Origin of the sequence: Luteimonas sp. MC1828 (assembly GCF_016461615.1) — a bacterium.
In the GTDB taxonomy this organism is placed as follows: domain Bacteria; phylum Pseudomonadota; class Gammaproteobacteria; order Xanthomonadales; family Xanthomonadaceae; genus Luteimonas.
Genome location: NZ_JAEMNY010000002.1, coordinates 1 through 55,259, shown reverse-complemented (window position 1 = coordinate 55,259; position 55,259 = coordinate 1). Strand labels below are relative to the sequence as shown.

60 protein-coding genes are annotated in these 55,259 nt (G+C 66.2%); 43 read left to right on the top strand and 17 right to left on the bottom strand.

The window, feature by feature from the left end; translation table 11 throughout:
- Positions 1–85: 85 nt before the first annotated feature.
- Entirely contained in the window at positions 86–1,171 is a 1,086-nt protein-coding gene (locus JHB91_RS10090; protein ID WP_199472766.1) for an OmpA family protein, read from the bottom strand.
- A gap of 75 nt (positions 1,172–1,246) precedes the next feature.
- The gene (locus JHB91_RS10085; protein ID WP_199374202.1) at positions 1,247–1,582 is read right to left on the bottom strand and encodes a hypothetical protein; all 336 of its coding nucleotides are present in this window, start codon (positions 1,580–1,582) and stop codon (positions 1,247–1,249) included.
- 192 nt (positions 1,583–1,774) lie between these two features.
- Here JHB91_RS10085 and JHB91_RS10080 point away from each other — a divergent pair, with 192 nt between their 5' ends.
- Positions 1,775–3,694 carry a winged helix-turn-helix domain-containing protein gene (locus JHB91_RS10080; RefSeq protein WP_199472765.1) on the top strand — a complete coding sequence of 640 codons (1,920 nt, stop codon included), beginning with the start codon at positions 1,775–1,777 and terminating at the stop codon, positions 3,692–3,694.
- 43 nt (positions 3,695–3,737) lie between these two features.
- On the opposite strand, the gene JHB91_RS10075 is transcribed toward JHB91_RS10080, so the two are convergent.
- Both JHB91_RS10075 and JHB91_RS10070 read right to left on the bottom strand, forming a co-directional pair.
- Positions 3,738–4,544, bottom strand: coding sequence for an ABC transporter permease (locus tag JHB91_RS10075; protein ID WP_199374206.1), 807 nt, complete (start codon positions 4,542–4,544; stop codon positions 3,738–3,740).
- Positions 4,541–5,518 (bottom strand): ABC transporter ATP-binding protein, encoded by a 978-nt coding sequence (locus JHB91_RS10070; protein ID WP_199472764.1) that lies wholly within the window; start codon positions 5,516–5,518, stop codon positions 4,541–4,543. The genes JHB91_RS10075 and JHB91_RS10070 overlap by 4 nt, the downstream gene beginning before the upstream one ends.
- Positions 5,519–5,588: 70 nt before the next feature.
- Between JHB91_RS10070 and JHB91_RS10065 the strand changes: the two genes are divergently transcribed.
- From JHB91_RS10065 to JHB91_RS10040, 6 genes are all read left to right on the top strand, one after another.
- Positions 5,589–6,365: a ferredoxin--NADP reductase gene (locus JHB91_RS10065; protein ID WP_233398685.1), complete on the top strand. Its 777-nt coding sequence runs from the start codon at positions 5,589–5,591 to the stop codon at positions 6,363–6,365.
- Between the two features lie 95 nt (positions 6,366–6,460).
- Positions 6,461–6,853, top strand: a complete 393-nt coding sequence (locus JHB91_RS10060; protein ID WP_199374210.1) for a hypothetical protein — start codon at positions 6,461–6,463, stop codon at positions 6,851–6,853.
- A complete protein-coding gene (locus tag JHB91_RS10055; protein ID WP_199472763.1) occupies positions 6,850–7,050 on the top strand; it encodes a helix-turn-helix transcriptional regulator in 201 nt (66 codons plus the stop codon). The genes JHB91_RS10060 and JHB91_RS10055 overlap by 4 nt, the downstream gene beginning before the upstream one ends.
- The gene (locus JHB91_RS10050) at positions 7,047–8,561 is read left to right on the top strand and encodes an alpha/beta hydrolase (protein ID WP_199472762.1); all 1,515 of its coding nucleotides are present in this window, start codon (positions 7,047–7,049) and stop codon (positions 8,559–8,561) included. The genes JHB91_RS10055 and JHB91_RS10050 overlap by 4 nt, the downstream gene beginning before the upstream one ends.
- 1 nt (position 8,562) lies before the next feature.
- Entirely contained in the window at positions 8,563–9,309 is a 747-nt protein-coding gene (locus JHB91_RS10045; protein ID WP_199374216.1) for an ATP-binding cassette domain-containing protein, read from the top strand.
- Positions 9,306–10,487: an ABC transporter permease gene (locus tag JHB91_RS10040; RefSeq protein ID WP_199472761.1), complete on the top strand. Its 1,182-nt coding sequence runs from the start codon at positions 9,306–9,308 to the stop codon at positions 10,485–10,487. Before JHB91_RS10045 ends, JHB91_RS10040 begins: the two co-directional genes overlap by 4 nt.
- A gap of 218 nt (positions 10,488–10,705) precedes the next feature.
- Here the strand turns inward: JHB91_RS10040 and JHB91_RS10035 are convergent, their stop codons facing one another.
- The 5 genes from JHB91_RS10035 to rpmH all read right to left on the bottom strand — a co-directional run bounded on the left by JHB91_RS10035 (position 10,706) and on the right by rpmH (position 15,580).
- Positions 10,706–11,749 (bottom strand): energy transducer TonB, encoded by a 1,044-nt coding sequence (locus JHB91_RS10035; RefSeq protein WP_199472760.1) that lies wholly within the window; start codon positions 11,747–11,749, stop codon positions 10,706–10,708.
- 99 nt (positions 11,750–11,848) lie between these two features.
- Positions 11,849–13,192, bottom strand: a complete 1,344-nt coding sequence (gene mnmE, locus JHB91_RS10030; RefSeq protein ID WP_199472759.1) for a tRNA uridine-5-carboxymethylaminomethyl(34) synthesis GTPase MnmE — start codon at positions 13,190–13,192, stop codon at positions 11,849–11,851.
- 24 nt (positions 13,193–13,216) lie between these two features.
- Positions 13,217–14,962 (bottom strand): membrane protein insertase YidC, encoded by a 1,746-nt coding sequence (gene yidC, locus JHB91_RS10025; RefSeq protein WP_199472758.1) that lies wholly within the window; start codon positions 14,960–14,962, stop codon positions 13,217–13,219.
- A gap of 13 nt (positions 14,963–14,975) precedes the next feature.
- Positions 14,976–15,392, bottom strand: a complete 417-nt coding sequence (rnpA, locus tag JHB91_RS10020) for a ribonuclease P protein component (protein WP_199472757.1) — start codon at positions 15,390–15,392, stop codon at positions 14,976–14,978.
- Positions 15,393–15,439: 47 nt separating this feature from the next.
- Positions 15,440–15,580, bottom strand: coding sequence for a 50S ribosomal protein L34 (rpmH, locus tag JHB91_RS10015; RefSeq protein ID WP_182824021.1), 141 nt, complete (start codon positions 15,578–15,580; stop codon positions 15,440–15,442).
- A gap of 221 nt (positions 15,581–15,801) precedes the next feature.
- Here rpmH and dnaA point away from each other — a divergent pair, with 221 nt between their 5' ends.
- From dnaA to JHB91_RS09965, 10 genes are all read left to right on the top strand, one after another.
- Positions 15,802–17,121 carry a chromosomal replication initiator protein DnaA gene (gene dnaA / locus JHB91_RS10010; protein ID WP_199472756.1) on the top strand — a complete coding sequence of 440 codons (1,320 nt, stop codon included), beginning with the start codon at positions 15,802–15,804 and terminating at the stop codon, positions 17,119–17,121.
- 258 nt (positions 17,122–17,379) lie between these two features.
- Positions 17,380–18,480 (top strand): DNA polymerase III subunit beta, encoded by a 1,101-nt coding sequence (gene dnaN / locus JHB91_RS10005; protein WP_199472755.1) that lies wholly within the window; start codon positions 17,380–17,382, stop codon positions 18,478–18,480.
- A gap of 70 nt (positions 18,481–18,550) precedes the next feature.
- The gene (gene recF / locus JHB91_RS10000) at positions 18,551–19,639 is read left to right on the top strand and encodes a DNA replication/repair protein RecF (RefSeq protein WP_199472754.1); all 1,089 of its coding nucleotides are present in this window, start codon (positions 18,551–18,553) and stop codon (positions 19,637–19,639) included.
- Between the two features lie 172 nt (positions 19,640–19,811).
- Positions 19,812–22,259, top strand: coding sequence for a DNA topoisomerase (ATP-hydrolyzing) subunit B (gyrB, locus tag JHB91_RS09995; RefSeq protein ID WP_199374231.1), 2,448 nt, complete (start codon positions 19,812–19,814; stop codon positions 22,257–22,259).
- Between the two features lie 80 nt (positions 22,260–22,339).
- Positions 22,340–23,161: a M48 family metallopeptidase gene (locus tag JHB91_RS09990; protein WP_199472753.1), complete on the top strand. Its 822-nt coding sequence runs from the start codon at positions 22,340–22,342 to the stop codon at positions 23,159–23,161.
- 124 nt (positions 23,162–23,285) lie between these two features.
- Complete coding sequence (locus JHB91_RS09985; RefSeq protein WP_199472752.1) at positions 23,286–24,473, top strand: tetratricopeptide repeat protein; 1,188 nt, start codon at positions 23,286–23,288, stop codon at positions 24,471–24,473.
- Between the two features lie 141 nt (positions 24,474–24,614).
- Positions 24,615–25,280, top strand: coding sequence for an energy transducer TonB (locus JHB91_RS09980; RefSeq protein WP_199374236.1), 666 nt, complete (start codon positions 24,615–24,617; stop codon positions 25,278–25,280).
- 100 nt (positions 25,281–25,380) lie between these two features.
- Positions 25,381–26,127, top strand: coding sequence for a MotA/TolQ/ExbB proton channel family protein (locus tag JHB91_RS09975; RefSeq protein ID WP_182824005.1), 747 nt, complete (start codon positions 25,381–25,383; stop codon positions 26,125–26,127).
- A 26-nt stretch (positions 26,128–26,153) separates the two neighbouring features.
- Positions 26,154–26,579, top strand: a complete 426-nt coding sequence (locus tag JHB91_RS09970; RefSeq protein WP_199374238.1) for a biopolymer transporter ExbD — start codon at positions 26,154–26,156, stop codon at positions 26,577–26,579.
- A 15-nt stretch (positions 26,580–26,594) separates the two neighbouring features.
- Positions 26,595–27,008: a biopolymer transporter ExbD gene (locus tag JHB91_RS09965; protein ID WP_182824002.1), complete on the top strand. Its 414-nt coding sequence runs from the start codon at positions 26,595–26,597 to the stop codon at positions 27,006–27,008.
- 92 nt (positions 27,009–27,100) lie between these two features.
- On the opposite strand, the gene JHB91_RS09960 is transcribed toward JHB91_RS09965, so the two are convergent.
- From JHB91_RS09960 to cls, 3 genes are all read right to left on the bottom strand, one after another.
- The gene (locus JHB91_RS09960; RefSeq protein ID WP_199472751.1) at positions 27,101–27,856 is read right to left on the bottom strand and encodes a pyridoxine 5'-phosphate synthase; all 756 of its coding nucleotides are present in this window, start codon (positions 27,854–27,856) and stop codon (positions 27,101–27,103) included.
- Positions 27,857–27,922: 66 nt separating this feature from the next.
- Positions 27,923–28,201 (bottom strand): hypothetical protein, encoded by a 279-nt coding sequence (locus JHB91_RS09955; protein WP_199374242.1) that lies wholly within the window; start codon positions 28,199–28,201, stop codon positions 27,923–27,925.
- Positions 28,202–28,307: 106 nt separating this feature from the next.
- Positions 28,308–29,753 (bottom strand): cardiolipin synthase, encoded by a 1,446-nt coding sequence (gene cls / locus JHB91_RS09950; RefSeq protein WP_199472750.1) that lies wholly within the window; start codon positions 29,751–29,753, stop codon positions 28,308–28,310.
- Positions 29,754–29,894: 141 nt separating this feature from the next.
- Between cls and JHB91_RS09945 the strand changes: the two genes are divergently transcribed.
- Entirely contained in the window at positions 29,895–30,764 is an 870-nt protein-coding gene (locus tag JHB91_RS09945) for an ATP-binding protein (RefSeq protein WP_199472749.1), read from the top strand.
- Positions 30,761–31,201, top strand: coding sequence for a response regulator (locus JHB91_RS09940; RefSeq protein WP_199374248.1), 441 nt, complete (start codon positions 30,761–30,763; stop codon positions 31,199–31,201). Before JHB91_RS09945 ends, JHB91_RS09940 begins: the two co-directional genes overlap by 4 nt.
- Before the next feature lie 15 nt (positions 31,202–31,216).
- On the opposite strand, the gene JHB91_RS09935 is transcribed toward JHB91_RS09940, so the two are convergent.
- The 4 genes from JHB91_RS09935 to phhA form a co-directional block, all read right to left on the bottom strand.
- Positions 31,217–31,924: a 2OG-Fe(II) oxygenase gene (locus JHB91_RS09935; RefSeq protein ID WP_199472748.1), complete on the bottom strand. Its 708-nt coding sequence runs from the start codon at positions 31,922–31,924 to the stop codon at positions 31,217–31,219.
- A 24-nt stretch (positions 31,925–31,948) separates the two neighbouring features.
- On the bottom strand, positions 31,949–33,007 hold the full coding sequence (locus JHB91_RS09930) for a class 1 fructose-bisphosphatase (RefSeq protein ID WP_199472747.1): 1,059 nt from the start codon (positions 33,005–33,007) through the stop codon (positions 31,949–31,951).
- 89 nt (positions 33,008–33,096) lie between these two features.
- Positions 33,097–35,229 carry a TonB-dependent receptor gene (locus tag JHB91_RS09925; protein ID WP_199472746.1) on the bottom strand — a complete coding sequence of 711 codons (2,133 nt, stop codon included), beginning with the start codon at positions 35,227–35,229 and terminating at the stop codon, positions 33,097–33,099.
- Positions 35,230–35,347: 118 nt separating this feature from the next.
- Complete coding sequence (phhA, locus tag JHB91_RS09920) at positions 35,348–36,244, bottom strand: phenylalanine 4-monooxygenase (RefSeq protein ID WP_199472745.1); 897 nt, start codon at positions 36,242–36,244, stop codon at positions 35,348–35,350.
- A 311-nt stretch (positions 36,245–36,555) separates the two neighbouring features.
- On the opposite strand from phhA, the gene JHB91_RS09915 reads away from it, so the two are divergent.
- Complete coding sequence (locus JHB91_RS09915; protein WP_199472744.1) at positions 36,556–37,032, top strand: Lrp/AsnC family transcriptional regulator; 477 nt, start codon at positions 36,556–36,558, stop codon at positions 37,030–37,032.
- Between the two features lie 4 nt (positions 37,033–37,036).
- On the opposite strand, the gene JHB91_RS09910 is transcribed toward JHB91_RS09915, so the two are convergent.
- Entirely contained in the window at positions 37,037–38,122 is a 1,086-nt protein-coding gene (locus tag JHB91_RS09910) for an integron integrase (RefSeq protein WP_199472743.1), read from the bottom strand.
- A gap of 191 nt (positions 38,123–38,313) precedes the next feature.
- On the opposite strand from JHB91_RS09910, the gene JHB91_RS09905 reads away from it, so the two are divergent.
- The 23 genes from JHB91_RS09905 (at position 38,314) to JHB91_RS09795 (ending at position 55,115) form a co-directional block, all read left to right on the top strand.
- A complete protein-coding gene (locus JHB91_RS09905; RefSeq protein ID WP_199472742.1) occupies positions 38,314–38,640 on the top strand; it encodes a hypothetical protein in 327 nt (108 codons plus the stop codon).
- A 69-nt stretch (positions 38,641–38,709) separates the two neighbouring features.
- On the top strand, positions 38,710–39,132 hold the full coding sequence (locus tag JHB91_RS09900; protein ID WP_199472741.1) for a hypothetical protein: 423 nt from the start codon (positions 38,710–38,712) through the stop codon (positions 39,130–39,132).
- Positions 39,133–39,219: 87 nt separating this feature from the next.
- Positions 39,220–39,558, top strand: a complete 339-nt coding sequence (locus JHB91_RS09895) for a hypothetical protein (RefSeq protein ID WP_199472740.1) — start codon at positions 39,220–39,222, stop codon at positions 39,556–39,558.
- A 121-nt stretch (positions 39,559–39,679) separates the two neighbouring features.
- Positions 39,680–40,075, top strand: a complete 396-nt coding sequence (locus tag JHB91_RS09890) for a hypothetical protein (RefSeq protein ID WP_199472739.1) — start codon at positions 39,680–39,682, stop codon at positions 40,073–40,075.
- Positions 40,076–40,107: 32 nt separating this feature from the next.
- Complete coding sequence (locus JHB91_RS09885) at positions 40,108–40,461, top strand: DUF3147 family protein (protein WP_199374261.1); 354 nt, start codon at positions 40,108–40,110, stop codon at positions 40,459–40,461.
- Between the two features lie 76 nt (positions 40,462–40,537).
- Positions 40,538–40,867: a hypothetical protein gene (locus JHB91_RS09880; protein ID WP_199472738.1), complete on the top strand. Its 330-nt coding sequence runs from the start codon at positions 40,538–40,540 to the stop codon at positions 40,865–40,867.
- Positions 40,868–41,508: 641 nt separating this feature from the next.
- Entirely contained in the window at positions 41,509–41,865 is a 357-nt protein-coding gene (locus tag JHB91_RS09875; RefSeq protein ID WP_199472737.1) for a hypothetical protein, read from the top strand.
- Between the two features lie 1,020 nt (positions 41,866–42,885).
- Positions 42,886–43,203 carry a hypothetical protein gene (locus JHB91_RS09870; protein WP_199472736.1) on the top strand — a complete coding sequence of 106 codons (318 nt, stop codon included), beginning with the start codon at positions 42,886–42,888 and terminating at the stop codon, positions 43,201–43,203.
- A 1,189-nt stretch (positions 43,204–44,392) separates the two neighbouring features.
- Positions 44,393–44,836, top strand: coding sequence for a hypothetical protein (locus tag JHB91_RS09865; protein ID WP_199472735.1), 444 nt, complete (start codon positions 44,393–44,395; stop codon positions 44,834–44,836).
- Positions 44,837–44,882: 46 nt separating this feature from the next.
- Positions 44,883–45,251, top strand: a complete 369-nt coding sequence (locus JHB91_RS09860; protein WP_343225105.1) for a VOC family protein — start codon at positions 44,883–44,885, stop codon at positions 45,249–45,251.
- Positions 45,252–46,450: 1,199 nt separating this feature from the next.
- On the top strand, positions 46,451–46,858 hold the full coding sequence (locus JHB91_RS09855; protein ID WP_199472733.1) for a hypothetical protein: 408 nt from the start codon (positions 46,451–46,453) through the stop codon (positions 46,856–46,858).
- Positions 46,859–46,942: 84 nt separating this feature from the next.
- Entirely contained in the window at positions 46,943–47,698 is a 756-nt protein-coding gene (locus JHB91_RS09850) for a hypothetical protein (protein WP_199472732.1), read from the top strand.
- Between the two features lie 643 nt (positions 47,699–48,341).
- The gene (locus tag JHB91_RS09845) at positions 48,342–48,764 is read left to right on the top strand and encodes a hypothetical protein (RefSeq protein ID WP_199472731.1); all 423 of its coding nucleotides are present in this window, start codon (positions 48,342–48,344) and stop codon (positions 48,762–48,764) included.
- Between the two features lie 72 nt (positions 48,765–48,836).
- The gene (locus JHB91_RS09840) at positions 48,837–49,298 is read left to right on the top strand and encodes a hypothetical protein (protein WP_199472730.1); all 462 of its coding nucleotides are present in this window, start codon (positions 48,837–48,839) and stop codon (positions 49,296–49,298) included.
- Positions 49,299–49,368: 70 nt separating this feature from the next.
- Positions 49,369–49,863 carry a hypothetical protein gene (locus JHB91_RS09835; protein ID WP_199472729.1) on the top strand — a complete coding sequence of 165 codons (495 nt, stop codon included), beginning with the start codon at positions 49,369–49,371 and terminating at the stop codon, positions 49,861–49,863.
- Positions 49,864–50,384: 521 nt separating this feature from the next.
- Entirely contained in the window at positions 50,385–50,846 is a 462-nt protein-coding gene (locus JHB91_RS09830) for a DUF4265 domain-containing protein (protein ID WP_199472728.1), read from the top strand.
- Between the two features lie 377 nt (positions 50,847–51,223).
- Entirely contained in the window at positions 51,224–51,622 is a 399-nt protein-coding gene (locus tag JHB91_RS09825) for a hypothetical protein (protein WP_199472727.1), read from the top strand.
- Between the two features lie 47 nt (positions 51,623–51,669).
- Complete coding sequence (locus JHB91_RS09820; RefSeq protein ID WP_199472726.1) at positions 51,670–52,239, top strand: hypothetical protein; 570 nt, start codon at positions 51,670–51,672, stop codon at positions 52,237–52,239.
- An 18-nt stretch (positions 52,240–52,257) separates the two neighbouring features.
- Positions 52,258–52,863 (top strand): hypothetical protein, encoded by a 606-nt coding sequence (locus JHB91_RS09815; protein ID WP_199472725.1) that lies wholly within the window; start codon positions 52,258–52,260, stop codon positions 52,861–52,863.
- Between the two features lie 449 nt (positions 52,864–53,312).
- Positions 53,313–53,657 carry a low molecular weight protein tyrosine phosphatase family protein gene (locus JHB91_RS09810; RefSeq protein WP_199472724.1) on the top strand — a complete coding sequence of 115 codons (345 nt, stop codon included), beginning with the start codon at positions 53,313–53,315 and terminating at the stop codon, positions 53,655–53,657.
- A 124-nt stretch (positions 53,658–53,781) separates the two neighbouring features.
- Positions 53,782–54,138 carry a hypothetical protein gene (locus JHB91_RS09805; RefSeq protein WP_199472723.1) on the top strand — a complete coding sequence of 119 codons (357 nt, stop codon included), beginning with the start codon at positions 53,782–53,784 and terminating at the stop codon, positions 54,136–54,138.
- Positions 54,139–54,251: 113 nt separating this feature from the next.
- Positions 54,252–54,743, top strand: coding sequence for a hypothetical protein (locus tag JHB91_RS09800; protein WP_199472722.1), 492 nt, complete (start codon positions 54,252–54,254; stop codon positions 54,741–54,743).
- A 27-nt stretch (positions 54,744–54,770) separates the two neighbouring features.
- Complete coding sequence (locus tag JHB91_RS09795) at positions 54,771–55,115, top strand: low molecular weight protein tyrosine phosphatase family protein (protein ID WP_199472721.1); 345 nt, start codon at positions 54,771–54,773, stop codon at positions 55,113–55,115.
- Positions 55,116–55,259 lie beyond the last annotated feature (144 nt).

Here is a 55,259-nt window from a genome sequence, read left to right as displayed (position 1 = left end):
CGTCTGACACGACGCACGCTGATCCGGCAAGGCGCCGGCGCCGCTTGGCGCCGGCGCCATCACCGGGCCTGCAGTGGGTGGTGACTCAGCGCTTCACCAGTTCGACGCGGCGGTTCCTGGCCTTGCCTTCCTCGGTCGCGTTGTCGGCCACCGGCTGCGCCTGGCCGTGGCCCTTCGCCTGCAGGCGCTCGGCGGCGATGCCCTGCGTCGTCAGCGCGGCAACCACCGCTTTCGCGCGTGCCTCGGACAGGCGCTGGTTGTCCGCGGCGTCGCCGCTGGCGTCGGTATGGCCGTCGATCGACAGGCGCAGCGCCGGGTCGTCGCGCAGCAGCTGCAGAACCTGGTCCACCTGCGGCTGCGAAGCAGGGAGGATGTCGGCCTTGTCCACGGCGAAGTTCACCTGGATCGCCACCCGGCCGTCGGCATCGATCTTCGCGCGCAGCGCGTCGGCCGGCAGCAGCGCCGACGTCGGCACCAGTGCGCGCTCGCGCAGCACGATCAGGCCGGAGAAGTGGCGGCCGGAGCACGCGCGCACCCACACGTTGCCGTCGTCGCGGCGCAGCACGTACACATCGACCGGGTGCATCACCAGGCACTTGGCCTCGGGCGGGTAGTCGCGCATCACGGCCTGGATCGCCTTGTCCTGGCGCGCGTCGGACGGCTCCTCGCCGCTGTACACCTTCACTCCGCCCGCTGCCGTCACCGCGTGCTCGATGTTGCGCGCGATCTCGGTGGCGGAGAAATCCTTGCCCGCATCCCGCGCCACGCGCATGCCGAGCGCATGCACCTGGCCCTCGACCGTCTCGAAGCGGTCGCCGACCCAGAACGCGGCTTCGCCATGCTCCAGGCGTCGACCCTGGCGCGGCGTTTCGCTGTAACCGTCGGGAATGGAGAAGTAGGGGAGCGCACCGAGCTCGGCGGTCGACGCCGGCAGCGCGGCGATGTCGAAGCCGGCGGCAACGGCATCCGCCACATCGACCGGGGGCAGGTCCGCGCTGGTGGCGGAGTCGGCGGTCCCGCTGATGGCCAGGCTGTCGCCGGCAGCCGTGGCCTGCGCCTGCTGCTGCGCGGCATCGCCGGCGGCGGCGGTGGAGCGATCGCACGCGGTCGCGGACAACGCGAGCATCGCGAACAGCAACGTGGTGCGGGTGGTGCGGCTGGTTCCCTTCATGGCGATCTCCGTGGTCTGGTCATGCCTCGCGCGGCAGCGGGCAAGCTACCAGATCATGGAGACCGCCTTCGGCTGTCAGTCCGGGCGGCGGGTGTTGATCGCAACCAGGTCCAGCCGGCGCGGGGCGGGGTCATCGCGCGCCACCAGCTGCACCTGCTCGATGCCGGGCTCCTGGCAGGAGCGGCCGATTTCGGCCATCAGGCGCAGGCGCGTGTCGTAGACCTGGCTGAAGTTGTGCTGTCCCGTCCATTCACCGACCTCGCGCTGGGTGGGCAGGACGCGATGCTCGCAATCGGCCACGTAGAGGACGGCTTCGGCCTGGACCGCCGGCAGCGACTGGATCGACTCCTGCGCAGCGGCCGGGGCGATGAAGGCGGCCAGGGCCAGGGCGATGCTGGTGCGGACGTTCATGGTGCTTCTCCAGGGCGAACATGCCGGGCGATTCCCGGTGCCAGCAAGGCTCCCGCGACGGATCCCGCAAGTCTTGAGGGGCTCGCCCGGGCTTGCTGAGGCAATCGTTTGCAATGCTTGGGGAATGCTTGGGGACCGCTCCGGCCGGCGTTTTCCGTATCCCTGTATGCGGCCGCCCGCGAATGGTGCGCATTGGACCGATCCGACCCGATCCCGCTGGCGTTCGACGATGTGGTGATCGACTTCGCCGGTCGTCGCCTGTTGCGCGGTGGCCGGCCGCAGGCGCTGGAACCCAAGGCCTTCGACGTGCTAGCCCTGCTCGCGCAGGCGCCCGGCCGGGTGTTCACGCGCGACGAGATCCTCGATGCGGTCTGGGGCCACCGCTATGTCACTCCAGGCGTGTTGAATCGGGTGGTGACCCTGCTGCGGCATGCGCTGGGCGAAGACGCGCACGCGCCGCATTACCTGCATACCTTGCATGGCGTCGGCTATCGCTTCGATCCCGGCGCTCGCGCAGCACCCCCGCGGCCGCCCGGTGCGCCCGGTGCGCCCTGGCGCAGGCTTGGCTGGCTGCTGCTGCCGCTACTTGCTCTGATGCTGGCCGCTGCGTGGTATTTGCGGCCGCGTGCGGAACCCGTGGCGGCAATGCCCGTGTCGTCCGCGGCGAGGCCTGCGCCAATGCCCGTCCTGGTGGTGATGCCGCTCAAGCCGATCGGCCTGGGCGAGGGCGTGCGCATTCTTGCCGATGGCCTGAGCGAGGAAATGATCGGCAGCCTGGCCCGGATCGACGGTTTGCGCGTGATCGCGCGCGAGTCGACCCGGCTGGCCGCGGCCGAAACCCGCGATCCCGCACAGCTGGCGCAACGGCTGGACGTCACCCATTCGCTTGAAGGCAGCCTGCAGCAGGACGGGCAGTCGCTGCGCATCCGCCTGCGCCTGGTCGACGCCGGCAGCGGCAGCGCGCTCTGGACGCGCGATTTCGATCGCCACGCCAATGAAGTGCTGCCGCTGCAGCGGGAGATCGGCGAGGCGGTGGCCGCCGCATTGACGCTGAAGCTGGGCCTGGCGGGCACGCCCAGGGAGAGCGGCGATGCGGAATTCCTGCGCCGCTCCCTGGCGGCCCGCAGGTTGCTGGCGTCGGGCAGCTTCTGGTTGCCGCTCGAAGATGCCGAGCGGGCGGAATCCGAGTTCCGCGCACTGCTGCGCGAGCGCGAGGAGGACGCCCACTCGCACGCCGGCCTGGCGATGGCGCTGACCATCCGTGAAATACGCACGCCTGCGCTGGCATCGGCCCTTCGCGCGGAAGTGCTGCACGAAGCGGGCATCGCCCGGCGGCTGGATCCGTCGCTGCCCGAGCCCTACGTGCTGCTGGCCCGCGACGCCTGCGCCAGGGACGCGTGGGAACGTTGCCTGGCCTTGCAGGCCGAGGCGGCACGGGTGGCGCCCAGTGATGTCCGGACCGTGGTCGGATACCAGTTTATCCTGGCGCGGCTCGGCTACCTGGATCGCGCCGAGGCGGCAGCCCGCGAACTTGCCGTGCGCGACCCGATCAACACCAGCCCGCGTTTCATCCTCGGCCGTCTTCTCGACACCCGGGGCCGGCATGACGAAGCCCGTGCTGAACTCGAGAAAGCCGGGGCAGGTGGCGCCTATGCACGCTGGTTCAACGCCGTCTGGCGTCGCGACCATGCGCAGGCACTGCGCATCGCGACCACGCAGATCGGCGCACCGGACAATGACGATCCCAATGCCGCGCTGCTCGTGCCCGGCTATGTCGCGGTCTCCCACGCGCTGATCGACCCGGAGCGGTGGCCGCAGGCGCTGGCCGAGTTCGACACGTACGAACGCAACGCCGTCTTCTGGAATTTTTCCCGCGTCCTGGCGCCCGACGCCCCTGCGCATGCGCCCGAGTTCATCGCCAGGCTCAACGAGATGCGGCGCCGCAACTATTCGAGCTGGGATCTGCTGCTATGGACGAAGGACCTGGCCTGGCTGCGCCGCGACCCGGCGTTCCAGGACTACCTGCGCGACACCGGCATCCTTGCCTACTGGCGCAGGCACGGCTTCCCGCAGCAGTGCCGCCCGGTGGGAGAAGGCGCCGCCTGCGCCTGAACGGTGCGCCGCGCCGGCACGTCCGGCGCCGCCAGCGCGCGACTCACGAACGCAATCCGACCCCGCGCTTCAGCAGCCACAGGCTGAGCGCGCCGAGCGCCACCACGAAGCCCAGCATCAGCGCATACGCCAGCCACAGCGACACGTCGCTCTGCCCGAGCAGGCCGTAGCGGAACGCGTTGACCATGTAGAAGATCGGGTTGGCGTGGGTGGCGGCCTCGGCCCAGTCAGGCAGCAGGCGCACCGAATAGAACACACCGCCGAGATAGGTCAGCGGGGTAAGGATGAAGATCGGCACGATCGCCACGTCATCGAACTTCTTGGCGTACACCGCGTTGACGAAGCCGGCCAGCGAGAAGATGGTCGCGCCCAGCAGCACCGTGCTCAGCGTCACCCACGGGTGCGGGATGCGTACGGTGGTGAACAGCATGGCGATGGCCAGCACGATCACGCCCACCATCACCCCGCGCAGCACCGCGCCGGCGACGTAGCCGCCGAGGATCACCCACGGCGGCATCGGGCTGACCAGCAGCTCCTCGACGTGGCGGCCGAACTTGGCGCCGAAGAAGCTCGACGAGATGTTGCCGTAGCTGTTCTGGATCACGCTCATCATCACCAGGCCCGGCACGATGAAGTCCATGTAGGCGATGCCGTCCATGGTCCCGATCCGCGAGCCGATCAGGCCGCCGAAGATCAGGAAGTACAGGGTCATGGTGATCGCCGGCGGCACCAGGGTCTGGCTCCAGATGCGCAGGATGCGCATCACTTCGCGGCGGGCGATGGTGCCCAGCGCCACCATGTTCGGGCGCAGGGTGCCGGCCTCGGCCACGGCGGGGTCGAGGGCGTTCATGCCGCCGCTCCCGGGGCCGCGGCCGGCCGCGCCGGGTCGCCGGTGAGGCGCACGAAGAGCTCTTCCAACCGGTTCGACTTGGTGCGCATCGAACGCACGCGGATGCCGGCGGAATCCAGCGCGGCGAACACGCGGTTGAGGTCCATGGCGCGCGGCATGTCGATGTCCAGGGTGTGTGCGTCGATCGCGGTGACCGCCGCGCCGGGGATGTCCGGGAGCTGCGTGGGCAGCATGCCGTCGACGTCGAACAGGAACCCTTCCACGTCGAGCTTCGACAGCAGCGTGCGCATCGGCCCGTGCTCGATGATCCGGCCGTGGTCGATGATCGCCAGGTTGCGGCACAGGTTCTCCGCTTCCTCCAGGTAGTGCGTGGTGAGGATGATCGTGGTGCCGGCGGCGTTGATCTCGCGCAGCGACTGCCACATGCCGCGGCGGATCTCGATGTCCACGCCGGCGCTGGGCTCGTCGAGGATCAGCAGCCGCGGGTTGGTCATCATGGCGCGCGCGATCATCAGCCGCCGCTTCATGCCGCCCGACAGCGTGCGCGCCATCGACTTCGACTTGCCGCCGAGGTGCGCGCGGTCGAGCTCGCGCTGCGCGCGCGGCAGCGCCTCGCGGCGCGGGATGCCGTAGAAGCCGGCGTAGTTCACCAGGATGTCGAGCGGACGCTCGAACATGTTGAAGTTGAGTTCCTGCGGCACCAGGCCGATCAGGCGCATGGCGCGCGCGCGCTCGACCTGCTGGTCCACGCCGAACACGCGCACCTCGCCCGAAGTGCGGTTGACCAGCGACGAGACGATGCCGATGAGCGTCGACTTGCCGGCGCCGTTCGGGCCGAGCAGGGCGTGGAAATCGCCGGGCGCGACATCCAGCGACACGCCCTTGAGCGCCTCGACACCGGTGTCGTAGGTCTTGCGCAGGTCGCGTACCGAAAGCGCGGCGTGGTCGCCGGCGGGCGTGGTGGACTGGGTCATCGTGGGTCCTGGCCGCGGCCGGATGCAGCGGGGGCGGTATTATAGGAGCCCTGCGGGTCGAGGCCCGGCAATGGTCTGTTCCGCTGTGCCCGCACAATTCCCGCTCAAGCTCGTTTCCCGCCGCATGCTGGCGCCTTCGGTGGCGCACCTGACCTTCGTCCGCGACGACGGCGCGCCGCTGGACTACATCCCCGGCCAGTTCGTGCAGGTGCACTTCCATTACGCGGACGGCACCGCCACCAAGCGCAGCTATTCGCTGGCCACCATCCGCGACCACGTACCGGATGCCGGCGAGAGCGTGGAGATCGCGGTGAGCTACGTGCCCGGCGGCGCCGCGACCGCGCTGTTCGAGGGCCTGGAGGAGGGCGGCACGGTGCAGGCCAGCGGCCCGTTCGGGCGCTTCTGCCTGCAGCCGGCCGACGACAACCGCCGCTACCTGCTGATCGCCACCGGCACCGGCGTGACCCCGTACCGCGCGATGCTGCCGCAGCTCGCCGAGGCGATGGCGGCGCGCGGCATCGAGGTGGTACTGCTGTTCGGTGCGCGCACGCCCGCCGAGCTGCTCTACGGCGACGAGTTCCGCGCGTTTGCCGCGCGCCACCCGGCGTTCCGCTTCGTGCCGTGCTTCTCGCGCGAGCTGCCCGCGCCGGGCTCGGCGCAGGCGCACGCCGATGTGCGCCACGGCTATGTGCAGCAGTTCATCGACGAGTTCGCGCCCTCGGCCGAGGGCGACATCGCCTACCTGTGCGGCAACCCGGACATGGTCGACGCCTGCTTCGAGGCGCTCAAGGTCCATGGCCTGCCGGTGCCGCGCATCCGCCGCGAGAAGTACGTCAGCAGCAAGTGAGTGCGCGGCGCGCGGCGCCGCTGTGTAAAGCACGCTTGACACCCGGTTCCTGGCGACGCACTCTTGTGTCAAGCAAACTTGACACGGAGTCCACCATGCAGTCGATCCAACGGCGTTACCAGCGCGAGTTCATCCCCGCCATGGCGGCCTACGTCGTGGTGCTGTTCCTGTCGATGTACGCGCTGCGCGCGGTCGATGCCACCTGGGCGCGCGCCGCCCTGGCACTGCTGCCGGCGGTGCCGATCGTGTTCGTTGCACGCGCGGTGCTGCGCTTCGTGCGCGACAGCGATGAAATGCAGCGCAGGATCCAGCTTGAATCCTTCGCCCAGGCGTCGCTGGTGCTGACGCTCGGCAGCTTCTCGCTCGGCCTGCTCGCGCTGGCCGGCGTGCTGCGGGTGGACACCGGCCTGGCGCTGATCCTGGTGCTGCCGGCGTATTCGCTGCTGTACGGCGTGTTCGCGTGCATCACTGCGCGTCGCTACCGGTGAAGAGCCGCGTCCGCGAACTGCGCGAGGCGCGCGGCTGGTCACAGGCGCAGCTCGGCGAACGTCTGGATGTCTCCAGGCAGACCGTGAACGCGATCGAGACCGGCAAGTACGATCCAAGCCTGCCGCTGGCGTTCCGCATCGCCGGCCTGTTCGCATCGCCCATCGAAGCCATTTTTCTCCCCGAGGATCCTGCATGAGTACACGTGGAACCACCATCGCCACGCTGCTGGCCGCGGCGCTCGCCGCCGGCTGTGCGGCGCAGACCGGCGAGGGCGTCGAGGGCCCACTGGCCGACGGGCGCATGCGCCACGGCACGCTGGCGTTCGAGCCCTGTTCGCTGAGCGCGGTCGGCGCGTCCGCCGTGGAGGCGCAGTGCACGCGCTTCGAAGTTCCCGAGGACCATGACGCACCCGACGGCCGGCGCATCGAGCTGGCGGTGGCGTGGATCCCGGCCAAGGGCCAGGCCGAACCCGACCCGGTGTTCATGATCGCCGGCGGACCCGGGCAGTCCGCGCTCGAGTCCTACCCGAGCGTGGCGCCGGCGTTCTCCGACGTGCGCCGCAACCGCCACGTGCTGCTGGTCGATGCGCGCGGCACCGGCGGGTCGCACCCGCTGCGTTGCAGCGACGGCGAGGGCGACAACGCGTTCGGCCCGGCGGACGACATGAGCCCGGACGCGATGCGCGCGTTCGCTGCGCAGTGCCGCGACACGCTGGCCAAGGACAGCGACCTGCGCCGCTACGGCACCATGGACCACGTGCGCGACCTCGACCTGGTGCGCGCGGCGTTCGGCGCACCGCAGGCCAACCTGGTCGGCGTGTCGTACGGCACCCGCGTCGCGCAGCAGTACGCCAAGGCGTTCCCGGCCCAGGTGCGCACGGTGGTGATCGACGGCGTGGTGCCCAACACCCTGGCGCTGGGCCAGGAGCACGCGCGCAACCTGGAAGACGCGCTGGCCGCGCAGTTCGCGCGCTGCCGCGCCGACAAGGCCTGCCTGGCCAACCTCGGCGACCCGACCGCGCAGCTGGCCGCGGTGCGCACCGCGCTGCAGGCCGGCAACCTCGCCGAAGTGCGCTTCCGCGATCCGGTGAACGGCGCGTGGCACACGCAGGCGCCGCAGTTCGGCGACCTCGCCGCGCTGCTGCGGATGTTCTCCTACCAGCCGGCCACGGCGTCGACCTTGCCGCTGCTGCTGCACGAGGCCGCCAACGGCCGCTACGAGCCGCTGATGGCGCAGTCGCGGCTGCTGGCGTCGTCGCTCGGCGACATGATCGCGCACGGCATGCAGCTGTCGGTGATGTGCACCGAGGATGCGTCCGACCTCAAGAGCGACCCGCGCGACAGCACCAGCGTGCTCGGCAACGACATGGTCGAACTGATGCAGGCGCAGTGCGAAGCCTGGCCCGTGGCCCCGCGGGCGGCCGGCTTCCGCGCGCCGCTGGACGGCGACGTGCCGGTGCTGGCGATCAGCGGCGAGTACGACCCGGTCACGCCGCCGCGCTATGGCGAAGAGGTCGTGAAGCACCTCGCCAATGGTCGCCACCTGGTCGCTCCCGGCCAGGGCCATGCGGTGCTCGGCGTCGGCTGCATGCCCAAGCTGTTCGCGCAGTTCATCGAACGCGCCGATGCCGCCGGCATCGACGCCACCTGCCTCGAGCGCCTGGCCGCCGAGCCGCCGTTTGCCGGCAACTATGGCTGGGAGCCTTGAGATGATCGAAGTCCACGACCTGCACAAGAGCTTCCCGTCCAAGACCGGCCCGGTGCACGCGGTGCGCGGGGTCAGCTTCACCGCCCGCGACGGCGAGATCACCGGCCTGCTCGGCCCCAACGGCGCCGGCAAGACCACCACCCTGCGCATGCTGTACACGCTGATGACGCCCGAGCGCGGCGAGGTGCGCATCGACGGCCTCGACACGCGGCGCGATGCCGCCGCGGTGCGTCGTCGCCTCGGCGTACTCCCTGACGCGCGTGGCGTGTACAAGCGCCTCACCGCGCGCGAGAACATCGCCTACTTCGGTCGCCTGCACGGCCTCGACGACGCCACCATCGCCGCGCGCACCGCGGCCATGGCGGAGACGCTGGGCATGGTCGATTTCCTCGACCGTCGCACCGAAGGGTTTTCGCAGGGCCAGCGCACCAAGACCGCGATCGCGCGCGCGCTGGTGCACGACCCGCGCAACGTGATCCTCGACGAGCCCACCAACGGGCTGGACGTGATGACCACCCGCGGGCTGCGCGCGTTCCTGCAGCAGCTGCGCGGCGAGGGCCGCTGCGTGATCTTCTCCAGCCACATCATGCAGGAGGTCGCGGCGCTCTGTGACCGCATCGTCATCATCGCCAACGGCGAGGTGCGTGCCCACGGCACGCCCGACGAGCTGCGCGCGCAGGCGGGCGAAGACAACCTGGAGGACGCCTTCGTCCAACTGATCGGCACCGAGGAGGGCCTGTCCGCATGAGCCTGACCAACAACGCGTTGTTCACCGTCGCGCGCAAGGAACTGATGGACCTGTTCCGCGACCGGCGCACGGTGATGCTGGGCCTGCTGATGGGTCCGATCCTGTTCCCGGTGCTGATCCTCGGCATCGGCTCGATGGCCGAGAAGCGCGCGCGCACCCAGCTCGAGTCCACCCTGGAGCTGCCGGTGATCGGCGCCGGGCACGCGCCCAACCTGGTGCGCCACCTCGGCACGCGCAACATCGCCACGCTGCCGCCGCCGGCCGACCCGGACACCGCGGTGCGCCAGCAGGAGCACGACGTGGTGCTGCGCATCCCGGCCGACTACCCCGAGCGCTGGCGCGAGAGCCGCGGCGCGATGGTCGAGCTCATCTACGACTCGTCCCGCCAGGATTCGCGGATCCCGGTGGAGCGCCTGCAGACCGCGATCGCCCAGTACGGGCAGCAGCTCGGCGCGCTGCGCGTGGTCAGCCGCGGTCTGAGCCCCGAGGTGGCGACGCCGGTGCTGGTCGCGCAGCGCGACGTGGCCACGCCCGAGGCGCGGCGCGGCATGCTGCTGGCGTTCCTGCCGTACCTGCTGATCCTGAGCGCGTTCCTCGGCGGCGCCTACCTGGTGATCGACGTCACCGCGGGCGAGCGCGAACGTCAGTCGCTCGAGCCGCTGCTGGCCACGCCGGCATCGCGCAGCGCGCTGATGAGCGGCAAGATCCTCGCCGCGTGCCTGTTCGGGATGCTCAGCCTGGCGCTGATCCTGGTGGCGTTCAAGCTGAGCTTCGCGCTGGCACCCAGGGCGATGCAGCTGGTCTCGGTCTCGGCGCCGATGATGCTGCAGATGCTGCTGGTGCTGCTGCCGATGGTGCTGATCGGCACCACGCTGCTGACCCTGATCGCGGCCAGCGTGAAGTCGGTGAAGGAAGCGCAGAGCTACATGAGCATCCTGATGCTGCTGCCGATCGTGCCGACGGTGGTGCTGATGGTGAATCCGGTGAAGAACGCGCTGTGGCAGTTCACGGTGCCGTTCCTGGCGCAGAACCAGATGCTGCTGAAGCTGGTGCGCAGCGAGTGGATCACGCCGCTGGAATGGGGCACCTACCTGGCCGCGGGCTTCGGGTTGGGGGTGGTGCTGTGGCTGCTGGCCGCGCGCCTGTACCACCGCGAGAAGCTGGCGATCTCCGCCTGACGCCGGCACGTTCATTCACGAAGAAGCCCGGCTCGCGCCGGGCTTTTTTTTGCGTGGGGCCCCTGTGGTGGCCGGGAGGCCAGCGCCGGGGGACATGAGCGCTCAAGGGCCTTGGTACCCGCCGCCAACACCAGCCCCGCGCTTTTTTTCCCGCAGGTCGGGAAAGAACCACAAAAAAAGCCCGGCTCGCGCCGGGCTTTTTTGCCTTGCCTCCCGCGTCACTCGCCGGGATTGAACGCGATGGTGCGCCGGGTGGTGACCGCCTCGGCCACGGGCTCGAAGCGCCAGCGGCGCACCGCGGCGACCGCCTCGCGGTCGAACACCCGCGGCGGATTGGCGCGCACCACGCGTGCATCGCTGACGCTGCCGTCGGGCGACACGGTGAACTCCACCTGCACCTCGCCGGACTGCGCGGCACGCAGCGCTTCCGCCGGGTAACGCGGTGCCGGGGTGCTCAGTGCGCGCAGGGCGGTGCCGACGGCCGGCGTGGTGGCCGCGGCGGGCCGCGCGGCGGCGGCACGTTCCTCGGCCGCGCGCTGTTCGGCGGCGCGCTGCTCGGCCACGCGCTGCTCCTCGCGACGCGCGGCTGCGGCGGCTTCCTCGGTTGCGGCGCGTGCGGCGACAGCCTGCTGCTCCACCAGCTGCTGCGCGGCGGCGCGCTGTTCGTCGGCCTGGGCGCGGACGCGATCGGCGGCCAGCTGTTCCTGGCGCGCGGCCTCCTGCTCGGCGGTCAGTGCCTGCTGGGCGACGCGCCGGCCGGCGGCCTCCTCGGCGCCGGTGATCGAGGCCTTCAGGCGTGCCAGCGACGGATGGTTGGCGTCGGCCTTCTCGATCAGGGCGGACAGGCGCCGGGCCTCGAGGAAGTCTTCGCGGTCACGCCCCTGCTCGGTGGCGATGACCACCATCGGCATCAGGTCGGTGAGCGCGCTGGACACCGCCGCGTCGCCGGGGGACTTCTCGCGCAGGGCGAGGTAGTACTCCATGGCGTTGTCGCCAGCCGGTGCGTACAGCTTGCTCTCGGCATAGGCCGCGCGTGCCTTGGCGCGCAGTTCATCGGGGCTGAGCGCGGCAAGTGCCGCGGCGGTCCCTTCGGTGGCGGCAGCCGCGGCGGCGGCGGCCTGCTCGCCGGTCACCGCCTCGGCGGCCGACTGGGTGGTGGTGGCCTCGTCGTTCTTGCAGGCCGACAGGGCGCAGATCAGCGCCACGCCCAGCGCGAGCCGGTAGACCACCGGGCGCGGGAACGCATGTTTTGTCACAGACATCGGTTCAACTCCCCCTTGGTGCGCGGGCGCGCACGTGTGCGTAGGACGCGACAGGCGCGGCCGTTTGTCAACACCCGGGCGCCGTCGGCACCGCCTGCGCTACTTGCCGATGCAGAAGCGCGAAAAAATGTGACCGAGTAGTTCGTCCGCGCCCACCTGCCCGGTGACCTCGCCCAGCGCGCGATGCGCGGCACGCAGCGCCTCGGCGGCCAGGTCCAGGGTTTCGGTTGCAAGCGCGTCCGCCGCGATCTCGAGGTGGCCGGCCGCGCGTGCCAGCGCTTCGACATGGCGCGCGCGCGCGGTGAACTCGCCTTCGCCCGCGGCCGGCTCGCCCAGCACCGCCGCGCGCAGGCGCGCGTGCAGGGCGTCCAGCCCCGCGCCGGAGCGTGCCGACACGCGCAACACACCCGGTGCCGCGGCCGGGGCATCGGCGGGCAGCAGGTCGGCCTTGTTGTGCAGCCAGAGGATTTCGGGAACGCCGGCCAGGGCGATATCGAGCGCGGCACGGCCGGCATCCGGGTCACGGGCATCCAGCACCACCACCGCCAGCCCGGCGCGCTTCAGCTCGTCGTGCGCGCGGCGCATGCCCTCGCGTTCGATTGCATCGCCGCCTTCGCGCAGGCCGGCGGTGTCGACCAGGAGCAGCTCGGCGCCGTCGATGTGCAGCGATTCGCGCAGCAGGTCGCGGGTGGTGCCCGCGACGTCGGTGACGATGGCGCGCTCGCTGCCCGCGAGTGCGTTCAGCAGCGAGCTCTTGCCGGCGTTGGGCGGCCCGACGATCACCGCGTGCAGGCCGTCGCGCAGGCGCCGCCCGCGTTCGGCGGCGGCGAGCAGCGCGGCAAGGGCGGCGCGGGCCTCGCCCAGGCGCGCCGCCAGCAGGTCGCCACCGAGGGTATCGAGGGGCTCGTCGGCGAAATCGATGGCGGCTTCGGCGTGCACCCGGATCGCGACCAGCGCGTCGGCCAGCGCCTCCACCCGGTGCGAGAACGCGCCGTCGAGCGCGCGCCGCGCCGCACGCGCGGCAAGCATGTCGCCGGCGGCGATCAGGTCGGCGACGGCCTCGGCCTGCGCCAGGTCCAGGCGACCGTTGAGGAACGCGCGCTCGGTGAATTCGCCGGGCCGTGCCATGCGCGCGCCCAGTGCGCAGCAGCGCGCCACCAGCGCCTGCAGCAGCGCCGGATTGCCGTGCGCCTGCAGTTCGGCGACGTCCTCGCCGGTGTAGCTGGCCGGACCCGGGAACAGCAGCGCGATGCCGTCGTCGAGCACCTCGCCGGCGGCGTCGCGGAAGCGCGCGTGGTGGGCATGGCGCGGGCGCAGCCTGCGCCCGCAGAGAGTGGCCGCGATCGCGGACGACGCCGGACCCGACAGCCGCACGATGCCGATGCCGCCGGCGCCGGGCGCGGTGGCGACGGCGACGATGGTGTCGGTGGCGCGGTCAGGCATGGCCGCGTGGTCCGGCCGCCGGCATCACTTCTTCGCGACCGCCGTCCCGGTGTCGCCGGGCTTGGCCGGCTTGTCGGCATAGCGGCGGATCAGCCACCACTGCTGCAGCAGGCCGAGCGAGCCGTTGGTGACCCAGTACAGCACCAGGCCGGCCGGGAAGAACACCATGAACACGCCGAACACGAGCGGCATCAGCTGCATCATCTTCTGCTGCATCGGGTCCATGCCGACCATCGGCGTCAGCTTCTGCGTCGCCCACATCACCGCGATGTTGACCACCGGCAGGATGAAGTACGGGTCGCGCGCGGTCAGGTCCTGGATCCACAGCATCCACGGCGCGTGGCGCAGCTCCACCGACTCCAGCAGCACCCAGTACAGGGCGAGGAAGATCGGCATCTGCAGCAGCACCGGCAGGCAGCCGCCGACCGGATTGATCTTCTCTTTCTTGTAGAGCTCCATCATGGCGACCTGGAACTTCTGCTTGTCGTCGCCGTAGCGCTCCTTGAGCTGCGCGATGCGCGGCTGGAACTTGCGCATCTTGGCCATCGACTGGTACTGCGCCTTGGACAGCGGGAACAGCACCAGCTTGACCAGCATCACCAGGCCGATGATCGACCAGCCCCAGTTCTGGAACAGGCCGTGCAGCTTGTTGAGGATCCAGAACAGGCCCTCGCCGAGGAAGGCGAAGATCGAGAAGCGGCTGTAGTCGACCGCGCGGTCCAGGCCGGGGACGCCCTGCGCCTTGATCTGGCCGACCAGCTTGGGGCCGACCCAGAGACGGGCGCTGGTGCTGGCCTGGCCGTCGGGCGCCACGCTGACGCCGGGGCCGACTTCGCGGACCAGGTACAGCGGCGCGCCGCCGGCACCCGGCGTGGACTGCAGCGACACGGTGACCTCGTCGGTCGGCTGCGGGATCCACGCGCTGAAGAAGTGGTGCTGCAGCATCGCCAGCCAGCCGCCGGTCTGCACCTGGTTGAGCGGGCCGTCGCCGACGAAGTCGTCGTACTTGCGGCGGCTGTAGCCGTCGACGGCGCTGAACCAGGTAGCACCGTTGAAGCTGAAGGACTCCGGGTTGGTCCAGCCGGACTTGACCGCGAGCGGCAGGCGGATCAGCTGGCGGTAGACGTGGCCCTGCCACAGCGCATCGCTCTTGTTGTAGACGGTGTCGCGCACATCGATCGCATAGCTGCCACGGGTGAACACGTACACGCGGCGGATGCTGACTCCGTCGGGCCCATGCCACACGAACGGCACCTCGAGCGTGTCGCTGCCCGCCGCCAGCTGGTACTGCTGCTGCGCCGACTCCGGCTGGAAACCGGCCTCGTGCGTCGGCGCGGCGTTGCCCTGGCTGACCCAGCCGCTCTGCGCGGCGAAGAACCGTGCCGGCGCGTCATCGAACAGGCGCACCGGCGCGCTGCCGTCGTCGCGGGTCTGCGGGAAACGCAGCAGGTCGACGCGGGCGACCACGCCGCCGCGCAGCGCCAGGTCGAGCACGTCGGTGCGCACCTGCAGCAGGCCATCGACCGCCGCCGCCGGGGTGGCGCCCATGCCGGGAATCGCTCCGACGGCAGGCGCCGCGGGCGCCACCGGCACCGCGCCTGGAACCGCTGCGCTGGCCGGCGCGCCGGGAATGCTGGCATCGGGACCGGCGATCGCGGCAGCGGTATCCGCCACCGGAACGGGTGCGCGCTGCTCCTTGCCCCACTCCATCCACAACAGGGTCGCCACCATCAGCCAGGCGAAGATCAGGAAGGTGCGGGTCTGGTTCATCGGGCAGGAATGCTCATTGGCCGGCAGGACGCGGCGCTGGGATGGCGGAAGGGGGGGCGGCGGGCATTGTGCCGGTCACGTCCGGTGCGGGCAACGCGCCGGCGCGGCGCAACGCATCGCGGAAGGCTTCGCGCAGCGCTTCGGGCGCCGCACTGGAGGCACCGTGGCGCACGACCACGACGAACGCCGCGTCCGGCAATGCAGCGCGGACATGGCGGAATTCGTCGCGCAGCGCGCGCTTGATGCGGTTGCGCGCCACCGCGCGACGATCGACCTTGCGTGACACGGCAAGGCCCAGGCGCGCGGGCGCGCCATCACGCAGGACATGCAGGGCCAAAAGCGGCGTCGCCGTGCGGCGGCCGTCCTGGAAAACCCGGTCGAATTCCGCACGCACGCGTACACGCGCTTGGCGGGGCAAGCGGAGGTTCATGCGAAGCGGAAGGTTGGCGGCCAGCGGGAAGCGGCCGCCAGGCAGCGTCAGGCCGTGAGGCGCGCGCGGCCCTTGGCGCGGCGGCGGGCAAGGATCTTGCGGCCGTCGGCAGTCGCCATGCGGGCACGGAAACCGTGGTCGCGCTTGCGCTTGAGGTTGCTGGGTTGGAAGGTGCGCTTGGTGGCCATGGTGTCGGTCGCTCTAGCTGACGCGGCGGAAAGAACCGGAGATTCTAGGCGCGTCGATGGCCGCAGGTCAAATCGGGTTTGCCACCGCCTCCCGTCCCCACGGCGGCGCGGCGTACATGGCCGGGTGCGCGGTGATAGGCTGCGCGTTCCCCTTTCGCCCCCGCCGCACGTGGTTCGCCCACGGTGTCGGCGGCCCTGCCGTCGGTATGTCGAACGCACACATGGAAGCCTGGCCCCGTTGCCTCGAACGCCTGGAAGCCGAATTCCCGGCCGAAGACGTTCAAACCTGGCTGCGGCCGTTGCAGGCGGCGCGCCGCGCCGACTCGACGGTGCTGTACGCACCCAACGCCTTCGTGCGTGACGAGGTGCGCGACCGCTACATGGTGCGGATCCGCGAGCTGCTCGGCCACTTCGGCGGCGGCGGCGAGGTGTCGCTCGAGATCGGCTCGCTGCCGAAGGCGGCGGAGCCTGCGCGCGCGGCCGTGGCACCGACGGCCTCGGCCGCCGACCTCGCGTTCCACGGCAACCTCGACAACCACTACACGTTCGAGAACTTCGTCGAGGGCCGCAGCAACCAGCTCGGCCGCGCCGCCGCGTGGCAGGCCGCGCAGAAGCCCGGCGACCGCGCCCACAACCCGCTGCTGCTGTACGGAGGCACAGGCCTGGGCAAGACCCACCTGATGTTCGCCGCCGGCAACGAGATGCGCCGCAACAACCCCGGCGCGCGGGTGCTGTACATGCGCTCCAACGACTTCTACAGCGCGTTCTTCCGCTCGCTGCAGGAACGCACCGCGGACCAGTTCAAGCGCCAGTTCCAGCAGCTCGACGCGCTGCTGATCGACGACATCCAGTTCTTCGCCGGCAAGGACCGCACGCAGGAGGAGTTCTTCCACACCTTCAACGCGCTGTTCGAAGGCCGCCAGCAGATCATCATGACCTGCGACCGGTTCCCGCGCGAAGTCGAGGGCCTCGAGCCGCGGCTGAAATCACGCCTCGCCTGGGGCCTGCCGGTGGGCATCGACCCGCCCGATTTCGAGACCCGTGCGGCGATCGTGCTGGCCAAGGCGCGCGAGCGCGGCACCCACATCCCCGAAGACGTGGCGTTCCTGCTCGCCAAGCGGATGCCGTCCAACGTGCGTGACCTGGAAGGCGCGCTGAATACGCTGACGGCGCAGGCCAATTTCACCGGCCGGGCGATCACCCAGGAGTTCGCGCTGGAGACCCTGCGCGACCTTCTGCGCGCCCAGCAGGCCTCGGTCAGCATCGCCAACATCCAGAAGACCGTGGCAGACTACTATGCGTTGCAGATGAAGGATTTGCTGGGCAAGAAGCGGACGCGTTCGCTGGCCCGCCCTCGCCAGATGGCGATGGCGCTGGCCAAGGAGCTCACCGAGCACAGCCTGCCCGAAATCGGCGACGCGTTCGCGGGTCGAGACCACACCACGGTCCTGCACGCGTGCCGTCAGATCCGCACCCTGGCGCAGACGGACGGAAAGCTGCGCGAGGACTGGGACAAGCTGATCCGCAAGTTGAACGAATAAGCCATTGCTGGACCGCCCCGCGAACGCCTGTACGGACCGGGGACAAGCTGTGGATAGTTTGCGATGTTGAAACGGGGCCGGAAACTGTCCACAGCTTGTCCGCAGACCTGGCGGAGTTTCACACTGGGGTTGTAGCGGCGGAAATATGTTGTAGATCAGATAATTACGTAGGTTTTCAACAGATTTTTCCGCCTCCACCACCACCGCTTTTTGTTATTTATCCTATTTAAGAGCTAAGGGCTAAGGGGACACCACGGCATGCGTTTCAGTCTGCAGCGAGAAGCTTTCCTCAAGCCCTTGGCCCAGGTCGTCAACGTCGTGGAGCGGCGCCAGACCCTGCCCGTCCTGGCCAACCTGCTGGTCGTGGTGACCGGCAGCCAGCTGTCGCTGACCGGTACCGACCTCGAGGTCGAAATGGTGGCGCGCTGTGGAGTCGACGACGCCCAGGACGGTGAGATCACCATCCCGGCGCGCAAGCTGTTCGACATCGTTCGCGCCCTCCCCGATGGCAGCAAGGTCACCGTGTCGCAGTCCGGCGACAAGGTCACCGTGCAGGCGGGTCGCAGCCGCTTCACGCTGGCCAGCCTGCCGGCCAACGACTTCCCGTCGATCGACGAGGTCGAGGCCACCGAGCGCGTCAATGTCCCCGAGGCGGCGCTCAAGGAACTCATCGAGCGCACGTCGTTTGCGATGGCGCAGCAGGACGTTCGCTACTACCTCAACGGCCTGCTGTTCGACCTCGCCGACCAGCGCCTGCGTTGCGTGGCCACCGACGGCCACCGCCTCGCGCTGTGCGAAGCCGCGCTGGAAGACAGCGTGCAGTCCAAGCGCCAGATCATCGTGCCGCGCAAGGGCGTGACCGAGCTCCAGCGCCTGCTGGAGGGCGGCGACCGCGTGCTCGAGCTGGAGATGGGCCGCAACCACATCCGCGTGAAGCGCGACGATGTCACCTTCACCAGCAAGCTGATCGACGGCCGTTTCCCGGATTACGAGGCCGTTATCCCGATTGGCGCCGACCGCGAGGTGCGCATCGACCGCGAGGTGCTGCGCGCCGCGTTGCAGCGTGCCGCCATCCTCTCCAACGAGAAGTACCGCGGCGTGCGCCTGGAAGTGTCGCCGGGCCAGCTGAAGATCAACGCCCACAACCCGGAACAGGAAGAAGCCCAGGAAGAAGTCGAGGCCGACACCAGCGTCGACGGCCTGGCGGTGGGTTTCAACGTGAACTACCTGCTCGACGCGCTGGGCGCGCTGCGCGACGAGACCGTGGTCATCGCGCTGCGCGACGCCAACTCGTCGGCGCTGGTGCGCGAGGCCGCCAACGAGCGCTCCCGCCATGTCGTGATGCCGCTGCGGCTGTGATCAACACGTTCCACGTGGAACACGAACGCCCGGCCTGGTCCGGGCGTTCTGCTTTTCCAGGGTGGGCTGGATGCGCCTGACCCGACTCGAGCTGCGCAACCTGCGCAACCTGCGCGACGTCGCGCTGCAGCCCGGCCCGGGCCTGAACCTGCTGGTCGGGGCCAACGGTGCGGGCAAGACCAGCGTGCTGGAGGGACTGCACCTGATGGCCTACGGTCGCAGCTTTCGCGGCCGCGTGCGGGACGGGCTGGTACGCACCGGCGCCGACGCGCTCGAAGTCTTTGCGGAATGGCGGGCATCAGATGCGTCGGGAACTGAAGGCTTGCGCAAGGCCGGGCTGCGCCATACCGGCGCGAGTTGGGAGGCGCGACTGGATGGCGAGAAGGTCGGGCACCTCGGGGAACTGTGTGCCGCGTTCATGGTGGTGGCGTTCGAGCCCGGCAGCCATGCGCTGGTGTCGGGAGGCGGCGAGCCGCGCCGACGGTTCGTGGATTGGGGGTTGTTCCACGTGGAACAGGACTTCCTGCCGGTCTGGCGCCGCTATTCGCGCGGGCTCAAGCAGCGCAATGCGCTGCTGAAGGCGGGTGCCGGACCGGCGCAGCTGGCCGCCTGGGATCTCGAGCTGGGCGCGGCCGGTGAAGAACTCACGCGCCGCCGGGTCGTCTATCTGGAGCGCCTGCAGGAGCGCCTGGCTGTGGTGGCTGCGGACCTAGCGCCCGGGTTGGGGCGCATGACGCTGGAGTTCGATCCGGGCTGGCGCCGCAACAGCCTGTCGCTCAGCGACGCGCTGGCCGTCGCGCAAGACCGCGATCGGGCCCTCGGCCACACCACGGTCGGCCCGCACCGCGCGGACTGGCGGCTGCAGTTGGCGTCGAAGCCCGACCGGGAGACGCTGTCCCGCGGCCAGGCCAAGCTGGCGGCACTGGCCTGCCTGTTTGCCCAGGCGACGGACTGCGCCCTCGAGCGCGGCGGCTGGCCGGTGGTGGCCCTGGATGACCTTGCCTCGGAGCTCGATGCCGAACACCGCCAGCGGGTGCTGTCGGTGTTGCAGGCGACTCCGGCCCAGGTGTTCATCACCGGCGTCGAACTGGCCAGCCTGCCCGTTGCACAGAGTGTCGTGTTCCACGTGGAACATGGTGAGGTCCGGCGCGCCGTTTGAGGTGCGGGGGGTGAGGGCCCCGGCGAGCCCCTCTGGGGTAGGGTTGCGCGCATCCTTGCCAAGCGCCGCAAACTGGTATAATGGCCGTCTCACACCCCTATAAGTAATGTGTCAGCCGCGGCATGGCAGCGGCAGGCACGGGTGGGGTATCCCGAAGGGCCAGAAGCATTCGATGACCGACCAGACCGACAGCACCCCCGATAGCGGCAACAGCAGCTACGACTCCAGCAAGATCACCGTCCTGCGCGGGCTGGAGGCCGTCCGCAAGCGTCCAGGCATGTATATCGGTGACGTCCACGACGGCACCGGCCTGCACCACATGGTGTTCGAGGTGGTCGACAACGCGATCGACGAGGCGCTGGCCGGCCACGCCGACGACATCGTGGTGACCATCCATGAAGACCGCTCGGTGTCGGTGTCCGACAACGGTCGCGGTATTCCGGTGGACATCCACAAGGAAGAGGGCGTGTCGGCGGCCGAAGTCATCATGACCGTGCTGCATGCCGGCGGTAAGTTCGACGACAACAGCTACAAGGTGTCCGGCGGCCTGCATGGCGTGGGCGTCTCGGTGGTGAACGCATTGTCCGAGCACCTCGGCCTGGATATCTGGCGCGACGGTTTCCATTACCGCCAGGAGTATTCGCTGGGCGAGCCGCTGTACCGGCTCAAGCAGATGGAGGCCACCGAGCGCCGCGGCACGCTGCTGCGCTTCCGCCCCGCGGTCGAGATTTTCAGCGACGTCGAATTCCACTACGAGATCCTCGCGCGCCGGCTGCGTGAGCTGTCGTTCCTCAACTCCGGCGTCAAGATCACCCTGGCCGACGAGCGCGGCGAGCCGCGCCGCGACGTGTTCGAGTACGAGGGCGGCATTCGCTCCTTCGTCGAGCACCTGGCGCAGCTCAAGACGCCGCTGCACCCCAAGGTGATCTCGGTCACCGGCGAGGAAAACGGCATCACGGTCGACGTGGCCCTGCAGTGGACCGACAGCTACCAGGAAACGATGTTCTGCTTCACCAACAACATCCCGCAGAAGGATGGCGGTACCCACCTGATCGGCTTCCGCGCCGCGCTCACGCGCACGCTGACCAACTACATCGAGCAGAACGGCATCGCCAGGCAGGCCAAGGTGAGCCTGTCCGGCGACGACATGCGCGAAGGCATGATCGCGGTGCTGTCGGTGAAGGTGCCGGATCCGAGCTTCTCGTCGCAGACCAAGGAAAAGCTGGTCAGCTCCGACGTGCGCCCGGTGGTCGAGCACACGTTTGGCGCCAAGCTCGAGGAATTCCTGCAGGAAAACCCGTCCGAGGCCAAGGCGATCGCCGGCAAGATCGTCGACGCCGCCCGCGCCCGCGAGGCCGCGCGCAAGGCGCGCGACCTGACCCGCCGCAAGGGCGCGCTGGACATCGCCGGCCTGCCGGGCAAGCTCGCCGACTGCCAGGAGAAGGATCCCGCGCTCAGCGAACTGTTCATCGTCGAGGGTGACTCGGCCGGCGGCTCCGCCAAGCAGGGCCGCAACCGCAAGACCCAGGCGATCCTGCCGCTGAAGGGCAAGATCCTCAACGTCGAGCGCGCGCGCTTCGACCGCATGCTGGCGTCGGCCGAGGTCGGCACGCTGATCACCGCGCTCGGCACCGGCATCGGCAAGGACGAATACAACCCCGACAAGCTGCGCTACCACCGCATCATCCTGATGACCGACGCCGACGTCGACGGCTCGCACATCCGCACCCTGCTGCTGACCTTCTTCTACCGGCAGATGCCGGAACTGATCGAGCGCGGCCACGTCTACATCGGCCTGCCGCCGCTGTACAAGATCAAGCAGGGCAAGACCGAGCTGTACCTGAAGGATGACGCGGCGCTCGACGCCTACCTCGCCGGCAACGCCGTGGAAGGCGCCTCCCTGGTCCCGGCCACCGGCGAGCCGGCGATCGAAGGCATGGCCCTGGAGAAGCTGCTGTTGGCCTTTGCCGGCGCGCGCGAGACCATCGTCCGCAACACCCACCGCTACGATCCCAACGTGCTCGAAGCGCTGATCGACTACACCCCGCTCGACGCCGCGCGCCTGGCGGAGAACACCGACGAGCGCCACGAACTCGACGTGCTCGAGGCCCGGTTGAACCGGGGTGGCCTGGGCCAGCCGCGCTACGCGCTGGAGTTTCAGGCGGGCGAAGGCGAGCATCCGGCCGCGCTGCTGGTCCGGCGCCGGCACATGGGCCTGGAAACCGTGCAGGTGCTGCCGTTCTCCGCCTTCGAGGGCGGCGAACTGCGCGCCCTGCGCGATGCCGCGGCGCTGCTCAACGGCCTGGTGCGCGACGGTGCGCAGATCGTGCGCGGCAACCGCACCCAGGCGGTCTCGAGCTTCGCCCAGGCGCAGGCCTGGCTGCTCGACGAGGCCAAGAAGGGCCGTCAGATCCAGCGCTTCAAGGGCCTCGGCGAAATGAACCCGGAACAGCTGTGGGAAACCACGGTCAACCCGGAGACCCGTCGCCTGCTGCAGGTGCGCATCGAGGACGCGGTCGCTGCCGACCAGATCCTGAGCACCCTGATGGGCGACGTGGTCGAGCCCAGGCGGGCGTTCATCGAGGACAACGCGCTGCGCGTGACCAATCTCGACGTGTGACCCCGCCTGCCTGCAGGGGAGTTGACGCCGCCTTCAGGTTGCGCGGTCTACAACCGCTTGACCCATTCAAGGAACTCCCCATGCGGACCTCGCCGATCTCTGCCGCTACCGCTGTCGCCATCGCCTGCCTGGCGGCGGCGTGCGCCACCACGACCTCGCCGACCGGGCGTACCCAGTACGTCGGCGCCGTCTCCCAGGATCAGCTCGATGCGCTGGGCGCGCAGGCCTTCGCCGAGCAGAAGGCGCAGCACCGGCAGTCCACCGACGCCGCGCAGACGCGTTACGTCAGCTGCGTGGTCAACGCCATCGTGCGCGAGCTGCCGGCTGACCAGCAGCGCATCGGCTGGGAGTCGGCGGTGTTCGTGGATGCCAATCCCAACGCCTTCGCGCTCCCGGGCGGCAAGGTCGGCGTGTACACCGGCATCTTCACCGTCGCCCGGACCCAGGACCAGCTGGCGGCCGTGATTGCGCATGAGGTGGGGCATGTGGTCGCCAACCACCATGACGAACGCATCACCCGGCAGATGGGCGCGCAGGCCGGCCTGGGTGTGGTCGGCGCGGTGCTCGGTTCGCGCTACGGCGAGGGCGCCAGCCAGACCACCAACCAGCTCGGCGGCGCCGCGCTGCAGACCGCGTTCCTGCTGCCCGGTTCGCGGGTGCAGGAAAGCGAGGCCGACGTCGTCGGCCAGCAGCTGATGGCCAAGGCCGGCTTCGACCCGCGCCAGGCGGTCAACCTGTGGCAGAACATGATGGCGGCCAGTGGCGGTGGCCGCGCGCCGCAGTGGCTGTCCACCCATCCGGATCCCAGCGCCCGCATCGGAGAGCTGCAGGCGCGGGCCGTCGGGCTGGTGCCCACCTGGGAGCAGGCCCGCAGTGCCGGCCGGCGCCCGGCATGCGGTTGAGCGTGTTCATATTGGACATGCGGACGCTCGCGGCCGTCATCTTCTTCTGTTAGTTTTTGCGACCCGATTGAAGCTCGCAAGGCGCCTGCCCTACATGGCTGCCGCAACCTGAAAGGTGTCCCCGATGTCCGTTTCCAATTCCAGCCGCCTGCTGACCACGGCGATCGCCGCTGCCCTGCTGGTGATGACCGTTGGTGATGCCAACGCCCAGCGCGCCAATGATCGTCGTGCGCGCGCCGAGGCCGCGAAGGCGACGGCCGAGGAGCCGGCGAACCTGTTCCCGGGCGCCACTCGCCAGGAACCCACGCTGGCCGCCTCGCAGCGGATCGGGCCGCGCCTCAACAAGCTCTCCGACGCCCAGCAGGCAGGTGATGTCGCCGCCGCGCAGGTGATCGCCGACGAGATCCTCGCCAACGAAAAGGCCAATGCCTACGAGCGGGCCATCACGATGCGCCTGATGGCCGACCTGTACCTGGACACCGACGCCGAGCGCTCCAAGGACTACCTGCGCAAGGCGATCGAACTGAACGGCCTGAAGAACAACGACCACTACGGATCAATGGTGACGTTGGCCCAGCTGCAGCTGCAGGACGACGACTATGCCGGAGCCCTCGCGACGCTCGACCGCCTGATTGCCGAAACCAAGACCACCGATCCCACCTACCAGGTGATCCGCGGCAATTCGCTGTACCGGCTCGAACGCTTCGACGAGGCGATCGCGGCGCTGAAGCCGGTGGTGGAGGGCAACCCGGAGGCACGGCCCGACTGGGTGCAGCTGCTGATGGCGTCCTACGCCGAGTCGGGCCGCTCGGCAGAGGCTGCGCGCCTTGCCGAGGAGATCGCCGCCAAGGCACCGGGCGACAAGCGTGCACAGCTCAACCTCGCCAACATCTACCTGCAGTCAGACGACATCCCGCGGGCGCTGGAAGTCTACGAGCGCCTGCGCAAGGCCGGCGAACTCACCGAGGAGCGCGACTACCGCAACCTGATGGCGCTGTACCTCAACAGCGAGGGCAAGGAGCGCGAGGCCGCCGCGGTGATCACCGAGGGCCTGGACAAGCAGATCCTCAAGCCCGACCACCAGACGTACAACGCGCTGGCGCAGGCGTACTATTTCAGCGAGCAGTACGACGAGTCGATCAAGGCTTACCAGAAGGCCGCGCCACTCGCACCTGATGGCGAGACCTGGCTCAATCTCGCGAAGGTGCTGGCCAATGAAGGCCGCAGCGCCGAATCCAAGGATGCCGCGCAGAAGGCGCTGGACAAGGGCATCAAGCGGCCTGACGAGGCGCGCGCGCTCCTCAAGCGCTGAGCGCGTCCTCGATTGTGGTTCGGCAAGGTTGGTACTAGCCGCCACGATTGGTATAAGCTTGGAAATTCCCGCGCCGAACCAGCGGCGCGGATACGACAATATTCGGGGCGCTTCCCGCCCGGCCAGACTTGAGTTCCCCGCATGACGCAACCCTCCACGACCTCGAACCGGAACGACGACCAGGACGAGGGCCTGAACTGGGCACGTATCACCGGTTTCACCATGGTTGTCGCGCTGCACGCTGCCGCGGTCCTGCTGCTGCTGGCGCCTGTCAACCCGCCCGGCGCCGCAGCGGATGAGGAAGAGGTCACGCGCGTGGTGATCATCGAACCGCCGCCGCCGCCCCCGCCGCCGCCGCCGCCGCCGGAACAGCCGCCGGAGCCCAAGCCCATCAAGGAGCTGGTGCCGCCGTCGCCGTCGCCGCTGCCGCCGCCGCCCGAGCAGCCGCCGGTGATCTTCGACGACCCGTCGCCGATGGACGTCGCGGCCCCGCCGCCGGCGCCGCCCGCGCCGCCCGCGCCCACGCCGAGCATCGGCGCGAGCGTCGACCCGTCGTCCAAGAGCATGAATCCGCCGAAGTACCCCCCGGCCGCCCTGCGTGCCGGCGTCACCGGCCAGGTGATCCTGATCGTCGATGTCGATGCCAACGGCAACGTCACCAACGTGTCGGTCGAGAAATCCAGCCGCAATCGCGACCTGGACCGCGCCGCGGTGGAGGCTGCGCGCAAGTGGCGCTTCAACCCTGAGGTCGTCAACGGCGTCGCCACCGCAGGGCGCGTGCGCGTCCCGGTTGATTTCGTGCTCTGACCCGGGTCGCGGCCACCGCCTCGCCTCACGCTGTTATATCGCTGCACCGGCTATACCCGTTTCAAACTATCCAAATCACAACATCTAGAAGGTAAGCGTCATGCTGCAGGAAACTTCGAACATCCCGGCCTCCGGCGGCAGCAACGCCGCTGCGCTCCAGCAGATGGGTTTCGCGGACATGGTCCAGCATATGGACGCAGTCGGCTGGGTGGTGCTCATCACCCTGGTCGTCATGTCGGCCATGTCCATCTACTGGATCATCTTCAACGCCATCAAGAACGCGCGCCTGCGTGCGAGCTCGGACAACGTGATCCAGTCGTTCTGGGAAACCCCGAACGCGCAGGACGCGATCCGCCACATGGAAGAGCAGCGCAAGAGCGAGCCCTTCTCCAAGGTCGCGCTTGACGCCGCCCTGGCCGCCGCGCACCACCAGCGCCACGAAGGTTCGCGCCTCGTCGAGTCGCTCAACCGCTCCGAGTTCGTCGACCGCGCGCTGCGCCAGGGCGTGACCCGCGAATCGCTGAAGCTCGAAGCCGGCCTGACCGTGCTCGCCACCGTCGGTTCGACCGCGCCGTTCGTCGGCCTGCTCGGCACCGTGTGGGGCATCTACCGCGCCCTGATCCGCATCGGCGCCAGCGGCCAGGCCGACATCGGCGCGGTTGCCGGTCCGGTCGGCGAGGCGCTGATCATGACCGCGCTGGGCCTGGGCGTGGCCATCCCGGCCGTGCTTGGCTACAACTTCTTCGTGCGCCTGAACCGCTCGACGAACAACAAGCTCGACACGTTTGCGCATGACCTGCACGACTTCTTCGCCACCGGCTCGCGCGTCGGCGAGCAGAAGCGCTGATCGCCAGGTACTGAGGGAGTCCCGACATGGCTTACAGTTCAAGCGGTCGTGGCCATGACAAGGTCAACGCCACGATCAACATCGTGCCGCTGGTCGACGTGATGCTGGTGCTGTTGATCATCTTCATGGTCACGGCACCACTCATGGCCCACAAGGTCCAGGTCGAGCTGCCCCAGGCGAACCTGGATGAGCGGCCGGAGACGGCACCGCCGGCTCCGCCGATCACCATCGCGGTCACCGAAGACGGCGAGATCTTCCTCAACGACCAGCCGGTCACCCTGCAGCTGCTCGAAAGCGCACTGTCGGTCGAGGCACAGAAGACCCCACAGCCGCCGGTCAATGTCCGCGGCGACAAGACCACGAAGTACGGCGTGGTGAAGCAGGTCGTCGGCATCGCGCAGGCCCAGGGCATGCGCAAGGTCGGCTTCGTCGCCACCCGCGAAAGCAACTGATCCGGAGTTCGCACCATGGCTTTTTCGTCAAATTCCGGTGACGGCCCGATGGCCGACATCAACATCATTCCGCTCTGCGACGTGATGCTGGTGCTGCTCATCATCTTCATGGTCACCGCGCCGCAGCTGTCGTATCCGATCGACATCGACCTGCCGCAGCCGTCGTTGAATCCGCCGGTGAACCCGGTGGATCCGCCGCCGCCGATCCGCCTGCGGATCGACGCGTCGGGCCAGGTGTACTGGAACGACAGCCCGACGCCGACCTCGGCCCTGCGCAACATGATGCAGGCCGAAGTGGAGCGCGATCCGTCCAACCAGCCGACGCTTGAGATCGACGTCAACGAGGACGCGGACTACGGCACGCTGGCCAAGGTGCTGGCCGAGGCCAAGAACGCGCAGATGCTGAAGATCGGGTTCGTCAGGAACTGAAATACGCAAGGCCCCCCGGCGTCGCCTGCAGCGCGCCGGACGGGAGAGACGCTTGCTGTCTTCGCGCCGCCCGCAAGGGCGGCGTTTTTATGTCAGGCGCCGGCGGCGTCCAGGATCGCGAGGTATCGCGCGACGGTCGTCGCCAGCCCGTCATGCAATGCCTCGCCGATCAGCGCGTGGCCAATCGACACCTCCTGGACCGCAGGTACTGCCGCCAGGAAATCACCCAGGTTGTCCTGGCTGAGGTCGTGGCCGGCATTCACGCCGAGTCCGGCGGCCTGCGCGCGCCGCGCGGTGTCGGCACAGCCAGCCAGTTGCGCCGCGGCGTCGCCGGCGGCGTGGGCCTCGGCAAACGGACCGGTGTACAGCTCGATCCGGTCGGCGCCTGTGGCCGCGGCCGCATCGACATCGCAGCCGGCATCGGCAAACAGGCTGACGCGGCAGCCGAGTGCCTTCAGTTCGACGACCAGCGGGCGCAGGCGCAGGCCGTCGCGTGCGAAGTCGAAGCCGTGGTCCGACGTCACCTGCCCGTCGTCGTCGGGCACCAGGGTCGCCTGCGCAGGGCGGGCCTCCCGGCACAGCGCGAGGAAACCGGGATAGCCGGGTCGCGGCGCCGCGAACGGATTGCCCTCGAGGTTGAGCTCGACGCGGCGCTCGCCCGCCAGGGCGGCGAGTGCCATCACGTCGGCGCTGCGCGCGTGGCGCGCATCGGGGCGCGGATGCAGGGTCAGGCCATGGGCACCCGCGTCGAGGCAGGCGCGCGCGGCGCGCAGGATGTCGGGCTGGTCACCGCCGCGCGAGTTTCGCAGTACGGCGACCTTGTTGAGGTTCACGCTGAGCACGGTCATGCGCGGCAGGATACCCGGCGGGCGCGATACCGTCCCGCCATGCGCGCGCAACGTCTACCGCGGCGGTCAGGCGCCGGTTGATTCCGGCGCGTCGCCCGCCTGCGCCTGCGCGGCCGCCGCACGCCGTGCGTCAGCCTCTTCACGCAGGCGGCGCAGCTCGACCGGGTCGAGCATCATGCTGTCGTCGCGGGACTGGTTGCCCACGCGCTGTGCCAGCAGGCCCAGCACCCAGGCGACCACCAGGCCGAGCGCGGCAAGCAGGCAGACCACGGCCAGCGCCATCGACGCGGTGTTGAGTGCCACGGCGAACGCGGCCACGGCCAGCAGCAGGAACAACCAGGGCATGGATCGGCTCCGCCAGGGACAATGGCCGAAGTCTAACCGCAGCCGGCGTCGCGACCACCGCCGAGGCGCGCCGTCCGGGCGGCCCGTGCCGCCGCCGGTCGCGGCATCACAGCAGCGGCGACATCAGGCGCGCCAGCGCTTCGGGCATGCGCGCACCCAGCAGCGAACGCGGCCGCCCGCGGTGCACGCGGGGCGCACTGGCCATCTCGCCTTCGATCAGGGTGGCCAGTTCGCCGGCGATACCGGCGTCGTCGAACAGCACCGAGACCTCGAAGTTCAGCCGGAAGCTGCGATGGTCGAAGTTGGCGCTGCCGATGATCGCCAGGTCATCGTCGACCAGCAGGGTCTTGCTGTGCAGCATGCGCGGGCCGTACTCATGCACCTTCACTCCGGCCAGCAGCAGTGCGCCGAAGTACGAGCGCGCAGCCAGGGTGACCAGTTTCGAGTCGCTGTCGCGCGGCACCAGCAGGCGCACATCCAGGCCGGCCATGGCGGCGGAACTCAGGGCCATCATCGCCGCCTCGCCGGGCACGAAGTACGGCGTGGTCATCCACACCCGCTTGCGCGCGGCGTGGATGGTGGACACATGCAGGCGGTGGATCGCCTCCCAGGGCGAGTCGGGACCCGAGGTGAGCACCTGCGCGCGGATCGGCCCGGGTTCCGACTCGCGCGGGGTTTCACGCGCGACATCGGACAGGAAATCACGGCGGCCTGTGGCATAGGTCCAGTCCTCCGCGAACACCAGCTGCAGCACGCGCACCACGTCGCCTTCCAGGCGCAGGTGCAGGTCGCGATAGGCATGGTCGCCAAGGCGCTCGTCCTGGGCATCGGCCACGTTCATGCCGCCGGTGTAGGCGACGCGGCCGTCGATCACCACGATCTTGCGGTGCGTGCGCAGGTTGGCCCAGGGCCGGTGCCAGAACTGGCCCAGGCGCATCGGATGGAACCACGCCACTTCGCCGCCCGCGTCGAGCAGCGGCTTGAAGAACCGTCGCGCGCCGCCGGAGCCCACCGCATCGACCAGCAGGCGCACGGCAACGCCGGCACGCGCACGCTCGACGAGCGCGTCGCGCAGCGCCGCTCCGGTCTGGTCCGGTTCGTAGATGTAGTACTCGAGGTGCACGTGGTGCCGCGCCTCGGCGATGTCGGCCAGCAACGCCTGGTACTTCGCGGCGCCGTCGACCAGCAGGCGCACGCTGCGCGCGGATGAAAGCGGCAGGCCGGTGGTGGCCTGCGACAGGCGCGCCAGCTCCACGCCATCGACGTGGCCGGCGTCGACGTCGTCCGCCTTGAATCGGCCCCGGCTGCGCGCGCGGCGCAGTCGATGGCGGTGGATCCGCTGCGGTCCGAACACGTGGTAGACCAGCAGGCCGATGTAGGGCAGCAGCGCCAGGCCCAGCAGCCAGCTCAGCGTGGCCACGGGTTCGCGCTTCTGCAGGATGATCCAGCCACCCAGCACCAGCAGGTACGCCAGCCAGGCCACGGCCAGATACACGCCGAGATGCGGAATGGCCAGCAGCGCCTGCCACGCGTCCCGCAACCAGTCGAACATCGCATGCCCCCGTTGCGCCGCAGTGGCGCCCGCGCATCAGGCTAGCGACAAGTGCGCCAAGCGCAAGGCGTTGCAGCAGCATCGCCTGCCAATTCACCGGCCCTATACGCGGTATCCACGGCGGCTTGCTACCGTATGCGCATGCCGCAGCCACTCCCGCACAACCGGTCCGCGTGCACCGACGCCGTGGCCGGCGCGATGCCAGCCGCGGAACCGCGCGACCACGTTGCGCCAACGGCGGACGCCGACCTCGCGCAGCAGCTGGCTGACTCCCGGGCAGAGCTCGCAGCCACGCAGCGCGATCTCGAGCTGCTGTCGCATGGCGTCTCCCACGACCTGCGCGCGCCGCTGCGCGCGATCGAATGCTTCGCCGCGCTGCTCGAGCAGCATGCCGCTGCGGACCTGGACGCCACCGCCCGCGACCACCTCGAACGCGTGCGCGCCGCCGCCGCGCGCATGGCCACGCTGATCGATGGCCTGCTGGCGCTGTCGCGCGCCGGGCGCACACCGCTCAGCTGCACCGACGTCGATGCCAGCCTGCTCGCGGAGTGGACGCTTGCCGAGCTGCGGGATGCCGACCCCACGCGCGCGGCCGAGCTGCACGTGCAGCCCGGCATCGTGGTGCGCGCCGACGAGCGCCAGCTGAAGCTGCTGCTGGAGCAGCTGCTGCACAACGCCTGGAAGTTCTCGCGCAGCCGCGACCGGGTGTCGGTGACGGTGACTGCGGAACGCGTGGGCGACCATGTGCGCATCTCGGTCGGCGACCACGGCACCGGTTTCGATCCCGCGCGCGCCGAACGCATCTTCGAGCCGTTCCAGCGCCTGCACGGCACGGACGAAGATGGTGGCCACGGGCTCGGCCTGGCCATCGCGCAGCGCATCGCCGAACGCCATGGCGCCACGATCACCGTGGACGCGCGCGCCGGCGAGGGCTGCACGTTCCACGTGCTGCTCCCACAAGGCGAAACGCGCATCGACACGGCCCCCGGCGCACACGGCACCGCGCCATGAGCACGCGGCCGATCCTGCTGGTCGAAGACAACCCCGACGATGTCGAGCTGACGCGCATCGCGTTCGCCGAAGCCAACATCGCCAACGCGCTCACCGTGGTCACCGACGGCGCCGCGGCGCTCGACTACCTGTTCGCGCGCGGCGCGCATGCCGGCCGCGACCCTGACGACCTGCCGTCGATCGTGCTGCTCGACCTCAACCTGCCGAAGGTCGACGGCCGCGAGGTGCTGCAGGCCATCCGCAGCCACGAGCGCACGCGCAGCCTGCCGGTGGTGGTGATGACCACCAGCGCGGAGCCGTTCGATGTCGAGGCCAGCTATGCGCTCGGCGCCAACAGCTACATCCGCAAGCCGGTCGATTTCGGCCAGTTCGTGTGGGCGGTGAAGCAGGTCGGGCTGTACTGGCTGGTGCTCAACCACGGCCGCGAGCCGCACTGAGCAGGCACCGCGGCGTTACGTGCCGGCGGGGAACAGGGCTTCCGCACGCTGGAACAGGATCCAGCTGGTGGCGATGAACTTGTCGCCGCCCGCCGGACGGTTGCCGCGATGGGTGTGGGTGAACGCGGTCGGCGCGATCAGCAGGTCGCCGGTGCGCGGCGCCACCTTGCGCTCCTGGAACAGGAACTCGGTTTCGCCCGCGTCGAAGCCGTCGTTGAGGTAGATCGTCCACAGCAGGTGGCGGTGCAGGGTTTCGCACTGCGCGTCGCGCGGGTACAGCTCGCAGTGCCAATAGGGATAGCCGCCTTCGTCGGCGCGGTACCACTGCAGGTTCACGCTGCCCGGGCGCAGGCAGGTCATCGCCAGCCGGCCCAGCGCCGCATCGTCCATGGCGGCGATGTCGTCGGCCGCAAGCCGGCGCAGCGCGCCGTCCTCCCCCGGCTGCTGCAGCATCAGCGGCGCGATCAGCGCCTGCGGGTAGCGCCGCAGGTACGCGAGCAGGCCGCCGTACACCGCGACATTGAGCGCCTGCTCCACGTCCGCCCAGTCGGGACGTCCCGTCAGCGCGATGTCGCGGCTTTTCTTCAGCTCGGGGAACACGCCGCTGCCGACGCGCCCCGGCTGCAGCGCGTCGCTGGCGCGGATGCGGTCCACGATCGCCGCACAGGTCTCGGAATCCAGCGCACCGGCGGTGACCTCGATGAAGTCCTGCGTCACGGCCATGCGGCGCCTACCGGATCGCGGCGGTCATGCGGTGGTGGCGACCGCGTTCGCGGCGTCGTGCTCGCGATGCTGGCGCGTCGCGACCTCGACCTCGGCCTTCGACCCCAGGAACACCGGCACGCGCTGGTGCAGCGTGGTCGGCGCGATGTCGAGGATGCGGCCGCGGCCGTCGGTGGCGGCGCCGCCGGCCTGCTCCACCAGCATCGCCATCGGGTTGGCCTCGTACATCAGCCGCAGCTTGCCGGGCTTGCCCGGGTCCTTGCGGTCCCAGGGATAGATGAAGATGCCGCCGCGGGTGAGGATGCGGTGCACGTCGGCGACCATCGACGCCACCCAGCGCATGTTGAAGTCCTTGCCGCGCGGGCCTTCGCGGCCGGCCAGCAGTTCCTCCACGTAGCCCTGCATCGCCGGCTCCCAGTGGCGCTGGTTGGACATGTTGATCGCGAACTCGCGCGTCTCGCCCGGGATGCGGATGTCGCTGCGGGTCTGCACGAATGCGCCCTGCTCGCGGTCCAGCGTGAACGCATGCGTGCCCTGGCCGATGGTCAGCACCAGCGTGGTCTGCGGGCCGTACACGCAGTAGCCGGCGGCGACCTGCGCGGTGCCGGGCTGCAGGAAGTGCTCGTCGCCGACGGTCTCCACATTCTCCGGGCAGCGCAGCACCGAAAAGATGGTGCCCACCGACACGTTGACGTCGATGTTGCTGGAGCCGTCGAGCGGATCGAACAGCAGCAGGTAGGCGCCACGCGGATACGCGTCCGGGATCGGCTGGCAGTGCTCCATCTCTTCCGAAGCGCAGGCGGCGAGATGGCCGCCCCAGGCATTGGCCTCGAGCAGGATCTCGTTGGACAGCACGTCCAGCTTCTTCTGCGCCTCGCCCTGCACGTTGACGCTGTCGCCGCCCGCGGCCGAGACCGCATCGCCCAGCACGCCGCCAAGCGCGCCGCGCCCGACCGCCACCGAGATCGACTTGCAGGCGCGCGCCACCACCTCGATCAGCAGCCGCAGGTCGGGCTCGATGTGCCCGGCGCGCTGCGCCTCGATCAGGTGGCGGGTGAGGGAAACGGGACCGGAAGCAGCCATGGCGTGACGATTCTCGACGACGGACCAGCGCGCATTGTCGCCCAAGGGCGGCGCGCCTGCAGGCCGGGCGTGGCGGTCGAGGCGTGCCGCTAGCGCCGGTCGAACTCCCATTCGAACCCGAGCAGCCAGCCGCGTCCGCCGCCCGGCTCGTAGAACCGGCCGTTGCCTTCGTTCACGATCACCGAGCCGACATGCTCGCGGTCGAGCAGGTTGTCGACGCGCGCGAACACGCGCACCGGGCCGGCCGCCGTCGGCCAGCGCCGCGAGGCCTCGACGTGCAGCAGGCCGTAACCGGGTGCCGACTCGCTGCCGGCATCGTTGACCATCACGTCGCCCATGGCCTCGGCCTCGAACGCCGCGCTCCACGGACCGCCCTGCCACTGCAGGCGCGCGAAGGCATGGCGCTCGGGCACGCCGGGGATGCGGCCAGCCATGTCCGTGCCACCGCCCGCCGCCACGCCGCCGCGGAACTCGGCTTCCAGCTGCGTTGCCGCCAGCTGCAGGTCCCAGGCGTCACCCAGCGGCTGCAGCCACGCCAGCTCCACGCCCTGGCGGCGCGCGCTGCCGGCGTTGCGGTAGCTGCTGCGTCCGGCGACGTTGGTGGCCACCGCGATCTCGTCATCGGTGTCGGCGCGGAACAGCGCCGCCTCGAGCAGGCCGCCGGTGGGCGTGCGCCACTTCAGCCCGAGCTCGTGGTTGTCGCTGACCGCCGGGCGCAGCCCGAAGGCGAGGCCCGCGCCGCCATCGGCGCGGTAGGACAGCTCGTTGAACGTCGGCGTTTCAAAGCCGCGTCCGACCGAGGCGTACAGCCGCAGGTGCTCCGACGGCGCGAAGGTGATGCCGGCCACGGGCGAGGTTTCCGAATAGTCCACGCGTCCGCTGTCGTCGGGATTGCCTTCGGCGACGTAGCGGTCGCTCGAGGTGAAGCCGACCTCGCTGTGGCGCGCACCCAGCAGCAGCGACCAGCGCGGCGCGAACTGCCACCAGGCCTGCGCGTAGAGATCATCGGTCTCCACCTCGTTGCGCTCGTCACGGCGCAGCGCACCGCGCACGCCGAGGGCGTCACCTACGAAGTTCTCGAAGCCGCGCCGCCGCTGCCGCTGGCGCTCGCCGCTGGCACCCGCCGAGAGCTCCAGTGGCCGCGCGGCCAGGCTGCCGCTCCACGACCAGCGCGCATCGAAGCCGGCGTAGCGGTTGTCGAGATCGATCACCCCGCCCGAATGCAGCGGATTGCGCTGCGGCGCCGCCGGGATCGGCAGCACCTGCATCACCTCGCGGTCGCCGCCCCAGGCCGAGAGGCGCAGCGCGTGCGCATCACCCAGCCCGTGCTCGTAGACCGCGCCGCCCTGCGACTGGCGCACGCTCTTGCGCGTGTCGAAGACGTAGGCATTGGCCACCGCCTGCCGCGGATCGTCGCGCATCTGCGCCGCGGTCAGCCCGAGCGGATCCTGCGCCTCGGGGATGTCGACGTGGTTGAGGACGAACGTGAGCTTGCGGCGCTCACCCAGGTCGACGCCCAGCTTGAGGTTGGCCACGTCGCGCCGCGCCGCCGAATGGTCGCGCCAGCCGTCGGTATCCAGGCGCGAGACCGCGACGTTGTAGCCCACGATGTCGTTGCCGCCAAGCAGCCGTGCCGCGCCGGTCCACGTGCCGTCGCTGCCGACCGTCGCCCGCAGCCGCCACGGATCGCCGGCCTGCCCGTCGGCGCTGTGGATCGACACCACGCCGCCCGACGAGTTGCCGTGCAGCGCCGAGAACGGACCACGCAGCACCTCGATGCGCTCCGCGCCGGCAAGGCTGAAGTGCGACAGCTGGCCCTGGCCATCGGGCATCGACGCCGGAATGCCGTCCGCATACAGCCGCAGCCCGCGCACCCCAAACGTCGCGCGCGCGCCGAAGCCGCGGATCGACAGCTGCGTGTCCTGCGCCAGGTTCTGCCGGTCGCGCGCGAGCAGGCCCGGGATGCCACGCAGCACTTCGGAGACATCGGCGCTGGCGTTGGAGCGCTCGCCGGAGAGATCGACGGTCGCCGTGGAGGCGGGCGTGTCGAAGGCTGGCACCGTACGCAGCCGGGTGGCTTCGACGATGACGCGGTCGAGGGTGGTGGGGGAGGCAGCCTCAGGCTGCCGAGGGCTGTCGGCCGGCGCGGCATGGGCGGCGGCGGGGACGACGAGGGCAAGCGCAAGCGCCCGCGCGAGGGCGGAAAGCAGGGGGGAAGTCATCCGCGTATTGTCCCCCGCGCGGGCGTGCCGGGCGGGTCGCGGGACGGAACACTGCGGAACGGACGCTCCGTCGGGAGCATGGGCACCTGCGCCCGGCAGATCGCCGGGCGACGCGTCCTCAGGCGTCGGCGTCGGTCGGCCAGCCCTCGCCGGTGCCGCGCTGGAGCACGGTGTCGGTCTCGAGCACCGTGCCGGCCGGAATCGCCTCCTGCATGGCCAGGCGCGCATAGACCGGCGTGAAGTCCGGCCGCGTCGCGTCCATCAGCTGCTCGAAGCTGTCGATGACGAAATAGGTCTTCTGGTAGCTGTCGATGCGGTAGCGCGTGCGCATCACCCGCTCCAGGTCGAAGCCGATGCGGTTGGGCGCCGCCGACTCCAGCGCATGCACCGACTCCCCGCTCGATGACACGATGCCGCTGCCGTAGATGCGCAGGCCGTCGGCCTCGCGGATCAGCCCGAACTCGACCGTGTACCAGTACAGCCGCGTCAGGTTCTGCAGCGCATCCGGCCCGATCGCGTGCGCCTTCACCCCGCCGCGCCCATAGGCCGCCATGTAGTCGGCGAACACCGGGTTCATCAGCAGCGGCACGTGCCCGAAGAGGTCGTGGAACAGGTCCGGCTCCTCGATGTAGTCGAGCTGGTCCGGCCGGCGGATCCACCACGTCACCGGGAAGCGCCGGTTGGCGAGGTGCTCGAAGAAATCGAGCTCCGGCAGAAGGCCCTCCACGCCGATCAACGTCCAGCCGGTCGCCTTCTCGAGCACCGCATTCAACTGCGCGTAGCGCGGAATACGGTCCGGCGTCATGCCCATCGCATCCTGCGCACGCAGGAACTCGCTGCTGGCGCGGCCGACCAGCAGCTCGCGCTGGCGCGCGTAGAGCGTGGCCCACGTGGCGTGGTCGTCGGCGGAATAGTCGTCCCACGGCTGCTCGACAATGCCCGTCGCGTACACCGGCACCTTGCCCTTGTCGGTGTGCAGGTTCTCGACGCGGCGCGGCTGGGACTGGCTGGACATGGCGGACTCCTGGCGGCACGGCAGATTCAGGACCGGCGCGAAAGACGGTGAAGAAAACACGACCTGAAGAACTTTAGCGCCGAAACCCCGCAACATGGTTGTGTCTGTTGCGTCATCATGCGGCTTCCGTGCAACAATCAACCGTGTGTAGCGGTGTCGCTGCAACAACAGAGAGCCTGCGGCAAGGTGAGCGCTCGAATGGCGGTGCGCTGGCTCGGCATGCGACACCACGGCAGCCTTCGCCGGCGCAGGCCCGAGTCCGACGCCGGCCCGCACCGCCACCGTCGCCCACGGCCTTACGGAGCCGACCCATGCCCACCGCCGACCTCGACCGCATCGACCTGCAACTGCTCGCCGAACTGCAGACCCGCGGCCGTTTGAGCAACACCGAGCTGGCCGAACGCGTGCACCTCTCGCCCTCCGCCTGCCTGCGGCGCGTGCAGCGCCTGGAGCGCGACGGCGTGATCGCCGGCTACCACGCGCACGTCGACCCCGAACACCTGGGCCTCGGCCTCGCCGCCTTCGTGCGCATCCGCCTGAAGCGCCACGACGCCCCATCGGTGGCCGCCTTCGCCAGCGCCGTCAACGCCTGGGACGAAGTGGTCGCGTGCCACGCCCTCACCGGCGACATGGACTACCTGCTGCAGATCGCCGTGCGCGACCTCGAACACTTCTCGCACTTCCTGCTCGACCGCCTGCTGGGCCAACCCGGCGTGGGCGACGTGAACTCGAGCTTCGTGCTGCGCACGGTGAAGGCGTTCCGGGGGCTGCCGCTGCCGCGTGGGTGAAGCGTCAGTAACGATCGAGTGGACTCAAGACACCACCGGCGCCGCGACCCAACACGTGCGTATAGATCTGCGTCGTCGCGACATCCTTGTGTCCCAGCAACTCCTGCACCGTGCGGATGTCCTGGCCCGACTCGATGAGGTGCGTGGCGAAGGAGTGCCGCAGCGTATGGCAGGTCGCCGGCTTGTCGATGCCGGCCGCCACCCGCGCCGACTTGACCGCGCGCTGCAACACCGCCTCGTCGATGTGATGGCGCCGCAGTGCACCGGTGCGCGGATCCGCCGAAAGCCGCGTGGCCGGAAACACGTACTGCCACCCGAACTCCCGCGCCGCATTGGGATACTTGCGCCCCAATGCATGCGGCAGCCAAACCTCCCCGCACCCCGCCTGCAGGTCGCGGGCATGCAGCACGCGCACCTTCTCCAGCTGTTCGCGCAGCGGCACCTCCACCTTGCGCGGCAAGGGCACGCGACGATCCTTGCCGCCCTTGCCATTGCGCACGCAGATCTCGCGGCGATCGAAATCGACATCCTTCACCCGCAGCCGCACCGCCTCCATCAGGCGCATGCCCGCGCCGTACAACAGCGACGCCATCAACCCCACCTGCCCATCGACCAGCGCCAACAGGCGCCGCACTTCGTCGTGCGACAACACCACCGGCAGCTTCTTGGGCCGCTTCGCCCGCGTCACCGACTCCATCCACGGCAGGTCGATGCCCAGCACCTCCTTGTAGAGGAACAGCAGCGCGGACAGCGCCTGGTTCTGCGTATTGGCCGCCACGTCATGCCGCACCGCGAGGGTCGACAGGAAGCCCTCGACCTCCAAGACACCGAGCTCCCGAGGATGGCGCCGAGCGTTGGCCAGCACGAAGCGCCGCGCCCAGCTCACATACGCCCGCTCGGTGCGGATGCTGTAGTGCTTGGCACGACAGCGGGCGCGGACCTGATCGAGAAGGCGTGGGGGTGGCGCGTTGGCGGGGGCGCGGGCAGGTGGTGTCGACGCCGACACAGCTGCGTCGCATTGCCGAGCCGGAGCCGACCGGCGATCCTGAGAATCACCGGGTACCGCCGCATCCTTGCGGTGATACGACATAGCACTCCATTCCTGCAGTATTTCCCGGAATCATTACCGCTGGCGAGCCGTGCAAAAATCAGCCAAGCACTTGATCTGGAATGGGTTGCAGCGGGATCAGCTTGTCAGACAAGGTGCGTCAGTAACGGATTACACTTCGTTTCTGGAATCTACTAAGTGTTAGGCGGCAAGGAGGCATCGTGGAGCACGCTGTGAAAATCTCCGAGATGCTGGGCTTGCTGGCATTTTTCTGGGCTCCGGCATTGATCTTGGCCGCGTTCCTGCAATGGCTAATCCTCAGGCCCGTGGCGGGGCGCACCTTGGCAACCGTGCTGCTCACCGCTCTGCTCGTCGAGGTCCTGCTTGCTCTTGCTATCTGGCTCTCACCGCTTCATCGCTTGCTACTGGACATGAAAAACCTTGGTGACTTCACTTTCGGCAGCATTCCGTTGCAAGCTTCGGCGGTCGCGGCGGCAGTCACCTCTGCGCTTGTTTGGTTCGCTCGGCGGCATCTCCGTAGAGTCGGTGTTGCCGCCTAACAATTCATTCAAGCCGACACCGCTTCGCGGCGCGGCTTAATTCAGGCGTTAGGCCCCGGAGGCAGCTTCATGCTCGCTCGTGAGTACGGAATCATCTGCAACTCCCAAGATGAGAAGTTGCTTGTCAAAAACGTAAACTCGTTCCTAGCAAGCGTCGGCTATCGAAAGGTGTATAAGAGCGTGCCCCGTGGCATTCGCAACCCGGCAAGCGCTGAGCCGGAACCACGCTACTCGCACTACTACAGTCAATTTCTAAAAGCGCATCCGCGCTGGTACTTTGATCTGTATCCAAACGTAGATCTCGATGATCGCGCCAGATTTCCCGCTAACCTTGACTGTGGCTGGACGCTATACGTGAACAAGGTCATGGCGGAGAACAACTCGGCCTCAGATGATCAGGCGCTGGAGACATTCTTTGCCGATCTCGCGCACGGCACTGGGTTTGAGACAGTTGTTCTTCACACGTATGGCCCAGACGAGAGCAGGAAGTAGGCCGGGGCCTAACAATTCATTCAAGCCGAAGCCGCTTCGCGGCTCGGCTTAATTCTGGCGTTAGGCGCCTTGGGGAGGGGCATCGCAATGGAAAGTGCTTACTTGATTGGCGCGCTGACTTCGGCCTTCGTACTGCTTGTTCAGTCCGGCATGCTTTGGCTACAGGCAAGCGCCTTGCGGCGGCACGGCCATCGTTCGTTTCTTCTTCTGGCTATCGGCAGCGCCCTTGGCATCCTGTATTGCCTCACGTCGTTCCCGCTCTATCTCATGCGCATCAGCGAGGACACCTTCTGGGCTTTGACGCTTGGCTCCACTGCATTGGTTCTGGTCGGAGCATCGCTCGGCTTTGTGGGCACGGCTCTTTTGTTCCGCTCGTATGCCAAGCTCGCAGAGCGCGTCGGCTCAAGCTCCGTGGCCGGCACCTAACAATGCGTTCAAGCCGAAGCCGCTTCGTTACGCAAAGCACATGGCAGGTAAAGCTTGCCATGTGCTTCGCTCCACTACGCGTCTCGGCTTAACTCTGGTGTTAGGCCTCAGGGAGAGAGTCATGCAAGGACCACTCAAGAGCATTCTCGCCGGCGCAGTGTCGGGCATCGCCACCTACTTCGTTTCGCTACGCGCGCTCGGATACACCAATGCGTTCGTGATGCCGTCGTGGGCTTCATTGACGGCTTGGGAGATCTTGGTCGTTCTTGGGCTAGGGGCAACGCTGGTGGCGTTAGTGGTTCATCTCATCGCCGTTTGTATTCTTCGGGCCCATGCCCCCTGGGCCCTCGCGTCGTTTTTCGGCACCACGCTCCTCGCAATGGCACTGGCGGGCCTGCTTGCTTTCGCAAAGACGCTAGCTGCTTGGCTTCTCGGCGCGCTCCTAGCATCGCTGGCGTACCGCAAGCTGCGGCCTAACAATGCGTTCAAGCCGAAGCCGCTTCGCGGCTCGGCTTAACTTGAGTGTTAGGCCCGCTTGGAGAACACACTATGGGCTGGCTGATCACAAAGTACCTGCTCACTGCTGCGGTCGTCGTCCTTGTGTCGGAGGCAGCAAAGCGGAGTGACAAGCTCGGCGGGTTCATTGCTGCGCTCCCGCTGGTGACATTCCTTGCGCTCATCTGGCTCTACGTTGAGAAGCAGCCGCAAGCCAAGATTTCCAACCACGCCTGGTACACGTTCTGGTACGTGGTGCCAACACTGCCCATGTTCCTGGCGTTCCCGCTCCTTCTGCCTCGTCTCGGCTTCTGGCTTACCATGTTGGCCAGCGCTGGAATCACAGTAGTTTGCTTCGGGCTATTCGCATTGCTCGTCCGTCAGTTCGGCATCCAACTGCTGCCGTGAGCGGGCCTAACAATTCATTCAAGCCGACGCCGCTTCGCGGCGCGGCTTAATTCAGGCGTTAGGTGCCAGGCCAAACATGATCGCGATCCGCGCCAACTTAGTTGCAGGAGAACGCCACGAGAAATATCCGGCTGGCTCCTCTATGGCGGCTATGATCTTCGTCGGTGCGGACGGCGACGATGCTGCGGAGGAGATCGCCACTCGCGAACTTGCTGCTCGCGGCTGGGCCACGATGGAAATCGAACGGTTCAGAGACATCACTAACTATTCGCAGTTCTACGGCGAGGACACGCCGGTCAATGGTGCGTTTCAAGATGCGCGGGAGTCGGGGTTCGGGCTTGTGGTGTACCCGGAGCTGGCACCTAACAATTCGTTCAAGCCGAAGCCGCTTCGCGGCTCGGCTTAACTCTGGTGTTAGCGCCCATGATCATTTCATACATGCTTGCAGCAATGCTTTCCTCCTCCGGAGACCCCGTCGTGACTTTGGATGTTTGTGTGCCACCTTCTTGGCCTGCGCGCTTCGAGGTGCAACAGAAAACGACGTTCGCTGGGCTGCAGCAGATTTACCTGCGTGAGGTGCCGGAAGAACTTATGCCACAGCAGGCGATTCTGCGAGCGGAGTCTGTCGCACGAGACCGTGCCCATGGCAGCTGGGGAAGGCAGGCCGAGGAGATTGGAAATGCGGTTTATCAAGCGCAGATTCAGCAACTCGAGACGTACTGTGGCCCCCGACTCGACGATCAGTACGGAGCTCCCGGTCTTATCGAGCAGGCATACGCTAGAGTGCTAGCGCACACCAATCTGCGGTATGACGCTGTGGCAGCCGAGCAACTCCTACCGAAGGAGTTCTCCGTCAATCTCACTCCCCGCGTGGCGATTGTTGGCTTATCAGCGCACTGCTCTAAATCGACGCCTGCGCTGGCGTCATTTCTTGCCCGAGCGTCCATTCCATGCGGGCAGGTGCCAGACTCGCGAGATGGGCGCTAACAATTCATTCAAGCCGACGCCGCTTCGCGGCGCGGCTTAATTCAGGCGTTAGGCACTTCAATGACCTTTTCCGCAGCCATCGCAATCATCGTCCTAGCCAGCTCTTCGGTAAGTCCGGAGTTGTGCCGCGACGTCGAGAACAAGATCGAGCCGGATATGCGCATTCTGGAGTCAGATCTGAGCCAGTCAGCTGCGATCCAAGCCGCTGAAAGGCTCAAGGACATGATTGCGCGCGGTGACTTGACCGGTGAGTTCCAGTTCGGAGCGCTTAACCAGTCAAAGATCATCCGGGGGCACATCCTGCTTCGTCAGGCAACGACGGACCGAGAGGAGTTTGGCTTCGACTCGGCAGAGTCGAGAGAATCGGCCATGTTGTTGTGCACTTGGCTCAGCACGGAGGGCTTCTGGTATGACTAGTTCATCGCAGCCAGTGCCTAACAATTCATTCAAGCCGACACCGCTTCGCGGCGCGGCTTAATTCAGGCGTTAGCCGTCTAGGGGAAAGGTAACGTGGCATCAGAAATGTCTTTCGTGCAGACCCAACTTTGGATAGTAATCGGCCTACTAGTCTCCTTTGTGACTAGCAACATCCTGTGCCAGATCTTCAACCGAAGAGCCGCGAGAGAAGAGAAAACCAAACCGAAATTTGGCGAGATGTTCGACAAGGATGAGCTTGACGAGCTACTTCCAGCCGCAGACGCCTATCTCCAAACATACCCAAACGACCACAGCGCACTCTACTTCTCCGCCCAGACGCTCATGTCCCGTGGGTCATACGACGAGGCACACCGGCGCTTCAAGCGAATCGTGGAGCTGGATCCGACCATGAGATCGTCGATACAGCCATACCTGGATGAAACAGCACCGGCCGGAGACGGCTAACAATGCGTTCAAGCCGAAACCGCTTCGTTCCGCAAAGCACATGGCAGGTACAGCTTGCCATGTGCTTCGCTCCACTACGCGTTTCGGCTTAACTTAGGCGTTAGGCGGCAGTGATAGATCATTGGAGTCCGAGGTGATGGAAGCTACTCCGCGCCATGTTCGTCACCGTAGACTCTGGCGTGGCGCGTACTTCTTCGGCGCTGTCGTTCTGGTCGGTTGCTTGGCGGTAATCGCACTTAGCCCAGTCGCTCGATCATCCTCGCCATGGCTCTATTGGCTCGCGGCCACGTCGGCCGTCCTGTGTGCGGTGGCCGCGGTACGGTTGCGGAGCTATGAGCGCTACGATGCCGCTGGCGAGGGGGCATGGCTCGCTCGCGTAGGCACACGTAGCTCCAGGGGGTCGGGTGATGATCTGGATGGAATTGACGACTAATGGGTAGCAAGCGCGAGCTGCCGCCTAACAGTTCATTCAAGCCGACACCGCTTCGCGGCGCGGCTTAATTCAGGTGTTAGGCATCACAGGGGACAACTATGGGCGCCACTAAGAAAGCACTCTTGACCGCCTTGGTCCTCGCGACGGCCTGCGCATCGGTAGCGCGGTCGGAGCCTGTCGCAGGAGAGCTTCCTGCCGAGATTTCCGCAGCGCTCGGGGGCGAGTTCATTTGGCGTGGTCGCACCTACACGGTAGATCGTATGGGGGATGCAATTCGAGCGGCTAAGCATTCCGAGGGAATCACATCGGTAGTGTTGCTCTATGACCAAGAGACAACAGTTCAGGACATCATTGATGTCGCACTGATCTCGCGAGCGGCAAGCCTCCCCGCGTTCTATCAACAAGATGGCAAGCTTAACCACATCGAGGTAAATCGGTGATGCCTAACAATTCATTCAAGCCGACGCCGCTTCGCGTCGCGGCTTAATTCAGGCGTTGGCCGCTAAGAGCTTCGGCGTGTATGTCTCGGTGACCTTTCCGCTGGCGGCTTCGTCTGAGCACCAGAGCGCTCGAGCGAGACAATGCGGGTGCGTGTGAGAGCTTCGTCGCGGCATCTCGCTCGCGGTGTGGGTGGTGTCTAGCCAGGCATTTTCGGCTTCGTGCGCTGTGCTCTCACTAGCTACGCTGCGCTCCGCCCAAGCAGTCGCATCGGCTAGTTCACGGTGTGGGTTCGTGGCCGCGAGGCCGGCCTTTCCCGGCTTCGGCCAGGGGAACGCCACGCGGCGGGCCTGCTTGTGGCACCGGCTTCGGGTGACTGCGGGCGTGGTGGCAAGCGAGTCGGCTTCGGCTAGAGTTGGCGTCCAACAGTTCATTCAAGCCGACGCCGCTTCGCGTCGCGGCTTAATTCAGGCGTTAGGCGCTCATAGCACCGCATTAGTTGTGGTTGCGGAGTCGTGTGCCAGCTCACCTTGTCATGGCTTCTAGTTCTTCGCTCTGCATTGCGCACGCGCGGGAGCGGCGTCGTCAGGCGCCTCGGCTGCGGTCACACGCAACCTCGAGCCAAGACCGTGACATCCGCGGCCGGCTTCGTGCGGGTTGCGGGTGCGGCATCTGGCCGCGCGACCGGTCGGCCAGGCTCCGGAAAGATCTTTGTCATGGCGGTCCGGGTTCGGCCGCAAGCTCGTTACGGGCTTCGGCTGAAGCGCGGGTTGTACCGGCTTCGGCTTCGGATACAGTTGCGCCTAACAATTCATTCAAGCCGACACCGCTTCGCGGCGCGGCTTAATTCAGGCGTTAGGCGCTCAACGTGACTCCGGCGCGTGTTGGTCGTAGGCTCGGCCTCGTCGGCTACCGGATGGAGAGAATCATGGCTAAGGGAAGTGGCGCAGGTGGAGGGAAAGGCGGCTCGTCCGGTGGCGGCAAAACGCCTCCGGCTGGCGGCGGAAAAAGTCCCGGTAGCGGCGGCAGCGGCTCCGGTGCGCGTGGGCAAGGAAATGCTGGTGGCTGGCCAAGCGGGACCGGAAAGCCGTCTGGCCCGGGCCGCAGCAACGCGCCCTCCAAGTAGACGCGCCTAACAATTCATTCAAGCCGACGCCGCTTCGCGGCGCGGCTTAATTCAGGCGTTAGGCGGTGGAAAAGATGACCCGAGAATTGCTACTTAAAGCACTCATCCTTCTGTTGGCATTCGCCGTGCCTTCGGCCTACTCTCAAGACCAGGATGACTGGCTAATCGGAGAGTGGGTACTGTGTGAGGACCCTGACGGCAGCCCCAAGGACGCTCTTCAGTTCAACTCGGACGGCACCGGTCTCGTCGTCCGTCACGACAAGCAAACCGAGTTCTTGCATCGTAGGTCCGGCGAGAATGTCGAAATGCTGGCCAATGCAAATGGGTACGCGATTCCCATCAACATGACGGCATCTCCAGGCCGCGACAAACTCCTACTCTATAGCGACAAGACGGGGAGCACATCCACCTACATCCGCCGGGACAGTGGGCTGGTGGAGAGTTGCACAGTCAAGTGGCCACCGCCTAACAATTCATTCAAGCCGACGCCGCTTCGCGGCGCGGCTTAATTCAGGCGTTAGGCCGCTGGGGAGGACTGCGGTGAACTTGAACCAAGTGACACTTCCGGCGGTGGACATCGACGCATCCGTCGCGTTCTACAAAGGCATGGGCTTCGCGCTGATCGTCCTCTCGCCCCATTACGCCAGGTTCGAATGTCCTGAGGGCGACGCCACCTTCTCCGTCCACCTGTCCGTCGAGCCTTCGGGTGCGAGCGGAGTAGTTGTGTACTTCGAGTGTTCGGACCTAGATGTGCGGGTTGCGGAACTCCAGGGGCGCGGCTACGTCTTCTCCAAGCCACCCACGGATGAGCGCTGGCTTTGGCGGGAGGCTCGGCTCCAAGATCCATCCGGCAACACCCTCTGCCTCTTCTGGGCCGGCCAGAACCGCAAGAACCCGCCTTGGCGCGTCTCGGCAGCGGCCTAACAATGCGTTCAAGCCGAAGCCGCTTCGTTACGCAAAGCACATGGCAGGAAAAGCTTGCCATGTGCTTTGCTCCACTACGCGTCTCGGCTTAACTTAGGCGTTAGGCGGCAGATGATCACTTCGGCAATCTACGCAACTAGAGCTTTGGGAATTCTCTTGGCACTCTTTCTAGCCATGAGTGTGGCAGTGACTCTGTCTGGTGAGTTGAACCACGTAGAAGCTCCGCCGTTCTCCAGGCGCGCTCTATCGGTGATACCTAGTGCGGCGCTGTGCATATTGCTCCTAGTGCCGCAACGCTTCTTCTTGCGTGGCGTCCGGTACAAGGCCCTGTTCGGTGCGTTCGCGCTGGCCGCGGCCACTCTTGCTGCGGTGATTGTTCGTGACACTGTTCGCACGCTATCTGGCGAGGTTCATTGGGCCTCTGCGCCAGTCGACTTGGCCTTCTGCCTCATCGTTCTCGGCAATGCAGTGGCTCTTTGGGCACAGCATAGGCGCTTGCCGCCTAACAATTCATTCAAGCCGACGCCGCTTCGCGGCGCGGCTTAATTCAGGTGTTAGCGCCCATGATCATTTCATACATGCTTGCAGCAATGCTTTCCTCCTCCGGAGACCCTGGCGTGACTTTGGATGTTTGTGTGCCACCTTCTTGGCCTGCGCGCTTCGAGGTGCAAGAGAAAACGACGTTCGCTGGGCTGCAGCAGATTTACCTGCGTGAGGTGCCGGAAGAACTTATGCCACAGCAGGCGATTCTGCGAGCGGAGTCTGTCGCACGAGACCCTGCCCATGGCAGCTGGGGAAGGCAGGCCGAGGCGATTGGAAGTGCGGTCTATCAAACCCAGATTCAGCAACTCGAGACGTACTGTGGCCCCCGACTCGACGATCAGTACGGAGCTCCCGGTCTTATCGAGCAGGCATACGCTAGAGTGCTAGCGCACACCAATCTGCGGTATGACGCTGTGGCAGCCGAGCAACTCCTACCGAAGGAGTTCTCCGTCAACCTCACTCCCCGCGTGGCGATTGTTGGCTTATCAGCGCACTGCTCTAAATCGACGCCTGCGCTGGCGGCATTTCTTGCCCGTGCGTCCATTCCATGCGGGCAGGTGCCAGACTCGCGAGATGGGCGCTAACAATTCATTCAAGCCGACGCCGCTTCGCGGCGCGGCTTAATTCAGGCGTTAGGCATCAGTTGAGGGTTCGTCGTGGATCAGGAAAAGTGCATCGCATTAAAGAGAGATCTGGAGGCTCAGGCTGAGCCGCAAGTAGTTCCGCTGGATCGATTCTTCGACGGAAACGACGATGAAGGATCAATTGGCTGCAATCTTGTCCCTCATCCCGGAATTCCACTGTTTCGCGACACTCTGCTTGGGTTGCTTCAACGCTCTGACGTAACGGCCGTATACGCCCTGATTTCGGAGCTTGACCCTGGGGATGACTCATGGCCTTTTACAGATACAGTTCTGGTGGCGGGCACCATCCAACCAGAGGCGCTCACTGAGGCCATTGCGGCGCTTCAACCGGACTATGTGACCGCCGCCGACCCGGACGAGATAGGTGAGTTTGGCATTCAGCCTCCTGTTGTTCAGGCGGTCACCGCATGGTGGGACTGATGCCTAACAATTCATTCAAGCCGACGCCGCTTCGCGGCGCGGCTTAATTCAGGCGTTAGCTGCGCATCGGGCATACTCGCGATCATGGATAAAAGCCAAGCACTAAATCTGCTCAGGGGCGCGCTCGCAGAGATCGCTGATAACCGAGGATTTGCCAAAGCAGACCATTTCTCTGGGCTTCGGGAGGTAGATGCGAAGGTGCGAGAAGTGCGCATGGTCCTTGAGGGCATCGACAACCTTCCAAAATCTTTGCTGGAGTCAATGTCCAATGACCTAGACTTTCAAGCGAACAGCCGGCGCGTACGTCTAGAAGCGCTGGCTGGCTACATCAGGAGCGCGATTAAGTTCACGGATACGGGCGCGTTTGAAAAGCCAAAAAAGGTGATTCACGCACCACCGAATTTTTCGCCACTTACGTCGTCTATGCCAGGGCTTACGGAGGAGATAAACCGACGGTGGCGAGAGGCCCAAAAATGTGTTCATGTTGAAGCATTCACCTCTGCCGTAATCCTAATGGGCAGTATTCTTGAAGGCCTTCTCCTGGCTCGGGCCCAGCTTTCCGCATCCGTTGCTTATCGATCCTCTCGGGCACCGAAGGATAAGAGTGGGAGCGCTATTGCCATTCCAAACTGGACACTCAGCGCCCTCATTGACGTGGCAACTGATGTAGGTTGGGTCAAGACAGATCGTGGCAAGTTTGGCCATGCACTCCGCGAGTCGCGCAACGTCGTACATCCGTGGCAGGCCGTCGCAAGCCGCGCAGACTTTGACGCGGCCACCTGCAAGACCTCTTGGCATGTGCTTGACGCCTCGGTGGCTGACCTCTTGGCGTCGCTGTAAGCGCAGCTAACAATTCATTCAAGCCGACGCCGCTTCGCGGCGCGGCTTAATTCTGGCGTTAGGCCGCTCACAAGCATCATGGGGAGTCGACGAAGGTCGCACGATGGCTACGGTAAGAAGAATCTTAGCCACTGCACTTGTGGCGTCGGCGGGATTGCTCCCGGCATTCGCTAGCGGACACGTAGCACGTGCAATAAGCCTGTGTGAGCTGGCGACACTTGCTGACCTAGACGGCACGTTGGTTTCCTTCAACGCCATTGCATCAACGGACTTGCATCACGGGGTTACGCTTTCAGATCCAGCGTGCCGCAACTTTGGGTTGAGACTTGGCCAAGAGTCGGACTCGGCAGAGCAGACTGTGGGGCTCTTCCTGCACACGCTGGCAACTCAGGCGCCGCATTTGACCTGGCGTTCCGTTAGCGGCACCTTCATCGGAGTAGTTCAGATCAATCCAGCGGGCGAGCGCCGTTTCATTCCATCGGCCGTGCAAGACTTCAAAGAGGTCGTTCATGAGCCTTAGCACCCGCGGCCTAACAAGTCGTTCAAGCCGAAGCCGCTTCGTTACGCAAACCACATGGCAGGTAAAGCTTGCCATGTGCTTCGCTCCACTGCGCGTCTCGGCTTAACTCTGGCGTTAGGCGCCATGACCATGATTGCAATGCATCTGAACGTGCTTCTCTTGGCAACCGCACTTTCAGCGGATGCGGAAGTCGTGCTTGGATCTGTCTCTATTGACTTAGCTGAGTCGCGTCAATCAACTCCCACCAATCCTGTCAGGTGTTCAGGCAGTCTTGATGCGCTTATCGGCGCGGCGGGCGCCGCAGTGCGGAGTCGAATTGGCTCTCCTGACATCGCAGACGAGGGCTTAGCTCTCGATTCATCTCGCGTCGTAGTACATCAATACCTTTTTGCGGATCAGAACGAATCGTGGATTGGATTGGCACCATCGGCTGGCGTTGCTACAGCGGTGACGTTCCCGACTAATCCATTCACTGTGTTGCGCGTGGATTACGACGGAGCTGACCGTGTAACAAGTGCCAAGTGCCACATCGCAGATGGCGCCTAACAATTCATTCAAGCCGACACCGCTTCGCGGCGCGGCTTAATTCAGGCGTTAGACCTTGCAGGAGACATCTTCGTGGACCAGAAAGAGCAAGAAGCAAAGCTCGATGCCTACTACAAGCTCAACAGGCTTCATTTGCAATTTTCGTTCTGGTCAAGCTTGGCCGCGCTAGTTACCGGCTTGGTGATCCTAGTTGCCGGTGTCCGCCTGATCTTCTTGGGCACGGTAGGGCTCACCGGACAATTGGTAACAATCGGCGGCTTACTCACCCAGTTCATCGGGGCCGGATTCTTCCTGCTCTATTCAAAGAATCTCAAGCAGCTCAATGTCTTCTACGAGAAACTCATCCGGCATCAGGACACGCTGTATGCCATGGGGCTGGCTACCCACCATCTTACTGATAATCGAAAAGCAGACGCAATCGACAACGTGATCTCCATGTTGTTGACACGCAATGAGCCAAAGACTCCCATGTCTCCTGAGATGATGAAGGTCATTACAGACGCAATGCAGACAGAGCGTGCGAGCAAGGTCTAACAATTCATTCAAGCCGAAGCCGCTTCGCGGCTCGGCTTAATTCAGGCGTTAGGCCTCAGGGGGAGGTTTTGTGCAGCGTCCACGTTCAATAATTCTGCTGATCGTCTGGTTCCTCTGGGCTACGGGCAAAGACCTTGATGGCCTCGCTCGCTTTGCTACAACGGCCGACTACTACGTCTTCTCAAGCATTGGAGCCACTTGGATCTACTTCGTGCTTGCGGGCGCCGTCTTTTTACTCAACGCAGCCTCGGTCTTTTATCTGTTTCGCCCGCATCCGGCTGGTTACTGTGTGCTCTTGGCCGCACTAGGAGCAGGCGTAGCTCAAAACCTGGTCACAACCGCTATGGCGGTACGCGACATCCCAGGTGTCCGCGAGGCCTACGAGATCGGACGGGAGCTCCGCGGCCTGGCAGTACGGCGGGAGGCCATGGACATGATCTTCAAACCCTCGGCCCTATGGCTTTCAGCAGGTCTCTCGGTTCTGGTCTACGCAGCCATTGCGTTCTTGGTCCGTCGCAATCGTTCAAACTTCATGGGCCCGGCGGCGTATGCAGCTGAGGCCTAACAATTCATTCAAGCCGACGCCGCTTCGCGGCGCGGCTTAATTCAGGCGTTAGGGCTCATGAGCAAGCACGGTGGCACCTACACTGCAATTGCGTTTGTTGCGGCAGTGCTGGTTGCGCTTCTTGCAGTTCCCGTTGGCCACTGCTTTGCGCTTAACGTTGGTCTTAGCTCCCGCGGCACTTGCGCCGGAACCCTTGGCGGCTATTTTGCTTTTGCTCAATCATCGCGCTCCCTTCCGCGATTGTATTTGGCGCACCGCTTTACCTTGCGTTCCGCAAGTTGGGCTGGCTCTCCTGGTGGCAGGTTCCACTAGGTGCGGGCCTTGCTGGGACGTTAGCCGCTGTTGCACTCCATGCGCTGGACGGGACAACCAATCTGCTCGGTATGCTTGGCATGTTTGGCGGCCTGGGAGCAGTTGCCGGCGTCGCGTTTTGGTGCTTCCGGTTGCGTCGGCATGAGCCCTAACAATTCATTCAAGCCGAACCCGCTTTGCGGGTCGGCTTAATTCTGGCGTTATGCCTCATGAGCAATGACCCGACAGCCAAGGTTCTGTTCCGCGTCCCGGAGGCCGATGGCGCTGCAACTGTCGAGACTCTTTGGGCAGTTCCCTTGGGTAACGACCGCTACATGCTCGACAACTCGCCATTCTTCTCATATGGCGTTTCATGGCAAGACGTTGTAATTGCGCCACATGATCCACAGGAGCAAATGCCAACGTTCCAATCAGTAGCAGAGCGTTCCGGTAATCGCACCGTTAGGGTCATGTTCGACCCGTCGGTCGCTCCAGGCAATGCCTCAGAGCAGATCCTTCACGGCCTGGAGGAGATTGGTTGCAGCTTCGAGCGCGCCCACTCTGGCTACGTTTCTGTCAATGTCCCACCCGTTGTCGACCTTGATAAGGTTCGTTCATACCTTATCGCAAAGAACGCGCAATGGGAGCACGCTGATCCAACCTATGAGTCGCTGTTCCCGGGTGAGGCATAACAATTCATTCAAGCCGACGCCGCTTCGCGGCGCGGCTTAATTCAGGCGTTAGGTGTCATATGGGAACTCTGTCGAAGCTTCGGGAATGGATAAACCGCGATGACGGGCGCTTCTACCAGATCGGCAATGACTCAATTGGCGTCTGGACAGTTGTCGGTGGGCTTTCTCTCGTTGGCGCCTTGGTTCTTTGGCGACTTCACGCCCACGTCGGAGTCAGCGGCGCGTGGGCTGTCGTCGCCGGCCTGGCAGGGTTGGTCTTCCTGTTTTTCGGTGCTCGTCCCGGCTCCACCGGCAATGACACCTAACAACTCATTCAAGCCGATGCCGCTTCGCGGCACGGCTTAATTCTGGCGTTAGGCGCTACTGGAGCGGCGCTGATGCTCACAGTCAAAGCCTTCGCTCTCTGGGTCGTCATGCTGTGTTGCGCAGTTTTGAACGGCACTCTGCGTGACGCGACCCTCATCCCATCTCTCGGCAGAACAGCCAGGCTGCTTTTGAGCGGTCTGTTGCTCTCTGCGCTCATCCTTGTTGTTACGTACATTGCCCTTCCTTGGCTACGGCCAGTCCGCCATCAACAGCTCGTCGGCATCGGGCTCGGCTGGGTGGCCCTCACCCTCTTGTTCGAGCTTGCGTTCGGTCTGCTCCAAGGCAAGGCCTGGCCCGCTCTGGTAGAGGCGTACACCTTCAAAGACGGCAACGTTTGGCCGCTGGTCTTGCTCACCACAGCAGCTGCGCCGTACATTGCTGGGCGACTTAGGGGCGTGCCACGGGGGTAGCGCCTAACAAGTCGTTCAAGCCGACGCCGCTTCGGGGCGCAAACCACATGGCAGATACAGCTTGCCATGTGCTTCACGCCCCTACGCAGCGCGGCTTAACTCTGGCGTTAGAGGTCATTATGATTGACCGTGAGGCGCGCGATAGATTTGCGCAGGCGATTCGAGCTTTGGTTGCCGGCACCATCACCAACGACGAGTTTGAGGGTGTGCGGTTCCCCGCTCTGGACACCGCAGATCCAGCCATAGCGGCGATCTATCAAGAAGGAGCCTGGCACCTGTACTCGGACTTGGAAGAGCATCGGCTTCGGGGCAAGCACGCAATCTCCCGCAAAGACAAATCCCATGTCGCTCGTTGGGTGCTGTTCCTGAAAACAGACTTGCCATATGAGTGGCCGGAGCTTGGTGGCGCTCGCTTCTTTGCTCTCGGACTCGCCAATCTGTTCACTCTAGGAGTCGCCAACCGCTTCTATGTAAAGTGGTTCAAGCAGCAGGGAGAGGTAGATATCTGGCCGTTCATCCGCCACGAGGACTATGCGGCTGCACTCGAGCGCCCAGTGTACTTGGGGGTGACCTCTAACAATTCATTCAAGCCGACACCGCTTCGCGGCGCGGCTTAATTCAGGCGTTAGGTGCGAATGGAAGAGAGCCGCGAGTTTGAGCATCCAGTAGCACAGCGCCTCGCTGATCTTGCAGGCGTCGAGCGCGACCTCGAGTTGGCTAAAGAGGCGTGCGATCTATTTTTGGGCATGCCTCACGTCGGCTCTCGAGAAGCCATTGCACTGTCTAACGCGGTTGGCGGATACGCTTTAGTTACCTATTTCCGCACGATTGGAAGCGGCGCTCGCAGCGGTATCACGGCCGATCAGGTTGCGGGTCTTACGCCCGCGTTGCAGAAAGTACACGAGCGCCTGAAGGCCGTTCGGAGTCACTACGTCACACACTCTGTAAACCAACAAGAACAGAATAAAGTAACGGTGGCGCTCAATGCCGATGGTTCCCTGTCATCCTTAGGCACTGAGCACTCTCGCCCAGCGACATTCTCTGCTGAACAGATACTAGCCCTAAAGCAATTGATCGAAGGCATCGCCCCGCTCATAAGCGCAGAGTACGACTTCGAGTGGGAACGTGTCTGGGACCACCTTGAAAGCTTGTCCCCAGAAGCGCGGAAACAGGCCCTAACAAGCGTAAGCCGCGGCAAACCATTGGATTGGCGGTTGAAGCAGCGTAGATTTCGCACCTAACAATTCATTCAAGCCGATGCCGCTTCGCGGCACGGCTTAATTCCGGTGTTAGGCGCTCATAGCTCTGCAATGGTTGTGGTTGCAGAGTCGTGTGCTAACTCGCTTTCTCGTGGCTTCTGGTTCTTCGCTGTGCATTGCGCACGCGCGGTGAGCGGCGTCGTCGGGCAACTCGGCTTCGGCCGCACGCAACCTCGAGCCAGGTTGCGACATCTGCAGCCGGCTTCGTGGGGGCTACGGGTGCGGCTTCTGGCCGCGCGACCGGTCGGCCAGGCTCCGGAAAGATCTCTGTCACGGCGGTCCGGGTTCTGCCGCAAGCTCGTTACGGGCTTCGGCTAGAGCGCGGGCTTGTGCCGGCTTCGGCTTCGGATACAGTTGCGCCTAACAATTCATTCAAGCCGACACCGCTTCGCGGCGCGGCTTAATTCAGGCGTTAGGCCTCAGGTGATGCTTTGACGCACAACGTGCTCTTTGTCTGCGGCAAGAACCGTCTTCGCAGTCCTACCGCAGAGCAGGTGTTCGCGGACTGGCCGGGCGTCGAGACGGCTTCGGCTGGGACGGGGCACGACGCGGACTGCCAGGTCTCAGCTGAGCTCATCGGCTGGGCGGATACGGTGCTCGTCATGGAGTCGGCGCACCGGGCCAAGATCGCGGCCAAGTTCCAGCCGCAACTGCGCGGCAAGCGCGTAGTGGTCCTCGGCATTCCGGACCAGTACGAGTACATGGCGCCGGAGCTCGTCCGGCTGCTCCAGCAGAAGGTTCCGCGCTACTTGCCGCCTCGCAGGGGCGCAGCTTAGTCTGCGGCCTAACAATTCGTTCAAGCCGACGCCGCTTCGTTACGCAAACCACATGGCAGTTAAAGCTTGCCATGTGCTTCGCTTCACTGCGCGGCGCGGCTTAACTCAGGCGTTAGGTGCCGAGATGAAGATGGTCGCGCTTGCGGTATTAAGTCTTTGGCTTTCCGTCGCTGCGCACGGCGCTGAACCGGCGTTCGCTCGTACGTGCATCAAGGCGACGCAGACCGAGAGGGGGCGAATGACGGCGGTGTCCGTCGCGGAGACCTCCGGCTACAAGAATGTGGATGCCTTCGCAAGGAACCTCGTGAAGGTCTTTCGCCTGCAGCTCGCTAAAGGTCAGTCTGTTCCGCGCCAGGAGGGCTTCGTGTTGGTCGACTACTTTGAGGACGGTAGCTTCGCGTCTTCGCTCTTCAAGGATAAAGGTCGTTTAGTCCGTGGCTGCTCGGACCTGCAGCCCCTAGAGAACGGATTTGGCACCTAACAATGCGTTCAAGCCGAAACCGCTTCGTTACGGCAAAGGCATGGCAGGAAAAGCTTGCCATGCCTTTGCCTCCACTTCGCGGTTCGGCTTAACTTAGGTGTTAGGGGGCTAGCATGCGACTTTGGACACGGCGGACACTAGGAGTTCTGGCGATTGGTGGCGGAGCGCTTGGTCTTGCCGTTGGCGTGCAAGCGGCCGCTTCGGCAAATGGAATGCTTTCTTGGCTGGTGATCGTGCCGTTCCTTTGCCTGTACTTGTGGGGAATCTGGTGTGGTGTCTGCCTGGTCGAGAACCGAGAGGGCGCAGCCCGCGCCAACATGTTCTTCTGGGCCATCCAAATGCCGCTAGTTCAATCACCTTACATCGGCTATCTATTCGCTAGTGGATTTTTTTCAACTATCACGTTCCAACCATTCGGAGCCGAGCTCGGATTTTTGTTTTGGTTGGGTAGCAAGTTCGAGGTTTCGCTCATGCAGGCCGACAAGCCAGTTGTTCTAGGGGTCAACTTGTTCGCACTGTTCGTTGTGGCACTTCTTTATCGGAGCGTTCGCAGGGCGCCCCCTAACAATTCATTCAAGCCGACGCCGCTTCGCGGCGCGGCTTAATTCAGGCGTTAGGCCTCAGGTGATGCTTTGACGCACAACGTGCTCTTTGTCTGCGGCAAGAACCGTCTTCGCAGTCCTACCGCAAAGCAGGTGTTCGCGGACTGGCCGGGCGTCGAGACGGCTTCGGCTGGGACGGGGCACGACGCGGACTGCCAGGTCTCAGCTGAGCTCATCGGCTGGGCGGATACGCTGCTCGTCATGGAGTCGGCGCACCGGGCCAAGATCGCGGCCAAGTTCCAGCCGCAACTGCGCGGCAAGCGCGTAGTGGTCCTCGGCATTCCGGACCAGTACGAGTACATGGCGCCGGAGCTCGTCCGGCTGCTCCAGCAGAAGGTTCCGCGCTACTTGCCGCCTCGCAGGGGCGCAGCTTAGTCTGCGGCCTAACAATTCGTTCAAGCCGACGCCGCTTCGTTACGCAAACCACATGGCAGTTAAAGCTTGCCATGTGCTTCGCTTCACTGCGCGGCGCGGCTTAACTCAGGCGTTAGGGCTCACTCCAGCGTGAAATCGCTCATC

Excerpts from the sequence above, each read along its gene's own strand:
- JHB91_RS10090 (WP_199472766.1), bottom strand. The coding sequence starts at position 1,171 with ATGAAGGGAACCAGCCGCACCACCCGCACCACGTTGCTGTTCGCGATG.
- JHB91_RS10085 (WP_199374202.1), bottom strand. The coding sequence starts at position 1,582 with ATGAACGTCCGCACCAGCATCGCCCTGGCCCTGGCCGCCTTCATCGCC.
- JHB91_RS10075 (WP_199374206.1), bottom strand. The coding sequence starts at position 4,544 with ATGAACGCCCTCGACCCCGCCGTGGCCGAGGCCGGCACCCTGCGCCCG.
- JHB91_RS10070 (WP_199472764.1), bottom strand. The coding sequence starts at position 5,518 with ATGACCCAGTCCACCACGCCCGCCGGCGACCACGCCGCGCTTTCGGTA.
- JHB91_RS10065 (WP_233398685.1), top strand. The coding sequence starts at position 5,589 with ATGGTCTGTTCCGCTGTGCCCGCACAATTCCCGCTCAAGCTCGTTTCC.
- JHB91_RS10060 (WP_199374210.1), top strand. The coding sequence starts at position 6,461 with ATGCAGTCGATCCAACGGCGTTACCAGCGCGAGTTCATCCCCGCCATG.
- JHB91_RS10050 (WP_199472762.1), top strand. The coding sequence starts at position 7,047 with ATGAGTACACGTGGAACCACCATCGCCACGCTGCTGGCCGCGGCGCTC.
- JHB91_RS10045 (WP_199374216.1), top strand. The coding sequence starts at position 8,563 with ATGATCGAAGTCCACGACCTGCACAAGAGCTTCCCGTCCAAGACCGGC.
- JHB91_RS10040 (WP_199472761.1), top strand. The coding sequence starts at position 9,306 with ATGAGCCTGACCAACAACGCGTTGTTCACCGTCGCGCGCAAGGAACTG.
- JHB91_RS10035 (WP_199472760.1), bottom strand. The coding sequence starts at position 11,749 with ATGTCTGTGACAAAACATGCGTTCCCGCGCCCGGTGGTCTACCGGCTC.
- mnmE (WP_199472759.1), bottom strand. The coding sequence starts at position 13,192 with ATGCCTGACCGCGCCACCGACACCATCGTCGCCGTCGCCACCGCGCCC.
- yidC (WP_199472758.1), bottom strand. The coding sequence starts at position 14,962 with ATGAACCAGACCCGCACCTTCCTGATCTTCGCCTGGCTGATGGTGGCG.
- rnpA (WP_199472757.1), bottom strand. The coding sequence starts at position 15,392 with ATGAACCTCCGCTTGCCCCGCCAAGCGCGTGTACGCGTGCGTGCGGAA.
- rpmH (WP_182824021.1), bottom strand. The coding sequence starts at position 15,580 with ATGGCCACCAAGCGCACCTTCCAACCCAGCAACCTCAAGCGCAAGCGC.
- dnaA (WP_199472756.1), top strand. The coding sequence starts at position 15,802 with ATGGAAGCCTGGCCCCGTTGCCTCGAACGCCTGGAAGCCGAATTCCCG.
- dnaN (WP_199472755.1), top strand. The coding sequence starts at position 17,380 with ATGCGTTTCAGTCTGCAGCGAGAAGCTTTCCTCAAGCCCTTGGCCCAG.
- recF (WP_199472754.1), top strand. The coding sequence starts at position 18,551 with ATGCGCCTGACCCGACTCGAGCTGCGCAACCTGCGCAACCTGCGCGAC.
- gyrB (WP_199374231.1), top strand. The coding sequence starts at position 19,812 with ATGACCGACCAGACCGACAGCACCCCCGATAGCGGCAACAGCAGCTAC.
- JHB91_RS09990 (WP_199472753.1), top strand. The coding sequence starts at position 22,340 with ATGCGGACCTCGCCGATCTCTGCCGCTACCGCTGTCGCCATCGCCTGC.
- JHB91_RS09985 (WP_199472752.1), top strand. The coding sequence starts at position 23,286 with ATGTCCGTTTCCAATTCCAGCCGCCTGCTGACCACGGCGATCGCCGCT.
- JHB91_RS09980 (WP_199374236.1), top strand. The coding sequence starts at position 24,615 with ATGACGCAACCCTCCACGACCTCGAACCGGAACGACGACCAGGACGAG.
- JHB91_RS09975 (WP_182824005.1), top strand. The coding sequence starts at position 25,381 with ATGCTGCAGGAAACTTCGAACATCCCGGCCTCCGGCGGCAGCAACGCC.
- JHB91_RS09970 (WP_199374238.1), top strand. The coding sequence starts at position 26,154 with ATGGCTTACAGTTCAAGCGGTCGTGGCCATGACAAGGTCAACGCCACG.
- JHB91_RS09965 (WP_182824002.1), top strand. The coding sequence starts at position 26,595 with ATGGCTTTTTCGTCAAATTCCGGTGACGGCCCGATGGCCGACATCAAC.
- JHB91_RS09960 (WP_199472751.1), bottom strand. The coding sequence starts at position 27,856 with ATGACCGTGCTCAGCGTGAACCTCAACAAGGTCGCCGTACTGCGAAAC.
- JHB91_RS09955 (WP_199374242.1), bottom strand. The coding sequence starts at position 28,201 with ATGCCCTGGTTGTTCCTGCTGCTGGCCGTGGCCGCGTTCGCCGTGGCA.
- cls (WP_199472750.1), bottom strand. The coding sequence starts at position 29,753 with ATGTTCGACTGGTTGCGGGACGCGTGGCAGGCGCTGCTGGCCATTCCG.
- JHB91_RS09945 (WP_199472749.1), top strand. The coding sequence starts at position 29,895 with ATGCCGCAGCCACTCCCGCACAACCGGTCCGCGTGCACCGACGCCGTG.
- JHB91_RS09940 (WP_199374248.1), top strand. The coding sequence starts at position 30,761 with ATGAGCACGCGGCCGATCCTGCTGGTCGAAGACAACCCCGACGATGTC.
- JHB91_RS09935 (WP_199472748.1), bottom strand. The coding sequence starts at position 31,924 with ATGGCCGTGACGCAGGACTTCATCGAGGTCACCGCCGGTGCGCTGGAT.
- JHB91_RS09930 (WP_199472747.1), bottom strand. The coding sequence starts at position 33,007 with ATGGCTGCTTCCGGTCCCGTTTCCCTCACCCGCCACCTGATCGAGGCG.
- JHB91_RS09925 (WP_199472746.1), bottom strand. The coding sequence starts at position 35,229 with ATGACTTCCCCCCTGCTTTCCGCCCTCGCGCGGGCGCTTGCGCTTGCC.
- phhA (WP_199472745.1), bottom strand. The coding sequence starts at position 36,244 with ATGTCCAGCCAGTCCCAGCCGCGCCGCGTCGAGAACCTGCACACCGAC.
- JHB91_RS09915 (WP_199472744.1), top strand. The coding sequence starts at position 36,556 with ATGCCCACCGCCGACCTCGACCGCATCGACCTGCAACTGCTCGCCGAA.
- JHB91_RS09910 (WP_199472743.1), bottom strand. The coding sequence starts at position 38,122 with ATGTCGTATCACCGCAAGGATGCGGCGGTACCCGGTGATTCTCAGGAT.
- JHB91_RS09900 (WP_199472741.1), top strand. The coding sequence starts at position 38,710 with ATGCTCGCTCGTGAGTACGGAATCATCTGCAACTCCCAAGATGAGAAG.
- JHB91_RS09895 (WP_199472740.1), top strand. The coding sequence starts at position 39,220 with ATGGAAAGTGCTTACTTGATTGGCGCGCTGACTTCGGCCTTCGTACTG.
- JHB91_RS09890 (WP_199472739.1), top strand. The coding sequence starts at position 39,680 with ATGCAAGGACCACTCAAGAGCATTCTCGCCGGCGCAGTGTCGGGCATC.
- JHB91_RS09885 (WP_199374261.1), top strand. The coding sequence starts at position 40,108 with ATGGGCTGGCTGATCACAAAGTACCTGCTCACTGCTGCGGTCGTCGTC.
- JHB91_RS09880 (WP_199472738.1), top strand. The coding sequence starts at position 40,538 with ATGATCGCGATCCGCGCCAACTTAGTTGCAGGAGAACGCCACGAGAAA.
- JHB91_RS09875 (WP_199472737.1), top strand. The coding sequence starts at position 41,509 with ATGACCTTTTCCGCAGCCATCGCAATCATCGTCCTAGCCAGCTCTTCG.
- JHB91_RS09850 (WP_199472732.1), top strand. The coding sequence starts at position 46,943 with ATGGATAAAAGCCAAGCACTAAATCTGCTCAGGGGCGCGCTCGCAGAG.
- JHB91_RS09845 (WP_199472731.1), top strand. The coding sequence starts at position 48,342 with ATGACCATGATTGCAATGCATCTGAACGTGCTTCTCTTGGCAACCGCA.
- JHB91_RS09830 (WP_199472728.1), top strand. The coding sequence starts at position 50,385 with ATGAGCAATGACCCGACAGCCAAGGTTCTGTTCCGCGTCCCGGAGGCC.
- JHB91_RS09825 (WP_199472727.1), top strand. The coding sequence starts at position 51,224 with ATGCTCACAGTCAAAGCCTTCGCTCTCTGGGTCGTCATGCTGTGTTGC.
- JHB91_RS09820 (WP_199472726.1), top strand. The coding sequence starts at position 51,670 with ATGGCAGATACAGCTTGCCATGTGCTTCACGCCCCTACGCAGCGCGGC.
- JHB91_RS09815 (WP_199472725.1), top strand. The coding sequence starts at position 52,258 with ATGGAAGAGAGCCGCGAGTTTGAGCATCCAGTAGCACAGCGCCTCGCT.
- JHB91_RS09805 (WP_199472723.1), top strand. The coding sequence starts at position 53,782 with ATGAAGATGGTCGCGCTTGCGGTATTAAGTCTTTGGCTTTCCGTCGCT.
- JHB91_RS09800 (WP_199472722.1), top strand. The coding sequence starts at position 54,252 with ATGCGACTTTGGACACGGCGGACACTAGGAGTTCTGGCGATTGGTGGC.